Consider the following 43,695-nt stretch of genomic DNA (forward strand, 5'->3'; position numbering starts at 1 on the left):
TCAATGCCGATGGATCTGGGAACATTAATGTAACAGTTAATGAGATCCCACCGCTTGGCCCGGTGTCTGCAGGGCCGGAGAGCCAATTTGGTTTTCAAATTCCATGAAACGCAAAGACATGAGTGACAGTTGCAAGAAAGCATTTGCATCGTGGTTTATGGGCCATCAGATATTGGCCGTGGTTTTTGCTTGTGGCTTTTCGCTTGAAGCCTTCGCGGGCGAAACCTCGTCTCGATGCTATGGGGCGGTCAGCATGTTCATTCAGCGTGCAGACGAAAAGACTCTGGCCGAATTGAGGGCGGCTGATCCAAAGGAATGTTGGATCTATTTTGACCTGTGTGACGATAGGCGTGCGGCGTTGGAACAGCGAGTGGCGGAAGGGAAGCGCCCTGCGGCGACGTACCTCGCATCGAAGCTCAAGTTGCTCCACGGCGGGAATTGGGAGGATGCAATGATCGCCTTGGGGCAATTCTCGGAGAAAGACATGGGGAGCTTTCTTGCCTTTGCGCGAGACCATGTACTTTCGCCCCAAACGATCGCGGATGCGGTTGTCATGCTTCCCTTGGAGACAGTGGATGAGCCAGCGTTGCAACTTGGCGAAGTTGTGAAGCGCCGTAATGCAGCAGCAAAGGTCTCCGATGAATCATTGCAGGAGTATCGAGCAAGCGTCTTGGCCGCACTCGATGCGGCTGCGCTCCGGATCAAGAAGAATTACGGTGAATGACGCAATCGACGGAAGGGCGCAGTGGAAGGGGCGGGCGGGCAGCTCACGAGCCGCATGGGCGCGGACGGCACCGATGAGCCGCCGAGCCGTTCTGGCCATGATGAAGTGAGAAAGCAAGTTTCGGATGGTGCTTTTGGTCGTCAGCGCCGGTTTGAGTCCGGTCACGCTTTGTTGATTGATGTGCGTTGTTTCTACTGGACTCGCTATGGCGCGCTGTTCAACAGCGGCGGAATCCTGGCCGAGCGGTTCCGGTTCCATGATGAGTATTTCACGATTGGAAATACCATCGAGATCGAATACCGAGAGATCGAGCGCGTTTCGGTGAAATCGTTCTGCGTTTGCGGGATCGTCATCATGCGGCTGGCTTGCGGATCCACGTTCTACATTGTGTCAAAGCGAGCCAAGGAGATCGTGAACCTGCTTGAGCGGGCAGTGGAATGAGCGGACGGCACAGGCCTGGAATTTGAACTGCGTTGCTGCTCCTTGGTGGACCATGGCGACGCAGGTGCGAGATACCGATGGCCGCGGTGGCATGGATGCTGGGCACACCGGGTGATCGGGTGGGCCGTGTGCTCGACTTCCACGTCAACACGGCCCGCGATCGTGTCCTGGTGTTCCGGACGCTCCGTTATTGCGGCAAGGCGAGATCGTCGAGCAGGGCCTTGAGGAAGCGCGCGGCCTCGCCGCCGGTGCAGGCGCGGTGGTCGAAGGTGAGGCTGATGGGCAGGCGCCGGTGGACTTCGATGCCGCCCATCACCGCGACGACGTCGTGGCTGAGCTTGCCGGCGCCGATGATCGCCACGCAGGGCGGCACCACGACGACCGTGCCGTAACGGCCAGCGAACACGCCGAAGTTGGACAGGCTGATGGTGTAGCCGGACAGTTCCGAAGCGGGGATCGAGCGATCCTCGACCTGCGTGCGCAAGCGGTTGATGCCTTCGCGCAGGCCACGGCCATCGAGCAGGTGCGCGTTGCGCAGTGCAGGTACGAACAGGCCATCGGGCGTGTCCACCGCGATGCCCAGGTCGACATGCGGGTGCCTGGTGAGCGTGAGATTGGCATCATCGAACCAGGCGTTGAGCGCGGGCTCGACGCGGCAGGCGGTGACGATCGCGCGGATCGTGCGCGCGGTGATGTCCTGCTTGCCCAGCCATGCGTGCAGATCGGCATCATCGACGATCGTGGTCTGCACCACGCGCGCGTGCGCATCGGCCATCACGCGCGCCATGTTGCGGCGCACGCCCTTGAGCTGTTCGGGCTGGCCAGTCGCGGCGACGGTCGGCGGTGCGGTACGCATCGGCTTGCCCGCTTGCGAGAGCGTGCTGCGTGCGGCGCTCGCGACTGCAGCAACAGGCGCAGCGACTGCTGCCGACGCTGCAATCGGGCCTGCGCCCAGCTTCGCGCTGCCATCGGCCGCGGCTTGTTTGACGTCTTGCAGCGTGACCACGCCACCGGCACCGCTCGCGCGCACGCGCGCGAGATCGACGCCGAGCTTCTTCGCGAGCGCGCGCACCGCGGGTACGGCCTTGACGCCGCCGACGCTGGCGATTTGTTCACTGCGCACTTCGTTGGAACTTTGTACCGCACCGACCACCGTGCCTTCGTCCTCGCGATCGGCCGTGGCGGCCTTGGCCGGTGTTGTCGGCGGCGGCGTCGGCGCGTGGCCATGGCCATGATGGGCAGCATTTTCCGCGCGCTGCTTGGCATTGGGATCGAGTTCGAACTCGGCCAGCGCTGCGCCCGTGATGATGACGTCACCTGCCTTGCCGTGGAACCGGGTGACCTTGCCCGAATACGGCGAGGGCACTTCGACCACGGCCTTGGCTGTTTCCATCGACACCAGCGGCGCGTCGAGCTTGATGCTGTCGCCTTCCTTGACCAGCCATTCGACGATGGTGGCGTCGGGCAGGCCTTCGCCGAGGTCGGGGAGATGGAATGTCTTTTCGTTGGCCATGATGATTTCCAGAGTCACGGAAGATGCAGGAGAACCAGCGCAAGGATCGCCGGCAGTGCCTGCACGAAGAAAATCTTGCGGCTGACCGTCGCGGCGCCGAACAGGCCGGCAACGCTCACGCAGGCGAGGAAAAATGTCTTGATGCGCAGATCGTCGATCGCAAGTCCCCAGACCAGGCCGGCGACCAGGAAGCCGTTGTACAGGCCCTGGTTCATCGCCAGGTACCGGGAGGCGGTGGCGAACTCCGGCGTGAGCCGGAACACCTTGCGCCCCATCGGCTTGTCCCACAGGAACATCTCGAGCGTGAGGAACCACGCGTGCAGCAGCGCGACGATGCCGATGAGGATGTTGGCGACCGGGTGCATGCGCGTGATCAGCTCGCCGCCAGCGTGCGCTTGGCTGCAGCGACGATCTGCGCAGTACTCGGCATCTGCTTCATTTCCAGTCGGTACAACGGTGTATGCACGTCGTAGGCGGTGACGCGTTCGACTGGCGCGAGCAGATCGTAGATGCATTCCTCGGCCAGGCGCGCGGCGATTTCGGCGCCGAAGCCCGCGGTTTTCGGTGCCTCGTGCACGATCACGCAACGGCCGGTCTTGTGCACCGATTCGGCAATCGTGTCGAAGTCGAGCGGAGTGAGCGTGGCGACGTCGATCACTTCGACGCTGACGCCTTCGGCCGCGAGCGCATCGGCAGCTTCAAGGCATTCCTTGACCTGCGCGCCCCAGGTGACCAGCGTGACATCGCTGCCATCGCGCAGCACGAAGCAGACATCCAGCGGCAGGGCTTCGCCGTCGTCGGGCACTTCTTCCTTGTACTGGCGATAGATGCGCTTGGGCTCGAAGAAGATCACCGGATCGGGATCGCGGATCGCCGCGAGCAGCAGGCCGTAGGCGCGCGCGGGCGAGGAGGGCAGCACCACGCGCAGGCCGGGCACGTTGGTGAACAGGTGTTCGTTGGCTTCGGAGTGGTGTTCGGGCGCATGGATGCCGCCACCCCAGGGCGCGCGCCACACCGCGGGACAGGTAATGCGCCCGCGCGTGCGGTTGCGCATGCGTGCGGCGTGGCAAACGATCTGCTCCATCATCGGATAGATGAAGCCTTCGAACTGCGCCTCGGCGACCGGCTTCATGCCCTGCGCGGCAAGACCGACGGTGACGCCGGCGATGCCCATTTCATCGAGCGGCGTGTCATACACACGCCATTCGCCGAACCTGGCCGACAGGCCCGCAGTGGCACGGAACACGCCGCCGTTGACGCCGACGTCTTCGCCCAGCACCACCACCGAGGGGTCGTGCGTCATCTCGTAGGCAAGCGCCTGGGTTACCGCTTCGATCAAGGTGATGGCGGCCATCAGTGCGCTCCCTTCTCAAGCGACAGCGCGAGTGCGCGCTGTTTTTGCAGATCGGCCGGCAGTTCGGCAAAGGTGTAGTCGAAAATTGCCTCGATCGGCTGCGCCTTGGTTTCGAGGTAGCTGTTGACCTCGTTGTCCATCCATTCGTCGCACTCGTGCTTCCAGGCTTCTTCCTTCTTTTCGTCCCAGGCTTTCTTGCTTTCCAGGTACGCGCGCAGGCGCTTGATCGGCTCGCGCGTCCAGGCGTCCTTGACCTCGTCGGCCTCGCGGTAGCGGCGCGCGTCGTCGGCGGTGGTGTGGTCGCCGAGGCGATAGGTCACCAGTTCGAGCACGCTGCCGCCCTTGCCGCTGCGCGCGCGCTCGAGCGCATCTTCCATCGCCTTGCGTACCGCAATGATGTCGTTGCCATCGACCTGGATGCAGAACAGGCCCGCGGCGATGCCCTTCTGCGCGAGGGTCTTGGCGCCGGACTGGATCCTGCGCGGAACCGAGATCGCCCACTGGTTGTTGACGATCACCGCGACCAGCGGCAGGTCGCGCGCGCCGGCGAAGTTGATCGCGCCATAGAAATCGGCCTTGGACGAACCGCCGTCGCCGATCATGCACACCGCGACGCGCTTCTCGCCGCGGATCTTGAACGCGAGCGCACTTCCGGCCGCATGCAGGCATTGGGTCGCGATCGGCACGCTCCACGCAAAGTCGTGGCGTGCCGGTTCCTTCTGGTAATCGTTGCCGCGCTCGTCGCCGCCCCAGTACATGTAGACATCGCGCGGCTGCACGCCGCGATAGAGCTGGGCGCCGTATTCGCGGTAGCTCGGCGCAAGCACGTCCTCGGGTTTCATCGAGCTGCCCACGCCCACGTGCGCGGCTTCGTGGCCCAGGCAGGAGGCGTAGGTGCCGAGCTTGCCGGTGCGCTGCAGCGCGATCGACTTGGTGTCGAACACGCGCGTGGACACCATGAGCTTGTACAGCTCGACCATGTGGTCGAGGTTCTTGGCGAACTCGGGCAGGTCCTTGCGCACGAGCTTGCCGTCGGCGTCGAGGTACTGCAGGTATTCGATCTCAAAACTGGCGGCGATGGACAAGCGGGCCTCCGGTGTGGTCAACCAAAGCGCGGCATCGCCGCGGCGGGATGTCCGGCGTTTCGCGCGGGGCGCGCGGCGCGGACGGGAAGGGCAACCTACGCAATGCCGCCGCAGGCCCGCAAGGCAGGGCGCAGCAGGCGGCAGTGCCGGGTAAACTGGCGAAGTTTACCACGGGGCCAAGTGATGACCGGAACCGACAATCTGCGTCCGCTCGAACAGGGCATCGAGCTTGACCTGCGCAACCGCACCACCTACGGCGGTTACCTGCAGCTGGAAACCCTGCTCGCGGCGCAGCAACCGTTGAGTGACCCGCCTTGTCACGACGAGATGCTGTTCATCGTCCAGCACCATGTCGCCGAGCTGTGGATGAAGCTCTTGATCCACGAACTGCGAGCGGCCATCGCCTGCCTGCGCGCCGACGACATCGATCCCACGCTCAAGATCCTTGCCCGCGTCAAACAGGTGCAGCAGCAGCTGTTTGCACAATGGGCGGTGCTGGAGACGCTCACGCCTTCGGAGTACCTCGCCTTCCGCGGCGTGCTCGGGCCCTCGTCCGGCTTCCAGTCGCAGCAATACCGCACCATCGAGTTCATGCTCGGCAACAAGAATGCAGCGATGCTCAGAGTGTTCGACCACGATCCGGCGGCACAGGCGCAGTTGCGCGCGACGCTGGAGGCGCCGAGCCTGTACGACGAAGTGCTGCGGTTGTTCTCGCGCATGGGCCATGCGATTCCGTCCGGCCTGCTCGCGCGCGACGTGACCCATCCGCATCAGCATGACGAGGGGCTGCTGCCGGTGTTCAAGCGCATCTACGAGAACGCGCATGAATTCTGGGCCGAGTACCACCTGTGCGAGCAACTGGTGGATGTCGAGGAGTTGTTCCAGCTCTGGCGCTTTCGTCACATGAAGACCGTCGAGCGCATCATCGGCCATCGCCGCGGCACCGGCGGGTCGTCGGGCGTGGCCTTCCTCAAGCGCGCGCTCGAGCTGACGTTTTTCCCCGAATTGATCGACGTGCGCACCCGGATCAGCGAGCCTTCCCCCGCGGCCGGTTGAGCCTCACGCTGCGCTGCGGTTTGACGCTGCGCGCGGCAACGGTTAAACGTCACCGACTTTGTCCCCACCGTCACGACCAGGCGAACCCATGGCCACGACCAGTTCCACACCTTCCGCACCCCCCGTTTTCACGCAGACGCTGGGACATCCGCGCCCGCTGTGGATGCTGTTCATGACCGAGTTCTGGGAGCGCTTCGCCTTCTACGGCATGCGCTGGGCACTTACGCTCTACATCGTGGCGCAATTCTTCGGCGGCGATTCCGCGGGCCAGGCCAGTGCCAGTCGCACCTACGGCGCCTTCCTCGCCCTGGTCTATGCCACCGCGATCTTCGGTGGCTTCATCGCCGACCGCGTGATCGGCTACCAGCGTTCGATCCTGGTCGGCGCGGTGGTGTCGGCACTTGGCTACTTCCTTGTGGCGGTGCCCGACCACACGGTGTTTCTGATCGGCCTGGCGACGATCATCGTCGGCAACGGATTGTTCAAGCCCAATATTTCCACCCAGGTCGGCCAGCTCTACGCGCAGGGTGACGAGCGCCGCGATTCGGGTTTCACCATCTTCTACATGGGTATCAACGCCGGTGCTTTCGTAGCGCCGATTCTCACCGGCATCCTCGCCGAGAGCGTGTTCGGCAGGGACGGCATGCCGGCCTACAAGGCGGTGTTCATCGCTGCCGGCATCGGCATGCTGATCTCCACCGTGTGGTTCTGGTTCGGCCGTGCCCAGCTCAAGGGCATCGGTGCGCCACCTGCGGGTGCAGAAGGCATGCAGCGCGTGGTCGCGGTGACGATTGGTGCCCTGATTGCAGTGCCGGCGGTGTATGCCCTGCTCGCGATCGACGCCGGCATCCTCGCATGGATCCTTGCCGCATTGTTCGTCGTGCTGTGCGTGATGGTGCTGGTCGAAGGCTCGCGCGAAGGCAGCGTGTTCCGTGATCGCGCGATCGCCATGCTGATCATCTTCGCCTTCAACGTGCTGTTCTGGTGTTTCTTCGAACAGGCCGGCAGCTCGTTCAACTTCCTCGCGCAGAACATCGTCAACCGCAATCTCGGCGGTTTCGAATTCCAGATCGGCTGGTTCCAGTCGATCAATCCGATCGCGATCCTTACCTTGGCGCCGCTGTTTGCATGGGCGTGGGTGCGCATGGGCAAGGCCAATCCCTCGATCCCGCGCAAGTTCGGCCTCGGCTTGATCTTCAACGGCCTGGCCTTCCTGCTGCTGATGTTCGCGCTGTCGAACCTGGTCGGTGCCGATGGCCGCATTCCGCTGTGGCCACTCGTTGCGGTGTACGTGATCCAGACCGCCGGCGAGCTGTGTCTCTCACCGATCGGCCTGTCGATGGTGACCAAGCTTGCGCCGGCCAAGGTGGTGGGTCTGGCGATGGGCGGCTGGTTCCTGTCGACCGCAATCGGCAACAGCCTGTCCGGCCTGTTCGCCAGCCATGTCAGCGGCGAGGGCGGCATGACGGTGGCATCCGCACAATCGGGTTACACCTTCGGCTTCTATGCCTTGGTCGGTGCGGGCGTGGTGTTGTTCCTGATCGCGCCGCTGATCAACAAGCTCATGCATGGCGTGAAGTGAAGGCGGGATGCCTTCATCCCGAGCAGGTCCGGGATGGCCGTTGATGCGGGGTGCAGGGTAAAAAGACGGGAACGGCGCCTGCGGGCGCCGTTCTTGTTTCAACCCGCATCCACCACGACCAACTCGATGCCCAGGCGTTGCAGACTTTCGCGCGTTTCGGCGGGAATGCCGCTGTCGGTGATGATCGCGTGGATCTGGTCCAGGCTTGCGATGCAATGCAGGCTGACCTTGCCGAACTTGCTTGAGTCGCTCAACACCACCACGCGGCGCGCGCGTTCCAGCATGCGCTGATTCAGCCGGGCTTCGGCCTCGTGATGGGTGGTCACGCCAAACTGCAGGTCGAGCCCGTCCACGCCCAGAAACAGGGTGTCGAAGCTGAAACTCTGCAAGCTCGCCTCGGCCTGGCTGCCGTGCAGCGACAACGAGGCTTGGTGCAGCAAGCCGCCGGTCAGGCGCAGGGTGATTCCGGCTGCCGTTGCCAGCTCCCAGGCAATGTTGAGACCGTTGGTCATCACCGTGATGTCGTGCCGCCCGAGCAAGTGCCGGGCCAGCATGCGCGTAGTGGAGCCCGAGTCGATGAGAATGTTCGCACCGGCATTCACCAGCTGCGCCGCGCGTGCGCCGATCGCGTCCTTGCGCGTCAGATGAATGGCGTCCTTCTCGTGCAGCGGATGTTCCGGCGGCGGGCTGCGCAGCAGGGTCGCGCCGCCGCGGGTACGCACCGCCAGCCCGCGGGCTTCCAGATGGTTGAGATCGGCGCGGATGGTGACCGCTGACACATGGTGCCGTTCGACCAGCTCGCCTACCAGCACGCTGCCCTGTTGCAGCAGCGTATCGATGATCTGCTGGCGACGCTGGCGTGTGTTGCGCTGGGTCGAAGCGGCGTTCGTGTTCACCGCAGTGGCGCCCGATTGCGGGCGCAGGCGCGCGCGTATTCGGCCAGACGCAGGCCGATCTTGTGACGCACCAGCGCCCAGGGTTCGGCACTCAGCTGCCCGGCATTCACCGCGGCAAATTGTTCGGGCAGATACTGGCTGAGCAGGCCGGCAGGCGGCGTGTGCCGGCGCAGATTGTCGATCAGGGTGTTCACCGCGGCGACGACTTGCGGATCGCCCCAGTAGTAGCGACAGCGATCACTGAGCGCGTAGGCGCGCAGCAGGCGCAGTTCCCGCTCATCGCCGCGGTAGTGACCTTGCCAGTATTTCGGATTGGCCTGCATGCGTCGATCGAGCACCTCGATCAGTTGCGATCGCTGTGCGGATTCCAGCAGCTCGTCTTCGATCCTTGCCAATGCGAACAGCGCCTCGCGGCAGGCGAAGGTCGCCGCGGGACCGACCTTGAGGATGGCGAAGTGGTCGCGCACGAGGGCGTGCAGCGAGGCTTCGCTCTGGTAGTCGGTGGAATGCGCTTCGAACACGATGCGCGGCTGTGCTTCGAGAAACTCCGACAGCGCGCGCGCAGCCTGTGGCTGGTAGTGCTGCACCTGGCCGTGGTCGAAATCCACGCCCGGTTGCACCACCATCGCAACCACACGTTGCCAGGCATCGCGAAGCTGCGGCACATCGAAGGCCAGGCGGTGGATCTCGAGCGTTCTTGCTGCGGCCTGCGGCGTGGTCACCTGCACGCCACTGCCGAGTGCGCTTTCACCGCCGGGAATGGGCACTTCGGTGCCGATCACGTAGACCGGTGGCGACAGGCCGGAGTCGCGCGCGGTGGCTTCGGAGATTGTCGCCAGCTCCGCCGAGCGCGCGGCCACGATTTCGTCGGGCAGCGGCGTCGGGTCATCCGCGCAGGACATGCTGCAATCGAGATGGATCTTGTGAAAGCCCGCGGCGACATACGTGCGGATCAGCTCGCGCGCATGCGCCATCGCGGTCGCAGCGGGCAGCTTCTGCCACGCGTTGGGCCCGAGATGGTCGCCGCCGAGGATCAGGCGCTCACGCGCAAAACCCTGATCGTCGGCGAGCGCTTCGACATGGGCGCGGTACTGCGCCGGCGTCATGCCGGTATAGCCGCCGAATTGATCGACCTGGTTCGAGGTGGCTTCAATCAGCAAGGGCGTGTCGAGGTCCTGCGCCACCCGCATTGCAGCTCGCAGGACCTGTTCGTGACTGCAGCACACGCTGTACAAGCCGCTGCGATCGCCGTTGCGGTGAGCCTGGAGAATGGATTGCACGATGGACATGAGACGCTCCGAGACTTCAGGGCTACGCTGAAAGATCCGCATTGCCGTGGATGTTTTCGCGTGCGAGCAGCGCGGCGCCACGCGCGCCACCGGCATCGCCAAAGCGAGGCGGCAGGATCGGCGGCACCTGCATGCCGGCAAACAGGTGGGTCCGCACGGCTGCGGGCAGGGCGGTGTAGAGCGGCGCGTGTTGCGACAGGCCGCCGCCGAGCACGATGACGTGCGGGTCCAGTGCCATGACCAGACTTGCAAATGCATGACCGAGCAGGTCGAGATGAATCGCAAGGGCATGTTGCGCGCTTGCCTCGCCGGCATCGGCGGCAGCGATGACCCGCGTGGCATCGGTGGATGTGCCCCCCAGATGTCGATGCAAGGCGGCAAGGCCGCTGCCGGAGACATAACGCTCCAGGCAGCCGCGCAGCCCGCATCCGCAGTCCAGCAAGGGCAGCTCGTGTCTGGCAAGCATATGCGCGGGAATGCTCCAGTGGCCCCATTCGCCGGCGATGCCGTTGTGGCCTGCGAGCAAATGGCCGCCGATGCAGAAGCCGCCACCCGCGCCGGTGCCGAGGATTGCGCCGATCATGCTGGGAAAGCCGTCGGCCGCGCCGCCGTTGGCTTCGGAGAGCGCGAAACACTGGAGGTCATTGCCCAGCCGCAAGGGACGCTGCAGGCGCGCCGCAAAATCCGCCGCCACGCGCTGGCCGCTCAGCGCCGGGATATTGGCGCTGAGCTGGCGACCGCTGGAGCGCTCGCGTACGCCCGGCAGGCCAATGCCGATGGCGCAACCGGCGCTGCCGAGTACCGCGTCGGCACCGGCGACCAGTTCGGAAAGCGCGTCGAGGAAATCGACGTAGCTATCACGCGGGGTATCGACGCGCTGTCGATGCAGTTCCCGCAATTCGGCATCAAAGCTCACCAACTCGATCTTGCTGCCGCCGACGTCGATGCCGTGGCAGGCGCGGGTTTGTGCGGGCGCGGGTGCCATCGAAATTCAGGCCGTCCTGTGAATGTTCACGCCCTGCACGACCCGATTCACCGAGCCATCGGGAAACGGGTTGTCGGGCGTGAGTCCGAGCGCGGCCGAGCGATGCAGCGCATGACGTTGCGCGAAGCTCAACCAGACCGGCGCGAGCCAGGCATCGGGCAGATCGGGCACGGCGAGTGCCAGATCATCGGTTTCACCCTCGACGGCCGGCCCGATCGACAGCAGCTTGCCGGCGATGCCATCGCGGCGCAGTTCATCGAGCAGGTCGCGCTCGTAGCGGCGCGACAAGGTCTGCACGCTGCGGACCATCACCACGAGGGTGTCGCGATCGAGCAGGGACTTCGGCCCATGCCGGAACCCCAGCGGCGTGTGTGCAAAGGCTGCCACGCGTCCGGCGGTGAGTTCGAGCAGTTTGAGCGAGGCCTCGCGCGACCAGGCTTCGAACGGGCCGCTGCCCAGATGGATCACGCGCGTGTGCCCGGTTGCGGCCAGCGCGGCAATCTCGGTGTTCCAGCGCGACAGGGCATCGCGGCCGAGTTCGGCGATGCAGTGCAGGCGCTGCAGGCGCTGCGGCCAGGGCGCGGCGTCGAAAGCGCACAGCGCAGCCAGCAGCATGCAGCTCAGGCTGCTGGTCATGGCGAAGCCGCGATCGCAACTGGCCGGTGGCATCAGCAGGGTGCAGGTGTCGATGCGATCCTGGCCGCGGCGCGCGAGTTCGCCTTCGGCATTGCAGGTGATGTCGAGGAAGCGCGTCTGCGCCACCCGCTCGCGCACCAGCTCTACCGCGGCCACGCTCTCCGGACTGGAGCCGCTGCGTGCGAACGACACCAGCAGGGTCGGGCGGTCGGGCTTGAGGTAGAGCTGCGGATGACTCAGCAGGCTGGTCGTGTGCACCGCGCGCAGGTCGGCCGGCCACTGCGCATCGAGATGGTCGGCCACCATTTCGGCAATGAAACCCGAGCTGCCGGCTCCGGTGAAGATCACGCGATTGCGCGGGTCCTGCAGCCAGTTGCCGAGAAAGGCATCGAGGCGCTTCCCCGCACTGGCGAGCTCATCAGCGAGCCTGCTCCACAGCGCCGGCTGTTGGGCGATTTCCGCGCTGGTGTGTTCGCCTCCGACGGGCGGCTGAAGTACAGGGCTCGGGTATTCGGTCGCGTGCATGGCGTGTCTGGGCTTTACCTTGCGACACGATGCTCCAAAAATTGCGAAAGTTCAATAACGAAAGTAAAACGAAAGAAGTGATTGGCCTTGCCCGTGGCGCGGGCAAGGCATCCAGCCGTGCCGGCTGCTGGTCGGAAAGCCGGATCGGGGAAGCGCCTTTGCAAGAATGACGGGCTCATCCGCGCGGAATGCGCGCTCCGGAATGCGCTGACACTTGATTGCGAATCGAAAGCCGCACTTCTCGATCGCCTTTCGCGCCGGCGCCAGCGTGGCGGCCTCGTGTTTCGGTTCCGCGTCGTCAGGCTTCGGGCAGCGCGATCGCAGGACGCAAGCGGTCGAGCAGGTGTGCCAGCCAGTGACGCTCCTCGGCGGTGAGGCGTTTGAGCAGGCGTCGTTCATGTTCCAGCGCCAGCGGCACGATCTGGTCGTGAATGGCGCGGCCGCTGCGGGTCAGGCGCAGATGGGCTTCGCGGCGATCGCGTTCGGAAATCGTGCGCGACAGCAGCTTGCGTTCCGCCAATCCAGCCACCGCCCGGCTCACTGCAACCTTGTCCATCGCCGTGCGCATGGCCACGTCGCGCGCGGTCAGGCCGGCATGGCGACCGAGAATTGCCATCACCCGCCACTGCGTCACGCTCAGGTTGAAGCGCTCTTCGTATTCGCTGGAGATGTCCTGACTCACGGTGTTGGCAAGCACCGACAGCCGATACGGCAGGAAAGCATCGAAATCCAGAGCCGGGGGCTTGGGCATGGCGCACCGCGCATTGCAAATGGTTACATATGAAACTATAAAGACAGGCTTGTGGCGAAGCAATCGCCATCCGCGCAACCGGAGATCCGCAATGAACGCCCATCCTTCTGCCGGCATGGCCACCAGCACCTTCGAAAATCCGATGGGCATCGACGGCTTCGAGTTCGTCGAATTCGCCTCGCCTGAACCGGAAAAGCTGCACGAGTACTTCCGCATGCTCGGCTTCACGCCGGTGGCGCGCCATCGCACGCGCAAGATCACCAACTACCGCCAGGGCGACTGCACCTTCCTCATCAACGAGGATCCCGATTCCTTCGCGGCGCGCTTTGCCGCCGCGCACGGCCCCAGTGCCTGCGGGTTCGCGATCCGCGTCAACAAGCTGGCCGAATGGGCGCGCGTGCAGGCGCTCAAGAACGGCGCCGAGTCCTTCGATGCAGCCGACGAACTGACCAAGGCCGTCGCCGCGCCGGTGATCAAGGGCATCGGTGGTTGCATGCTCTACATCGTCGATCGCTATGACGACCAGGGCACGATCTGGGATCCGGATTGGGTGTGGTTGCCGGGTGTGGACAAGCAGCCCAAGGGTCTTGGCCTGACCTTCATCGATCACCTCACCCACAATCTCTACAAGGGCAACATGGAGAAGTGGGCGAACTATTACGAACGCCTGTTCAACTTCCGCGAGATCCGCTATTTCGACATCAAGGGCGCCAAGACCGGCCTGTTGTCCAAGGCGATGACCGCACCCGACGGCATGGTGCGCATTCCGCTCAACGAATCCTCCGATCCCAAGTCGCAGATCAACGAATACCTCGACGAGTACAAGGGCGAGGGCATCCAGCACATCGCCTTGTTCACCGACAACATTTACGAGACGGTCGAGGCCATGCACGCGCAGGGCATCGCCTTTCTTGACACCCCGGACACCTATTTCGAAGTGGTCGACGTGCGCGTACCCAACCACGGCGAGGACCTCGCGCGTCTGCGCAAGAACAAAATCCTGATCGATGCCGATCAGGAGACCAAGCAGCGCAAGCTGCTGCAGATCTTCACCCAGAACGCGATCGGGCCGATCTTCTTCGAAATCATCCAGCGCAAGGGCAACGAAGGTTTTGGTGAAGGCAACTTCCAGGCCTTGTTCGAATCGATCGAGCGCGACCAGATGCGTCGCGGCGTGCTGTAAGGGAAACCTCGGGCCATGTCGATCAACAGCACCGGTTACCAAACCGGATTCGGCAACGAGTTCGCCAGCGAAGCGCTCGCCGGAACCTTGCCAGCAGGGCGCAACTCGCCGCAGCGTGTTGCGCACGGTCTGTATGCCGAGCAGCTCACCGGAACCGCGTTCACGGCGCCGCGCCACGCCAATCGGCGCAACTGGCTGTACCGCATCCGGCCTGCGGCCGTGCATGGCGCCTTCGCGCCGTTCGTGCAGCCGCGATTCCACAATGATTTCGGCAGCGGCCCGGTCACGCCCGAGCAATTGCGCTGGGATCCGCTGCCGCTGGCGGAGGCGTCGACGGACTTCATCGAGGGTCTGTACACGATGGCCGGCAATGGCTCGCCGGCCGCGCAGGCGGGCCTGGGTATCCACCTGTATGCAGCCAACCGCGACATGCAGGGGCGTTGGTTCTATGACGCCGATGGTGAATTGCTGATCGTGCCGCAGCAGGGGCGCCTGCACATCGAGACCGAGCTGGGTGTGCTCGATGTCGAGCCGCAGGAAATTGCGCTGATCCCGCGCGGGATCCGTTTCCGCGTCACGCTGCCCGATGGTGCTGCGCGTGGCTATGTCTGCGAAAACTTCGGCGCGATGTTCAAGCTGCCCGACCTGGGGCCCATCGGCAGCAATGGCCTGGCCAATCCGCGCGATTTCCTCATCCCCAATGCGGTCTACGAGGATATCGAAGGCGCGTTCGAATTGGTCGGCAAGTTCCAGGGGCACCTGTGGCGTGCCGACATCGGTCACAGCCCGCTCGATGTGGTGGGTTGGCACGGCAACTACGTGCCCTGCAAGTACGACCTGCGCCGCTTCAACACGATCGGATCGATCTCTTACGACCATCCCGATCCGTCGATCTTCCTGGTGCTGCATTCACCCAGTGACACGCCCGGCACCAGCAACATCGATTTCGCGATCTTCCCGCCGCGTTGGCTGGTTGCGCAGGACACGTTCCGGCCGCCGTGGTTCCACCGCAACATCGCGAGCGAGTTCATGGGTCTCGTACACGGGGTCTATGACGCCAAGGCCGATGGCTTTGTGCCGGGTGGCGCCTCGCTGCACAACTCGATGACCGGGCACGGGCCGGATGCGGCGACCTTCGAAAAGGCCAGCGCCGCCGACCTGTCCAAGCCCGATGTCATCGTCGACACGATGGCGATCATGTTCGAGACACGCGCAGTGATCCGGCCCACGCAGCAGGCGCTCGATGCCGCGCATCGCCAGCGCAACTACCAGGCCTGCTGGGCCGGGCTGCGCAAGCATTTTGCTGCGCCCGGCAATGGCCGCTGACGAACCGGCTCGCGCCGCCGGCGCGCCGGATGGCTATGCCGGCTATGCCCAGTGGAAAGGTTGGCAGGGCAGTTTCACCCCCAGTGCCCGCGAGGCACGCTATTTCGCCGCCGAGTTCGGCGGCCTCGACCTCGCCGGCATGCGCCTGCTCGAAATCGGCTTCGGCAACGGCAGTCTGTTGGCCTGGGCGCGTGGGCGGGGCGCGCAGGTACGTGGTCTGGAACTCGATGCGGGCCTGTGCGAAGCCGGTCAGCGCGCCGGATTCGATGTCGGCCAGCACTCGCTCGCTGATCTCCTCGCGCGCGGCGACCGCTATGACCTCATCGTCGCCTTCGACGTGCTCGAACATTGGGACCATGCCGAACTGGTGACGAATTTCGCCACGCTGCATGGCTTGCTGATCGAGGGCGGGCGCTTCATCGCCCGCTTTCCGAACGGGCAGAGTCCGTTCGGCCGTGTTTACCAGCATGGCGACTTCAGCCACCGCAGCACGCTGTCCACCTACAAGATCGAATACCTCGCGCGGCTGAGCGGATTTGAAGTCGAGCGCGTCGCCAATGCCTGCCGGGTATCGGCCAAAGCGGGCATACTCGCGGCGCTGCGGCAGCGTTTCCTGGCTCGGCAAAGGCGCCTGATCGAACGCCGGATCGCCCGCTTGTACGGCATCCGCCGCCTTCCGCTCGATCCGAATCTGGTCGCGGTGCTGCGTCGACCCGCTGGCAACACTCAACAGGAGCAGGCATGAAACTGGGTTCCCTCAAGGAAGGTGGCCGTGATGGCACCCTCATCGTCGTCAGCCGTGATCTCAGGCGTGCACTGCGCGCAAGCGCGATTGCGCAGACCCTGCAGGCTGCGCTCGACGATTGGTCCAATGCCGCGCCGCGTCTCAACGCCCTGTCCGAGTCGCTCAATGCGGGCAGTGCGCCGGGCGCCTTCGATCTCGACATGGACAAGCTCGCCGCGCCGCTGCCGCGTGCCTACGAATTCGTCGACGGCAGTGCCTACCTGCCGCATGTCGAGCGCGTGCGCCGCGCGCGGGGCGCCGAGGTTCCCGAAAGCTTCTATGTCGATCCGCTGATGTACCAGGCCACCAGTGCGGGCTTTTACGGCCCGCGCGATCCGGTGATCGTGCCCAGCGAGGACTATGGCATCGATCTGGAGGCCGAAGTCGTCGTCGTCACCGACGATGTGCCAATGGCGCTGACGCCGGCGGCGGCCGCCGGCCACATCCAGCTCGTCGGGCTGGTCAACGATGTGTCGCTGCGCGGCCTGATTCCGGCCGAGCTGGCCAAGGGCTTCGGCTTCCTGCAATCCAAGCCGCGCTCCGCGCTGTCGCCGGTGCTGGTCACGCCCGATGAACTGGGCGATGCCTGGCGCGGCGAAAAGCTGCACCTGCCAATGCGCACCTGGATCAACGGCAAGTGGTTCGGTCAGGCCGAATGCGGGGTCGACATGCAGTTCAGCTTCGCCCAGCTGATCGCCCATGCCGCCAAGACCCGGCCGCTGACCTCGGGCACGATCGTTGGCTCGGGCACGATCGCCAACCAGGACACCGCGCTGGGCGCGTCCTGTCTGGCCGAGCAGCGCACCGTGGAAACACTGCGTGATGGCAAGCCGTCGACGCCATTCCTCAAGTTCGGTGATACCGTACGCATCGAGATCACCGACGCCGGCGGCGCCAGCATCTTCGGCGCGATCGAACAGATCATGAGGCCAGCGTCGCCCGGTTGAAGGGGAACCAGGAGCGACCATGAACAGCACCGCCGAGCTTGTCCTGCATGACTACTGGCGCTCGAGCGCCTGTTACCGCGTCCGCATTGCCCTCAATCTGAAAGGTCTCGAGTACCAGATTCATTCGGTACACCTGATCAACGACGGCGGTCAGCAGCACAGCGCCGAACACCGCGCGCTCAATCCCCAGGAAAGCGTGCCCGTGCTCATGGTCGGCCGGCGCGCGGTGCGCCAATCGATGGCGATCATCGAGTATCTCGAAGAATCCCATCCGAAGCCGCCACTGTTGCCGCCGGGCCTGCGCGAGCGCGCGCATGTGCGTTCGCTCGCGCAATTGATCGCCTGCGATGTGCATCCACTCAACAACCTGCGCGTGATGCAGTATCTGGAAAGCGAGCTGGACGTGGACGCGCCCGCGCGCGAAGCCTGGATGCGCCACTGGATGGGTCTGGGTCTGCGTGCGTTCGAGGAAATTCTCGCCAGCGACGACGCTCGTGGCGCGTTCTGCCACGGCGATCTGCCGGGACTGGCCGATGCCTGCCTGATTCCGCAGGTCTACAACGCGCAGCGATTCAATCTCGACCTGACTCCATTCCCGAACATCCGCGCGGTCAACGAGCGCTGTCTGGCCTTGCCCGCGTTCGATGCGGCGCGGCCAGAGAAGCAGCCGAGCGCCAGCGTGAGTTGAATCGCGTCGCGCCCGGCCGTGGCGCTGGCATTGGTGCGTCACACGTACATGTTCTGCCGCCGCAGCGGTGGTCCTGGCGGGCCTGAATGACGCCGCGGGGTGAATGGTCAACCTGCGATATAGCGATGCAGCTGTTCGATCTGCTCGCCCTGCTCGCTGATCACCGCCTTGACCAGATCGCCGATCGAAACGACGCCGACCACCTTGCCGCCATCGACCACCGGCAGATGGCGCACGCGGCTGTCGGTGCACAGACGCATGCAGGTATCCACGCCATCGCCAGGCGCAACCGTGATCACGGCGGTGGACATCACATCGCGCACCGGCGTGTCGCTGGATGAACGATTGTTGAGAATGATCTTGCGTGCGTAGTCGCGTTCGGAAATCACGCCGACCAGGGTCTCGCCATCGAGCACAAGCAGCGCGCCGACGCCGCGTTCGGCCATCATCCGGATTGCCGCGAGGACGGGCTCGCCCGGGGCAATCGCGAAAACACTGCGTCCCTTTTCATCGAGCAGATGCTTGACCTGAAGCATGGCTACCTCCACGTCACATGCATTGGCTTGCGTGCGGGCAGTCTAGGACAAGGCTGACCCGCTTGCACAATCGGCGAACCTGGACAGGGATGACTTCGACCACTCCACGGGGCTTGCCGTCAGGACGCCTGCGCGCTGCGTCGCGGTGGCGTGTATTGGTCGACGAGGTAGAGCGGGCGTTGCTTGGCTTCGACGTAAAGGCGGCCCAGATATTCGCCGATCACGCCCAGCGCCATCAGCTGCATGCCTCCGAGAAACAGCATGACTACCATCAGCGACGGATAGCCGCGCACCGGGTCGCCCAGCAACAAGGCCTTGCCGAACACCCACAGCGCAGCGAGGAAGGCGCCCAGCGCGGTCAGCAGGCCGACGTAGGTGGCGAGCTTGAGCGGCACGCCCGAGAACGAGGTGATGCCGTCGATCGCGAAATTCCACAGTTTCCAGTAATTCCATTTGGTCTGCCCGGCATGGCGCGGATCGCGGTGGTAGACCACCGACAACTGGCGATAGCCGACCCAGGTGAACAAGCCTTTCATGAAGCGCTGGCGCTCGCGCACCTGCGCCAGGGCGTCGAGCGCACGACGCGACACCAGACGGAAATCGCCGGTATCGCGCGGAATCGGCGTCGTCGAAAGCCTTTCCATGACGCGGTAAAAACCCGAGGCGGTAAGCTTCTTGAATCCGGATTCCCCGGCGCGCGTCGCGCGCGTGCCGTAGACGACATCGTAACCATCGCGCCAATGCGCCACGAACTCCGGAATCAGTTCGGGTGGATCCTGCAGGTCGGCGTCGATCACCACCGCGGCACCTTCGATGACATGGTCGAGGCCGGCGGTCAACGCCAGCTCCTTGCCGAAATTGCGTGCGAGCCGGAGCGTGGCCACGCGCGGATCAGTTTCGCGCATGTCGCACATGATTGCCCAGGTATCGTCGCGGCTGCCGTCATCGACGTACAGCACGGCGCTTTCGATCCCGGCCATGCCATCGAGTACCTTGCCCAGACGCCGATGGAATTCGCGCAGGCCTTCGCTTTCGTTGTAGGCGGGGACGACGACGGTCAAGGCGGGCATGGTGCGGGACAGGCAAGCCGTAAAGCGCGCATGCTAGCAGGCTGATCCGGGCCGGCTGTGTGTGATCTGCTCGGCCAATGACCTCAGCGGGGCAAATAGCCGATGCCACCGAGCGCTTCGCACTGACGGCGGATCCAGGCCGCGCGGCGCAACACGTAGGCGCTGGGCTTGTCGACGCGCAAGCGCATGGGGTTGGGCAACACCGCTGCGAGCAAGGCGGCCTGCTGTGCATCCAATCTGGCCGGCGTGGTGTGGAAGTAGGTGGCGCCTGCTGCACCGACCCCATAGATGCCATCACCGAATTGGGCAATGTTGAGATAGACCTCGAGAATCCGCTGTTTGGGCCACAGCGTTTCGATGAGTACCGTGAACCAGGCTTCCAGGCCCTTGCGCACGAAGCTGCGTCCATTCCACAGGAACAGGTTCTTGGCGACCTGCTGGCTGATCGTGCTTGCGCCGCGCAGGCGTTCACCCTCGTCAGCCGCATCAAGCGCCTTCTGGATTTGCTCGAAATCAAAGCCGTGGTGCAGCGGAAAACGCTGGTCCTCGGCGGCCATCAGCGAAAGCGGCACGATGGGTGCGACCTGCTTCCAGTCAACCCAGCGGTAACGCAGCTTCCAATCCGAGTCGCCGTGCAAGCGTGCCGAAATCCACGCTTGCGCCATCACCGCGGAGATCGGAGGCGGCACAAAGCGCAACGCAAGGACAGTCACGATGCTGAGTACGACCCATGCCAGCATTGCGATCACTAGCCAGCGGCGGATGCGCCGCCACCGTGGTTTTCGAACTCCGCTGCCCAACAGCGCGACTCCCCGAAGCAGGGCCCGTCCGGCCCGGTTCCGGCTAGGCTACCGATTCGGCGCCGCGGCAGCACGCCACGGTCACGGACGTGGGTGCGATCGGGACTGCGCTGCCGCCGCTTGGCACGCTGCAAAGTCTGCTCCAGCGTGTTTCATTTCAATGACTTGCCGAAAAGTCTTCGAAAGCGACCTGACCGTGAGGCGCTGTTAGGTTTTCGTGAACTGCGCTACAATCGCCGGCGTCGAAAGCGTTTGATTCGGGAACTCCGCGACCGCCTGCCGCTCTCAGACATCGGTACGAAAGGTTGATTGCCCGCCGGACATGAAGTTTCGCCTCGCCACGCTCCTGCTTGCCCTGATGCCGCTCGCGGCAGTCGGACAGTCTTTGCCTGTGCAGCGCTCGGCGACGCCCTTGGTGGATCAGCTGTTGCGCACCGATGGTGTGGCTCCGGGCATGGCTTCGGGCCAGCCCGTGCTGCCCATCTGGTCGGGTACCAATGGTGAGCTGTTGGCGGTGGTGCCGCTGCCCGGAGGCTGGGTCGCGGCGCCAACGACGGCAACGCCCGCCTATGCAGGCCCTTCGACTTGGCGCCTGGCCGGACACTCGGTTTCCGCGAGCGGTTTGAGCCTTGATTTCGCCAATGGCTTGCGCCTGGATGCCCTGATCGGCCGGTACCTGCCGAATCTGCCTGCATGTGCGGTCGGTTCCTGCGCGTTCAATTCCCCGACCAGCCAAGGTGCGTCCAGCGCCGTGCTGGGCATGGGCTGGTCGTCGGCGGAAGGGGCGCTGGACCTCAGCTATGGCCTGTCGTGGCTGCGGACTTCGGGGCAGGCATCGGCCGCCGAGGCGCTGTTCAGCCCGCTGTCGGTGCATGAGAAGTTTGGTGATCCGCGCTGGCTTGGCCTTGCTTCCGAGGAATCCTCGCTGTTCGCGCGTGGGCGTTGGCGCTTCAGTCAGGCAACGGCGCTTGATCTGACTGCCAGCTACGGTCGCCTGCATGACTCGCGCATGGCCGGCGCAATGTTGCCGGCCCTGGATCTTGACCAATTGTCCCTTTCCCTCGGGCTTGATGTCGGCTCGCTGCGTGGCGCCATTGTCGGCCACGTGCTCAGCAGCGACGACCCGCTGCTGGCCGGCAAACGCTGGACTACGCTCGATCTGGGTATTTCCTGGCGTACGCCCTGGGCGGGTGAACTCAGCGTCGGCGCACAGAATATCCTGGCCACGCCGTCCGCTTCGCCTCGCGACGTCGACGGTCAGGCGCGCACGCCCTACATCCAGTACCGTCAGGACCTCTGAGCGTCTCGCGCTCGCCGCCCGAATCCCGCATCAGCGCATCGATCAGGTTTCGCGCCGGTTGCCGACGATGCCAAAACCCATCCCCCGACATGTTATGGCTTCCTGCGCAAGTGCCGGTGAGGTGTCTTTCGGCCTGTCGGCAACCGATGCAAGCCATTGAATATAAAGATATTTATTCGACGCGCCGAAGGCAAATCGGGGATTCCAAAAAAGTAAGAATCTTGTTAGTATCAGAATCTGCCGAGGATTTTGGTGGACCGTTTTGGTCGTTCCCAAGGAGCGGGAGAGCACATGTCCCGAGCTGTGACAACTCTGACGTTGGAGAGTGAAATGAATTTTATGAGCAACGAGCTTTTCAAAGCTGTTCGTTATGCTCTGTATGCGGGTGCTACCGCCGCGATTGGCCTTTCGGCCGCGCCGGCGTTCGCGCAGGATACAGGGGACCAGGACAGCCAGAGGCTTGAAACCATCACGGTCACCGGTTCGCGCATCCGCAAGGCGGACGTCGAAACCGCGCAACCGATCGTCGTTCTCGACCGCGTTGCGATCGAGAAGCAGGGTTTCAACTCTGTTGCCGACATCCTGCAGAACATGAGCGAAGTCGGCACGCCGCCGATCAGCCGCGCCAGCGTGCTGGCCTCGGGTGAGTCGGTCGGTGGCTACTACGTTGATCTGCGCAACCTCGGTGCGAACCGCACCCTGGTGCTGATGAACGGCAAGCGTCTCGGTACCACCAATGATGGCCTGCAGGATCTGTCACAGATCCCGATGGCCGCGATCGACCGCATCGAAGTCCTCAAGGACGGCGCCTCGGCGATCTACGGTTCGGACGCGATCGCGGGCGTCATCAACGTGATCACGCGCAAGAACTACGACGGCGCGGAAGCGTCGGGCTACGTCGGCCAGTACGACCAGGACGACGGCGTCAAGCAGAACTACAACATGACCATCGGCGCGCACAGCGACCGTGGTTCGTTGACCTTGAGCGCCGAATACACGAAGGAAGATCCGGTGTGGGCGAAGGACCGCTGGTACAGCGCGTTCCCGAACACCACCCGTCATCCGACCAGCGGCTGGACGATCGTTTCGCAGTACGGCAATTTCTTCATGCCCCCGGGCTATTGCTCGTCGGGCCTGTGCGCGCTCAATCCGGGTGGCAACCCCGCCAATCCGGGTGATTGGCACAACACCGGCGCGGGTGGCGGCACGAACGATCGTTCGAACTTTAACTACGAGATGATGCTCAACACTGGCATCGAGCGTCATTCGCTGTTCGCCAACGCGAACTACAACATCACCGACCACATCCGCTTCTCGAGCGACTTCCTCTACAACAAGCGCTCGACCCTGCAGCAGGTGGCCGGCTATCCGTTCCAGCCTGCGTTCACGATTCCGGGTGCCACTTCGGCCAATCCGTACATCGGTCTGTCGCAGGACAGCTACTTCAACCCGACCGGCGAGTACATCTATTTCTACCGCCGTGGCTGGGAAGTGCCGCGCACCACGCGCAGCGACCTGCAGACCTACCGTTTCTCCGGTACGTTCGAGGGTGATTTCGAAATCGGCGACCACACCTGGAACTGGGACGTCGGCGCGTTCGTGAACAACAACGATGCGCTCAAGGTTGGCCGCGGCGACTTCAGCTTGCTCGCCACGCGCAACGCCCTCGGCCCGTCGTTCTTCGACCCGGCCACGGGTCGCGTGACCTGCGGCACCCCGTCCAGCCCGATCCCGTACGGTACGGCTCCGGGTTCGTGCGTGCCGTGGAACCCGTTCATCCCCGCAGGTACCACGGGCGCGTACTCGCTGTCCGATCCGGCGGTGCAGACCTACCTGTTCCCGTATTCGCATGACACGGGCAACACGCGTACGGTCGATTACAGCGCCAACCTCACTGGCGCCATCTTCACGCTGCCGGCGGGTGACCTCAACATCGCTGCGGGTTACGAGCACCGCGATGAGTCGGGCAACTTCATTCCCGACGCGCTCAAGCAGTCGAACATGAGTACCGACCTTGCCAGCGGTCCGACCGGCGGCAAGTACAAGGTCGACGAGTTCTACCTCGAAGTCGACGTGCCGGTCCTCAAGGACATGTTCCTCGCGCGTGAACTCTCGTTCAACGTTGCCGGTCGTTACTCCAAGTACGACACCTTCGGCAACACCACCAACGGCAAGTTCAGCCTGACCTGGCGTCCGATCGACGACCTGCTCGTTCGTGCCAACTATGCGCAGGGCTTCCGTGCACCGACCATCGGCGACCTGTACGGCGGCATCAGCGGTACGTTCGACTACTACTCCGATCCGTGCGACGTGCTGTTCGGCGCCGCGGCAAGCAACGCTGCCGTCATGCAGCGCTGCCTCAGCGGTTTCGGTGGCCAGCCGGGCGTGGGCGCGAACTTCCGTCAGCTCGGTCAGGGTGGTTCGCCTTGCGCGGACATCTCCTGCCAGACCGGCGTGCAGTTCTTCGCCGGCGCCAACCCGAACCTGACGCCAGAGACCTCGACCAGCAAGACCGCTGGCTTGGTCTACAGCCCGCATTGGGTTGAAGGCCTCGACCTCAGCCTCGACTGGTTCCGCATCCGCATCAACAACACGATCGGCGGCGACTCGGTCGACGGCATGCTGAGCGACTGCTATATCCTCGGTGTCGCGTCGCGCTGCGCCTCGAACCTGTTCCAGCGCAACCCGGCCAATGGTGTGGTCACCTACGCGCTGCGCGGCGGTACCAATGCCGGTTGGACGGAATCGGAAGGTTGGGATCTGGGCGTCAGCTACCGTCTGCCCGAGTTCTCATTCGGCCGCTTCACGGTGCGTTGGAACACGACGTACATGTCGAACCAGCTGAACAAGGCTGACAACGCTCCGGGAACGCCGGTCACGAGCTACAACGCTCTGGGCGCCAACTTCCGTACGCGTTCGAACCTCGGCGTCGACTGGAGCCTGGGCGACTTCGCGGCGTCCTGGACCACGCGTTACTATTCGGCGATGAAGGAAACCTGCTCGTTCGACAACACGCCGGCGGGTGGCCCGGAGTGCAACATGCCGCAGCATTGGGTCAACGGAACGCTCTCGAACTGGCATCGTAACGGCGCCAACACCTTCCATGACCTCCAGGTCCGCTGGAATGCGCCGTGGAATGGCACGATCTCGGTCGGTGCGAACAACGTGTTCGATCACACCGGTCCGGTCATGTACTCCGATCCGAGCTCGCAGTACGACTACTACGGTGGCTTCGACATCGGCCGCTTCTACTACCTGCGTTACTCGCAGAAGTTCTAGTCGAAAGCGGTTTGGTTCTGCATTCAACGGCCCCGGAAACGGGGCCGTTTTTTTTGTGCCGCGCCGAATCTGCAAACGTTCCGGATCGCTGCACCGATTTCGACTTCACCGAGCGGGCTTGCCCCCAGGGTCGATGCGACAAGCACGGATGAAAGTCGCACGCGCAGGACCGCGGGCCTGTGAGTTCGTGCCTGTCTCGGCTCACACGCGGTTGCACCCAATGGCGCTGCGGAAACCAAATCCTGCAGGTCCCGGCGGGGCACCCTCACCTTGGTCCGCCCGCGCAAGTCGAGCAAAGTGACTGCGGGATTCAATTCACCTGGCGACCGCGCAGCAGGCGAGCGGGGAACAGGATGATGCTTCGCAGCAGTTCGAACACACCCTCCACGGCGATCCCGAGCAGTCGGAATGGCAGCAGGATCAGCCATACGAGGGGATAGAGCACCAGAGCCAGCAGGGCCACCGGCCAGCAGAACACGAGCAGCAGCAACCACAACAGGAACGAGAGCATGCACAGGTCTCCGGGCGGTCGGACGAAGGGGCCGCGGTGTCGAATATGGGGCTAGCTGTCCCGATCGAAAGAGTGTGGCCGCGCCCGGATTGTGCGCGGGGTCGTTCACGGCCGTGTTGTGGTTCGAAGGGGCAGCGCGTGGCGTCCGCGGGGCCATGTTTCGGGCTTCAGGCAACGCCCGCACGTTCCTCGCGGCGAGCTAACCTGCCTCAGCCGCGGGCTTTCCCTGCGCCGCGCCACCGCTTTCGTGCGCAATGTGGAGAGGCAGCCTGCGTGTCACCAGCCAAACGAGGCAGACGCCCAGTGCCAGCAAGGCTGATGCGAGCAGGAACGGGGCGCCGGGAAGCTTCCATTCCAAGTGTCCGGCGATCGCCGCGGCAAAGATCTGCGTGAACAGGGCTGGCCCGAAGATGCCCGCAAGGCTCGACAAACTGCTGATTGCCCCTTGCAGGCGCCCTTGCTCGCGCGGGTCGACACGATGCGTGATCAGGGCCTGCATCGATGGCCCCGCCAGCCCCCAAAGAGCCAGCAACGGAATGGCTGCGAGAAAAAACGGCCCGCTGCCCGCAAAGGCCATCAGCGCAAACCCGGCCGCACCAAAGCCGAGGCCGAGCCGAACCGTGCGGCGTTCACCCAGCACCGGCACCAGGCGCCGCACCAGCCAGGCCTGCACGAAGGCGTTGCAGGCGCCTGTCAGGGCCAGCGCGTAGCCGACCTTCTGCGCGCCCCAGCCATAACGATAATCGGCATAGAGCACGAACACGCTTTGCAGGACGTAATGGGCGAGATTGCTCATGAACACGACGGTCGCGAGCCCGAACACGGAGGGGTAGCGACGCAGCAGCATCACCGCGCCAAAAGGATTGGCATGCGACCAATCAAAGCGTCGGGCGCGCCGTTCGGGTGGCAATGATTCGGGCAGGATGAAAAAACCGTAGCAGAAATTCGTCAGTGCGAGCGCGGCCGCTGCGAAAAACGGCAGTCGCGTGTCGATGTGCCCGAGAAATCCACCCAGAGCCGGCCCGACGATGAAGCCGATACCGAAGGCCGAACCAAGCAATCCATAACTGGCGGCGCGCTTGTGCGGCGGCGTGATGTCGGCGATGTAGGCGTTCGCGGTGGTGAAGCTGGCGGCGAATGCACCGGAAAAGAAGCGACCGATCAGCAGCAACGGCACGGTGTTGACCAAGGCCATGAAGAGGAAATCAATGCCGATGCCAAGGTTGGAAAGCAGGATGACCGAGCGCCGACCGTATCGATCCGACAGCGTGCCAAGAATCGGTGAGCAGATGAACTGGATCGTTGCGAACACGCTGCCGAACAGGCCGACCCACATCGCGGCCTTGGCAATGCCGCCGCCGCCCAGCTGCTCGATCAGGTGCGGCAGCACCGGAATGATGATTCCGAACGACAGGATGTCGATCAGCACGGTCACGAACACGAACGCGACCGCAGCGCGGCGCGCGGGCAAACGCGTTGGGGTGCTCACGCGCAAGTTCCTTGGCAGACTTTCCGATCCGGGTCCAGGTACGTTCAGTGCGGCCTTGGCGACCTAGTGGTGGCTGTGCGAGTCGATGTCGATGAAGCGCAGGAATTCCGAACGTGTGCGTGCATCCTTGCGGAACGAGCCGAGCATCTGGCTGGTGATCATCGACACGCCGCGCTTGTGGACGCCGCGCGTGGTCATGCACTGATGGGTTGCGTCGATCACCACGCCGACACCACGCGGCTTGAGCACACTGTCGATGCAGTGCGCGATCTGTGCGGTGAGTTTTTCCTGCACCTGGAATCGTCGAGCAAAGGCGTCGACGACACGCGCGAGCTTGGAGATCCCGACGACCTTGTCCGTTGGCAGGTAGCCCACGTGCGCGCGACCGATGATCGGCGCCATGTGGTGCTCGCAATACGACTCGAAACGGATGTCACGCAGGACGATCAGCTCATCGTAACCGGCGACTTCCTCGAAGGTGCGCCCAAGATACTCGGCCGGATCGACCGCGTAGCCGGAAAACCAGTCGCGGTAGGCTTCGACCACGCGCTTGGGCGTGTCCAGCAGACCTTCGCGCGACGGGTCTTCGCCGGCCCAGCGCAACAGGGTGCGTACGGCCTCTTCGGCACCTTCCCTGGTGACCGCGACGGCATCCGCTTTTGCCTTTGCTCGGGGGGCAGACTTGCCTGACTTCGCCATGACCTCAACCTGCGGACAACATCCGCGCAGTGTAGCGCTGTTCACTTCCCCGGGCGCGGCATCGTTGCGCTTGCGCGAAATTCCAGGCGGACGGCGCGCGCGCCCCTGTCGGCGACGTGTGGATCCTTCGGGCCCCACAAGCCTGCGGGGCAAGGCGTCACCGGCCCAGAATCAGGGGCCCGCCTCGAAACCCGCGCTGAAGATGGGGTCGGTCACGACCCCGTTCACGTTCGCCCAGAGCAAGCGAATGTCCGCCTTGTCGAGGTCCTGGCTGTAAGTCAGGAAGAACGCGGCCACTCCGGTCTTGTTGTCAACCCAGGGAGAACTACCAAACGCACCGGTGCTCGACACCTGGATCGCAGTGCCTTGCGCATCGATCGAGTTGCGCCATTCGCCATAGCCATAGCCGAACGCGAATGGGTCGGGCGTAGACACCATCGGCACGCCATGCGTCTGGTCGAGCTGCATCCGGGCGATCCCGCTGGCAGACAGAAAGGTCGCTCCGTCCCATTGGCCTTGCTGCACCACCATCTGCACGACATGCGAATAGTCGGCCAGGGTCGAACTGACGCCGCCGGCAATCTGCGGGTTGGCGTTGCCGAAATTGAAACCGGTATCGGGCATGCCGAGGGGCGATGTCAGTTCGTCCGAAAAGATTTGTGCCCATGCCTTGCCGGTGGCGATCTCGGCCATGCGCCCGCCGACCTGCATGCCATTGCCGGTGTAGGCGAACGCTGTGCCCGGCGGGCTTTCCAGCGGGCTTGCCAGTATCTCGTCCGCACAGCTTGCCAGCGTGAAATGAAGGTGGTCGCCCAGGCAGGCATCAGCGACATGCGTCAAACCGGAGGTGTGGCTGAAGAGCTGGCCGAGCGTGATCGTCTGCTTGTCGGGCGGCGCGTCGGGCATGTACTGCCCGACTGTATCGGTCCAACTCATCTCACCCCGCTCGACGAGACGTTCGATCGTCAACGCCGACAGCCATTTGCTCGCGGAGGCGATCGGAACACGCGTCGTTGGCGTGAATGTCCCCAAATGGCTCTCGTAGAGAACCACTCCGCCGCGAATCACGATCAGCGATGCGCCATCCATGTCGGGCGTGGTTTGCAGCAAGGCAATCATCTGCTGCGTGACGGGGGTGAAGTCGTACACCACGGCCGCAGGCGTCGACGCAGCCGTGACCAGGCCCAGGAACAAACAAGCAGTGCGCATGGTGGATTCCGCGGGAGCAATTGCATCGCCAAAACGTGCGATCGCGCCAGCGGTTGACCGGGTCTACTCCACGCGGCAGAAGGCCGCCTTGAGATAGCGCGAATCGGGCACGTGGGCGAGCCAGGGAGGGTCAGCGCCAGGGAAATGCTCGAGCAGGATGCGCTTGATCAAGTCAGCTGGCGAAGCATTCCCGCCGAAAAGCACTCGATCACGAGGGGGTTGGCGAAGCGGTCGACGACCATGCCAGACAGACCATCGCCCCTGGAGTGGATCAGCCGGCAGGCGTCGGACAGCGCATCAAGCTTGAGCACCTCGCGGCACAAGGTGATCGCAGCGCCGATCTTGCACGCGAAGGAGGTCTCGTCGACGGCTTCATCGGGGTCGGCTGTGAATACTCAATGCAAACTGTGCGCCGCCGGCGGCGCGCCCCGACCTGCCTGCCGGCTGGCGCAGTGAGCGTCGCCGTGCTGCGCCGGCGCCACTGGAATGCCTTGATCGCTATCACGACCCGATCATTTGGACGATCGTGTCGACGAGCCAGCGCGTGGCTTGGTTCGCGCCTTGCTGGCGCGGCGGGGCGGCTTCACGTCGAGCGGGCCGAGTACCCACGCCAACGACATGCGTCTGCCGCCACGCTTTCCTTGCGAGTTGTGCAGCAGGCCCGTCAGGTGGGCGAGCAGGCGATTGATTTCTTCGAGCTCGGTTGTCGTCACCCATCCTGCAGCTCGACCCGCCCAAAGCTCCCGCCGCGGACCCTCGACCACCGTGTGTGGGTTGGCCAGGGCGCGCTTGAAGTCGCGCTCGCCCACGCGCAGGAGGCTGCCCACTGCACGCGCAACCGCGGCCGCGTTGGCTGTCTTGCCGGGTGAGTAACGCATACGCAGGGCTCGCCCTGCGCGCGCGGGGGTCCGATAGCGCAGCATTGACCCGCTGCCTTCCTCCACCACCAGGCCTGCTGCGACCAGCACCCGCAGGTGGTAGTACAAGCCGTCGGCGGCACGACCCAATTGCGCGCCCAGCTCAGCCACGCTGATCGGCGCCGTGCAGGCTTCCAGGGCGTCGTATATCTCGATGCGAACCGGCGAGTTGAACAGCTTGATCTGCGCCGGCCTGTGGATCTGGTTGTCGTCGGTGTGTGCCATTGGTTGGCTTGTCATGTTTGAAATACATGAATATTCTTCAATCTACATGATGCATGTGCAAGTGCGCCAGCTGCGGAGAACCTCATGTTCGGACATTCCATTGCCGTCTTCCTGACTTGTCTTGGCCTGCTTGCCGGCAACGCAAGGGCTGATGATGCGTCTGCGCTGTTCGCACGTGACAAGCTTGCTGCGGGTGGCGTGCGCTGGGATGCGGTGTTGAGTCTGGAAACGCGTGGGATGCTGCGCGCCGGTGGTCTGGAAGGCAGCTTTCGCAGCCTTCAGGACTTCAGGTACCTGCGGACGGTCAGCCATTACCGGCTCGGCCCGGTCGAAGGAGCCGACGGCTATGACGGGGAACACGGCTGGTCGCAAGATCCGGGTGGCGAAGTCGCGCTGCTCGATGCGCCCGCCGCGCGGCGGCGCCTGCGCAGCCAGGCGTGGCTGGATGCACACGGGTATTGGTATCCACAGCGTTTTCCGGCCCAATTCGGAGATCCAAGTGAGCGCGAGGTCGATGGCCGCCGCCTTGTCGTGGTCGAAGCCACCCCGCAGGGGGGCGATACGCTGACCCTGTGGTTCGATCCTGCCAGTCATCATCTGGTGCGCGTCACCCAGAAGCAGGATCAGGACACAGTCACGACGAGTCTCGACAATTGGCGCTCCGTCGATGGGCTGACGCTGCCCTTTCATGTGCGCACCGATCTGACCGATGCAGCCGGACGCACGGATCCGCGCAGGCGTACCGAAGTGCAGATCGAGGGCGTCAAGACCAACATTGCCGTAGCCGATGCGGACTTCGCCGCGCCTGCGATGCGCGACACTGCACGCATCAAGAGCGTCTCCGGAATCACGAGCTTGCCGTTCGACCTGGTGAACAACCACATCTATGTCGATGGCACAATCGATGGCAAACCTGCGCGCCTCCTCGTCGATACGGGGGGTGTGAACCTGCTTACTCCGGCGGCGGCAAGGAAATTCGGGCTTGTCGCGGAAGGCAAGCTTGCTGCGCGCGGAGTTGGCGAACATGAAGTGGACCTTGCTCTTGCGCACGCGGGCGAGGTACGTGTGGGCGATGCGATACTGACCAAGCCGGTGTTCTACGTCGTCGACTTGGGTGACCTGCCCGCAGTGGAAGGTGTGGTCGCCGACGGTCTGGTCGGCTATGAAATGTTCCGCCGTTTCGGCGTCACCATCGATTACGCAAAACGCGAACTAACTCTCGCCGAGCCGGCTCGGTTCGTGCCGCCCATGGGTGCTCATGCCGTTCCCTTTGAGCAGGCCGAGCGGATCCCGGTGATTTCGGCCACGCTCGATGGGCTACCGATCCGCGCCAGCATAGATACCGGCTCGCGCTCCTCCCTGACCCTGCACTCACCATTCGTGCACGAACACCACCTGATCGCACGTTACGGTGCTGCTGCCGAAAGCGTGGTCGGATGGGGCGTGGGTGGCCCGAATCGCGGGCGTCCCGCACGCTTCGGGCGCCTCGAGCTGGGTGACCTCGCGATCGATGCAATCGCCGGCGATCTGTATACCGGCGACAAGGGCTCGTTCGCGAGCCCCGACTTGGCCGCGAACATCGGGGGTGGCACCCTCAAGCGCTTCACGGTGGCCTTCGACTATGGCCAAAAGCTCATGTATCTGGCGCCCAATCAGCCCAATCCCGCGCCCGACGCCTACGACCGCAGTGGTTTGTGGCTGCTTGCCGGAAATCATTCCCTGCAGGTCGCCGACGTCGCTGCCGGCAGCGCCGCTGCCAAGGCCGGATTCAAGCTGGGCGATGCGATCACCGCGATCGACGGTAAAGCGGTAGCCGTTCGCACGCTCGCCCAATGGCGCGAACGCTTGCGCGAGTTGCCTGCCGGTACGCGCCTCGCCTTCGATTTCCGGCGCGAGGGCAAGTCCGGCCGCGCCGAGCTGGTACTCGCTGACCGCATTCCGGCGCGAGTGCAATAGGCTGCTTCCGCAGGGGCGCGGATCGGGGCTGCGCTTGCGTGCCCGGAGCGGCTACTCCACGCGGCAGAAGGCCGCCTTGAGATAGCGCGATTCGGGCACGTGGGCGAGCCAGGGATGGTCGGCGCCGGCGCCGGTCACCTTGAGCACCTGCACGCTGCGGTTCGCGTAAAAGGCCGCGCGGCGGAGCATGTCGAGAAACTGCTCTTCGCTCACCAAGCCGGTGCACGAGCAAGTGAGGAAAATCCCGCCAGGCTTGACTGCGCCGAGCGCGAGTTTGTTCATGTCGAGATATTTCTTGAGTGCCGGAATCACCTGCTCGCGGTCGCGCGTCATCTTCGCCGGATCGAGGATCACCACATCGAATTTCTTGTCCGGATTGGCGGCGACATCGCGCAGCCACGCAAAGATGTCCGCCTGGATGAACTTGATCCTGACTTTGTTCAGCCGCGCATTGTGCTCGGCGATCTCGAGGATTTCCTCGTCGAGGTCGATCCCGGTCACCTCGCTGGCGCCGCCGATGGTCTTGGCATGGATGCCGAAACCACCGGAATTGCAGCACAGATCGAGCACGCTCTTGCCCTGGCACCACTGTGCCAGCAGCAGGCGGTTGTCGCGCTGATCGGCGAAGAAGCCGGTCTTGTGCTTGCTGCCCGGCGCGGCATGGAAGGCGACGCCATGCTCGTGGATCACCGTTGGCTTGGGGGTGGGCGGGTGGGACAGATCGAAGCTCTCCTGCTTCTGTACATGCTCCTCGGCGAAGGCGTAGGTGTCGGCGCCGGGGAAATGCTCGAGCAGGATGCGCTTGATCAAGTCGCGCTGGCGAAACATTCCCGCCGAAAAGAACTCGATCACGAGGGTGTTGGCGAAGCGGTCGACGACGAGGCCGGACAGGCCATCGCCCTCGGAATGGATCAGTCGGTAGGCGTCGGTCACCGCATCCAGCTTGAGTACCTCACGGCGCAAGGCGATCGCAGCGCCGATCTTGCGCGCGAAGAAGGCCTCGTCGACGGCTTCGTCGGGGTCGGCTGTGAGTACACGCAGGGCGATGCGCGAATGACCGTTGTAGAAGCCGCGCCCCGCGTACTGCCCTTCACGGTCGACGATGTCGACGATGCTCCCGGGTTTGGGCTTGTTGGCGGGCTTCTCGACCATCTTCTGGAAAATCCACGGATGGTTGGAGCGGCGTTCGGTCTTGAGCTGGATCAGTGGCAGGCTGCCGGGGGTGGGCGTATTCATGGGGCAATGATACCGTCCCTACCGGGCCGACCGGCTTGCGCGCATGCGCGCGAGGCGCTAACTTGCGCACCAGCAGAAGGGGAGTAGCTCTCCCGCCGCCACGATCGTCAGCACGGGTGGCCAGACCCCGGTCGGGTGGGCAGGGATCCACAAGGGATTCCTGCGAGCGAGACCTTCGCCGTCGACGGCGAAGGTGTGTCCGAAAAACGCGCATCCTGCCATCGACCCGTGAACTGACAGTCTTCGCGAGGTTCGAGCTTGAACTCCATCGGCACACCGGGTTTGTGGACCGCCTTCAGTGCGTTCGTCATCGTCGCCCTCGTGGTCGACTTCTACGTGCTCGGCCGGCATGGCGCGCATCGCGTGCGCCTGCGCGAGGCAATGTGGTGGAGCATCGCCTGGATCTCGCTGGCGCTGGTCTTCAACGCCGGCCTGTGGTGGTGGGAGCTGCAGCAGTCGGGATCGGCGGTCGCCAACGAAGTTGCGCTCGAGTTCCTGACCGGCTATTTGCTCGAAAAGGCGCTGTCGGTCGACAACATTTTCGTGTTCCTGCTGGTGTTCAATACCTTCGCCGTGCCGGTTGAGCTGCGTCAGCGCGCGCTCATGCTCGGCGTGCTCGGCGCGATCGCGCTGCGTGCGGTGATGATCTTCGTGGGCGCAGCGCTGGTGGCGCGCTTCCACTGGATTCTTTATCTGTTCGGTTTGTTCCTTCTCGTCACCGGTATCAAGATGCTGATTTCGGCCGGCGCCGAGCCGGATCTGGAGAGCAACCGCGTGCTGCGCTGGATCCGTGGCCACCTGCACATCACGCGGGGTTTTCATGGCGAGCAGCTGCGCGCGGTCGAAGACGGTCGCAAGGAGTTCACCCCGCTGTTCGTGGTGCTGGTGCTGCTGGCCGTTGTCGATGTGGTGTTCGCGGTTGATTCGATTCCGGCGATTTTTGCGGTGACCCTCGATCCCTTCATCGTGCTGACCTCGAACGTGTTCGCGGTGCTTGGTTTGCGTGCGCTGTTCTTCCTGCTGGCCGGCATGGCGGACCGCTTTCATCGGCTCGGACACGGGCTTGCCCTGGTGTTGCTGTTCATCGGCGTGAAGATGCTGATCGCCGATCTCTACAAGATTCCCGTCGGCATAGCCTTGGGTGTGATTGCCTTGCTCATCGGTTCGGCCATAGCGGCGAGCATGCTGTGGCCGGCGCAATCGGGCGATTCCGAGGCGCGCGACCCTTGAGCGTCGCCAGCGCGGCCCAATGTCCTGACGATGGAGATTGCGCCGCCAGTTCCCGATCCCACCGCACGCAGCGTCGCGCAGGATCGCGCCCGCATCCGCTACGCCATGCTTGGAGCGCTGGCGCTGACCGCAGGCTTGTGGCTGGCGTGGCTCGCCGCCTGGCTGCTCGGTTGGCGTCTGGATGACCTCGGCATCACGCCGCGTCAGCCCGCCGGCTTGATTGGCATCCTCACAGCGCCGCTGGCACATGCTTCGTTCGCGCATCTGGTGTCCAACACCCTGCCGATCGCACTGCTGACCACCTTGACGTTGTACAACTATCCACGCGGCGCGCGGCTCGCGCTGCCCCTGATCTGGTTGTTGTCGGGCCTGGGGGTATGGCTGTTTGCGCGAGACTCGGTTCATGTCGGTGCCAGCGGAGTCGCCAACGGCCTCATGCTGTTTCTGTTCATTGCCGGCTTGCTGCGTCGTGATCGCCTTGCGGTGGTGACTGCGCTGGTGGTGTTTTTCCTCTACGGCGGAATGCTGGCCTCGGTACTGCCGACAGAGCAACACATCAGTTTCGAATATCACCTCGCCGGTGCGATCGCGGGGGTGATCAGTGCGATCGCCTTCTTTCGCCGTGACCCGCTGCCGCCGCGCAAGCGCTACAGCTGGGAGGATGAACCGGAGGACGGTGGTGAGGGCGACGAACTGGAGCTGCCGCGCCCGCGCGAGGTGCCGGTGCTGTGGCAGCGCAGCGCGCCGCCGCAGGGCGCACAGATCATCGTGTTCCGTCAGCGCCAGATGCCGCCGCACGAGCACGACTGAGGCGACGGTTGATGCCTTTGCCCCGCCGCAGCGCTACAGTTGCGCATACATTCAACAGGGCTTGCGCCATGTCACCCCAAGCACGTCGCGTCGAAAGCCAGCACACCGACAAGGGCTACGTTCCGGTTTACACCACGGCCGTGGTCGAGCAACCGTATTCGGAGTACACCCCGACCGAGCACGACACCTGGGCGCAGCTGTTTCGCCGCCAGCGTGAGCTGCTCAAGGGGCGTTCGTTCCAGAGTTTCATCGACAATCAACAGCGCTTCGGCATGGCCGCCGACGCGATTCCGCGCTTCGACGACATCAACGCCATCCTCGCAGGCACGACCGGCTGGAAGATCGTCGCGGTCGAGGGCCTGTTGCCTGAGCTCACCTTCTTCGAGCATCTGGCCAATCGGCGTTTTCCGGTCACCTGGTGGATACGCAAGCCCGAGCAGATCGACTACATCGCCGAGCCCGATCTGTTCCATGACCTGTTCGGTCACGTGCCATTGCTGCTTGAGCCGGTGTTCGCCGACTACATGCAGGCTTACGGCGCCGGTGGCGTCAAGGCGCATGGCCTGGGCGCCGAGGCGCTGACGTATCTGACCCGGCTGTACTGGTACACGGTCGAGTTCGGCCTGATCCGCGAGGACGGCGGTCTGCGCATCTACGGCGCCGGGATACTGAGCTCCAAGGGCGAGTCCATTCATTGTCTGGAATCGGCAGCGCCCAATCGCATCGGCTTCGACCTCGCCCGCATCATGCGCACGCGTTATCGCATCGACAGCTATCAGAAAACCTATTTCGTGATCGACAGCTTCGAGGATCTGATCGAGGCAACGCGGCCGGATTTCACCGCGCTCTACCGTGATGTTGCTGCGCAGCCGGTGGTTGCCGCGGGAGATGTACTGGAAACGGATCGAGTGATTCAGCGTGGCAATGGCGAAGGTTGGGCAAGCGACGGCGACGTTTGACCCGTCAATGCGAACTTACGCGCCGATCGATGGTCGATGGTCGTCGCGGCGTTGAGCTGCGAGCAGTCACCACCGGCACCCGGATCGCGGAGGAACCAGAACATGCACAGGCGCGCTTGGGCCGTCCTGCTCGCCGCCGTTGCCGTCAGCGGCAGCGCGCAGGCAGAAATCCGCCAGGCTGCGGCCGATGGCTTCTTCCTTGCCTACAGCGCGCCGCTCGACGTTGATACCGGCAAGGCCTGGGCCGATCTCGTGCAGGTGCAGAAGTGGTGGAGCAACGAGCACACCTGGTCGGGCAAAGCGGCCAATCTCAGCCTCACGGCCGAAGCGGGCGGTTGTTTCTGCGAACGCTGGAGCGCTGGCAGCGCCGAGCATGGCCGCGTACTGATGGCGCTGCCGGGCAAACTGCTGCGCGTCGACGCGGCACTCGGACCGCTGCAGGAACACGCACTCAAGGGCGTGCTCAATTTCTGGCTGCGCGAGGATGACTACGGCAAGGCGCGCATCGATGTCGAATACCGCGTCAATGGCACGTCAATCAGCGGACTCGATGGACTCGCTCCGCAGGTCGATGAGGTGCTCGGCGCGCAAGTCTCGCGCCTCCTGCGCTTCATCAGCAGTGGTGATCCCGAAGAAAAGACCAAGGCGGCCACGGTTGCCGACGATACCGCGCGCGGCGTTGCAACGCGCGCGCAGATCCTTGAAGAGTGGAAGAAGCAGGCCGAACAGGAAGCCGCAGGCAGGGTCGCAACGCCGGCAGACAAAGGCAGGCCCAAGCCCGCCGGCAGCAAACCCTGATCTGACCCGTGCCGAACCTCGGCCGGGGATCAACTTTCGCCCTCACCCCCTGTCCCTCTCGCGCCGGGAAAGGGGGTTCAAACTGCGATCATGCGCCTGTCGGCGTCTTGCCGCTGGCCGGTGTCGCCTTGACCTTGGCGATCCATGCATCGACTTGCTGTTCGAGCACGGGCAATGGCACCGAACCCAATCCGAGGATGGTGTCGTGGAATGCGCGCAGATCGAACTTCGGGCCCAGTTCCTTTTCCGCGCGTGCGCGCAGTTCGACGATCTTGATCTCGCCGAGCTTGTAGCTCAGTGCCTGGCCCGGCCAGGATATGTAGCGATCGACTTCGGTCTCCACTTCGTGCTTCGACAGCGCTGCATGTGAAGCCAGAAAATCGATTGCCTGCGCACGCGTCCAGCCCTTGTGGTGGATGCCCGTGTCGATCACCAGCCGCGCGGCGCGCCACATCTCGTAGGTCTGGCGGCCGAATTCTTCGTAGGGCGTGTGGTAGATGCCCATTTCCTCGCCGAGCTTCTCGCAGTACAGCGCCCAGCCTTCGCCGTAGGCCGAGATGTAATTCTTGCTGCGGAAATCCGGGTAGCCGGTCTGCTCCTCGGCGAGTGCGCCCTGCAGTGCATGGCCGGGCGCGGCTTCATGCACGGTCAGCGCCGGCAGGTTGTAGAGCGGGCGCGAGGGCAGGTCGTAGGTGTTGACCCAGTAGGTGTGCGCGCCACCGCGACCGGCGGTCCAGAACGGCGCGATCGATGCCGGCACCGGCACGATCGTGAAACGGCCACGCGGAAGCAAGCCGAAAAAGCGGTCGAGCTTGCCGTCGACCTGCTTGGCGATCCACGCGGCGCGCATCAACAGTTCCTCGGGCGTCTTGGCATAGAACTGCGGATCGGTGCGCAGGAACTCGAGAAAGGCAGGGAAGTCGCCGGTAAAGCCGCTCTTCTTCATCGTCGCCTGCATCTGTGCGTCGATGCGCGCGACTTCCTTGAGCCCGATCTGGTGGATCGCTTCGGGGTCGAGATCCAGCGTCGTGTATTCCTTGATCTGCTGGCGATACCAGGCCTTGCCGTCGGGCATCGCCTCGGCCGCCAGCGTCTTGCGCGCATGTGGCATGTAGTCGTCGCGGAAGAACTTGAGCAGCTTGGCGTAGGCCGGAATCACCTTGCTGCTGATCGCCTGACGTGCATCGGCGCGCAGGCGAGCCTGCATGTCGGCGGGCATGCTGGCCGGCAGATCCTTGAGCGGGTTATAGAACTCGCTGTCCTCGGGCGACTTGACCTGCGCGTAGCTTGCAATCGAAACGTCGCGCCCGTCGAGCACCGCACGCGGCACCGAAAAGCCGCGCTTGAGCCCGGCGCGCATGTTGGCGGTCTGCTCGTCGAAGTAGCGTGGCACGTCGTTGAGTTTGGCGATGTAGGCGCGTGCCGAGCGTTCGTCGCGCAGTGGGCGCCGCGTCATGAAACCCAGATCGGCCCAGAACTGCGAGTCGCTGTTGAACGGCATTTCGTAATCGCGAAAGCGGATCGCGGCGACGAAATTCTCGATCTGCGGGCGGTACACCGCGTAATTGATCTGGTTGTCCGCGGACAGTTCCTTGACCGCAACGCCATCGAGCTGCTTGAGCACGCCGTCCCAGTGCGCCAGCCGCGCAGCCTGTGCCTTGGCGTTGACCTCGGGCAGATGCGCGGCGGCGGGGTTGGACTGGCTGTCTTCGTTGTCGTAGCCGCCAAACTGCTGCTGGCGCCAGTTCCATTCCTGCGTGTAAATCGCCTTGAAGCGGTCGTCGGCGCTGTCGGCGCGCGCAGTCGGGACCAGGGCGAGACTGGCGAGCAGGGTCGCGGCGAGCCAACGGGTCATGGGCAATTTCCTTTGAGGCAAATGCCGATGATCGCACCTGAGGCCATCCCGACCAGTGCCGAAGGATGGGCCGATCCATCGACGCGAGGACGCTTCGCTCGCGCCCGCCGACCACATGTCGCGGCAAACATCGGAATCGGACGGGTCGGGATGGACTTGTTCTGCCCCGGCCTTGGACAATGCCGGTACCCAGCACCCTGGATTGCCGCCGATGTCGACCCCGCCCCGGATTTCCCTCACGCGCTTCCTGATCGAGCAGCAGCGCGACCACAACCGCATCAATTCCGACCTGCGCCTGCTGATCGAAGTGGTGGCGCGGGCTTGCAAGCGCATCTCGATAGCGGTCGGCAAGGGCGCGCTCGGCGGCGTGCTCGGCAGCGCCGGCACCGAGAACGTGCAAGGTGAAACGCAGAAAAAGCTCGACGTGCTGTCCAACGAAATCCTGCTCGAAGCCAATGAGTGGGGTGGCCACCTTGCGGCACTGGCGTCGGAAGAAATGGATGATCCGCACTCGATCCCGCATCGCTATCCCAAGGGCGAATACCTGCTGGTGTTCGATCCCCTCGATGGCTCGTCCAACATCGACGTCAACATTTCGGTTGGCACGATTTTTTCGGTGCTGCGCTGTCCGGATGGCGTGCGCGATCCCGACGAGCGCGCATTCCTGCAGCCGGGATCGCGGCAGGTTGCGGCCGGTTATGCGGTCTACGGTTCGAGCACGGTGCTGGTACTCACGCTGGGTGATGGCGTGCACGTGTTCACGCTGGATCGTGAGCAGGGCAGTTTCATCCTCACCGCCTCGCACGTGAGGATTCCCGAAGACACCGGCGAGTTCGCGATCAACATGTCGAACCTGCGTCACTGGGAAGCGCCGATGCGCCGCTACATCGAGGAACTGCTGGCCGGCAAGACCGGGCCGCGCGGGCGCGATTTCAACATGCGCTGGGTCGCATCGATGGTGGCCGACGTGCACCGCATTCTCACCCGTGGCGGCATCTTCATCTATCCGCGCGATCTCAAGGACGCCTCCAAGCCGGGCAAGCTGCGTCTGATGTACGAGGCCAACCCGATGGCGATGATCGTCGAGCAGGCCGGCGGCGCGGCGACCACCGGGCGCAAGCGCATCCTCGACATCGAGCCGACCCAGTTGCACCAGCGCGTCCCGGTCTTCCTCGGCTCGAAGAACGAGGTCGAGCGAGTCACTGCCTATCACCGCGAGGCCGATGCATGAGCGGCAAAGCCAACCCGGACTTCATTGAAACTTACGCCGACGCAATGCCCGCGCAGGCATGTGCCGAAATCATTGCCGCCTATTCGGCCAGCGACAAGATCGTGCGGGGTGCCACCGGCGGCGGCGTCAACACCACGCTGAAGGACAGTTGGGACATCACGATTTCGCGTCATCCCGAGTGGAAGAATGTGGAAAACGCGCTCAACACCGCGGTGATGCACAACATGCTCGCCTACGTGCGCACGTATCCGTTCCTCGCGCTGGCGCCGCTGATGCTCTCCAAGGTCGACCCCAGAACCGGCGAACAGAGCATGATCGATGCCGAATACATTCGTGCGATGGACGATGCGCGCCTGCAGGCGCTGATCGCGCAGCTGTTCCGGCCCGGCGAAATCAACATCCAGCGCTATCTGGGCGATGTGGGCGGTTATCCGTACTGGCACAGCGAGACCTCGCCGCGCGCCGGCGACAACGATCGTCTGCATCGCGTGCTGCTGTGGACCCTGTATCTCAACGAAGGTTTCGACGAGGGTGAAACCGAGTTCTACTTCCAGGGCAAACTGGTCAAGCCGAAGACCGGCCTGATGGCGATCGCGCCGGCGGGATTCACCCACACCCATCGCGGCAACCGACCCAAGGGCGGCGACAAGTACATCGCGACTTCATGGATCCTGTTCCAGCCGGCCGAGAAGCTCTACGCCGCGCCGCCCAGGAAATCGTAGGAAGGTCGGCAGGCCCGACCAATCGGCATCGAACATTCGTGTGCTCTGGTAGGAGGGCCGGCAGGCCCGACCATTGCGCTGCAGGTTCGCAGGGCGCACGAGCGCATGTGGCGCTGGTCGCGGCTGCCGCCGCTCCTACACACCATCACGATGCGTGGCAGCGACACGATGGCGTGCGCAGGAGGGCCGGCAGGCCCGACCGATCGGCATCGAACATTCGTGTGCTTCTGTAGGAGGGCCGGCAGGCCCGACCATTGCGCTGCAGGTTCGCGGAGCGCGTGAGCGTGAGGGGCGTGTGGTTGCGTACGGCATGGGTTGCGAAGCCGTCGCTCCCACACCGCCGCCACGCCGCGCGTCGTCAGAAATTGTTCATGTCGAAGGTATCGGCCATCGGCGCCTCGCCGCCTTCAGCCAGGCGCACCTTGAGGGCAAGGCCATCGCGCGAGTCGGCGTGATTGAGCGCCTCTTCGAGCTCGATCTTGCCTTCCTTGTACAGCCCGTACAGCGACTGGTCGAAGGTCTGCATGCCCTCCTGCAGACTGCGATCCATCGCCTCCTTGACCTCGTGCACCTGACCGCGGCGCAACAGGTCGCGGATGTGCGGCGTGTTGATGAGCACCTCGACCGCGGGCAGGCGGTGGCCGTCCTTGCCCATCACCAGACGCTGGCTGATCACCGCGCGCAGATTGAGCGCGACGTTCATGAGGATGTTCTTGTGCGCCGACTCGGGGAAGAAGTTGAGGATGCGCTCGATCGTCTGGTCGGCATTGTTCGAGTGCAGCGTCGCCAGACACAGATGGCCGGTCTCGGAGAAGGTGATCGCGGCTTCCATCGTGGCCGCGTCGCGGATTTCGCCAATCAGGATCACGTCGGGCGCTTCGCGCATCGCATTCTTGAGTGCTTCGTGGAAGCTGTGCGTATCCAGACCCACTTCGCGCTGGTTGACGACCGATTTCTTGTGTCGATACAGGTATTCGATCGGGTCCTCGATGGTGAGGATGTGGCCCGAAGTGTTGGAATTGCGGTGATCGATCATCGAAGCCAGCGTGGTCGACTTGCCCGAGCCGGTGGCGCCGACCAGCAGCACGAGGCCGCGTGGCTCCATGATGATGTTCTTGAACAGTTGCGGCAGGCGCAGTTGCTCGATGCTCGGAATCTCGCTCTTGATCGCGCGGATCACCATGCCGACTTCGCCGCGCTGCTTGAACACGTTGACGCGGAAGCGGCCGGCGTCCTTCACCGCGATCGCCATGTTCAGTTCGAGATTCTTCTCGAAATGCGGGACCTGGCCTTCGTCCATCAGCGAATAGGCAATCTTCTTGACCATGCCATTGGGCAGGCCGGCATTGCCCAGCGGGTAGAGCTTGCCTTCGACCTTGATGTTGACCGGTGCGCCCGTGGTCAGGAACATGTCCGAAGCGCCTTTCTCGGACATCAATTTCAGGAAGTAGCCAATATCCATAGCGGTTCTCGCAGTGTTCGGGTCGGGGAGAATGGTTCGCGGGAACAGGGATGGCGTTGCCAAACTGCGGCAGGCCTTCCCACAATAGCCATTCGTGCAACGAGCGAGCGGTTGATGTTATGACACTACCTTGCGGAAAAATCCATGCGCCATTCGTCGTTCTGGCGCTTTTGGCACTCACCGCGTGCGGACCGACCAAGCCGCCGGTCGACAAGCTCGATGCCGCGGCCCGCGGACTGGAAACCGCCCGCTCGGTCGGCGCTGCCGAGTTCGCTGCCGCCGATCTGCGTGCCGCAGCCGACCATTACGCCGGCGCCCAGGCAGCCGAGGGGGATGGCGACTACGACATGGCCGCGCAATTGGCGCTGCAGTCGCAGGCTGACAGCGAACTGGCAGCTGTGCGCGCACGACGCGAGCAGGGCAGGGTTGCGGTCGATAAACTCACGAGGGCGAATGCTGCGCTGCAAGAAGATCTGTCGCGCAGCAAATCCGCGACCGGGGAGGAACAACCATGACTTCGACCCTCACCAAAGTCATCGTGCTCGGCCTTGCCCTGCTGGCTGCCGGAACAGCCGGCCTGGCGCAGGCACGCAACGACGATTACCAGCGTCTGCTCGACCGGTTCAATGCCTTGGCCACCGATCCGCAGCTGGCCAATCACGCACCGGTTGCGATGGATCGTGCGCGTCAGGCGCTGGCCGACCTCAAGGAAGCAAAGCGCAAGCAGCGCGACACCTGGATCTATGTCGTCGAGCGCCGCATCGATGCGGCCAAGGCGGCCGCCGAGGCCGAACTGCTCGAAGACCAGCGCAGTCAGTTGCAGCGCGAGAACGACCGCCTGCAGGTGGCGGTGGCGCGACGCGATGCAGAGCTTGCGCGTGCCGATCTCGAACGCGCACGCCTGCAGGCGCAGATTCGCGCCGAGGAAGCCGAAACCGCGCGGCGCGAAGCCGAGGCCGCGCGCGCCGAGGGCGAGCAGGCGCAGGAAGCGGCGAAGGCTGCGCAGGCCGAGGCAAGCCAGGCCAAGCGCATGGCTGCGGCGCAGGCCAAGGCTGCGGCGCTGGCGAAGAAGGAAGCCGAACTCGAGGCCGCGATCAGTGGCAAGCCTGCAGCGGCAACAGCGGCCAAGCCGGGCCATGCCAAACCCGCCGCCGCAGCGAAGGCTCGGGCCAAGCCGAAGAAGACCCCGGCCAGACCTTGAGCGCGCCCGGCGACGCAATCACCGTTTCAAATCGGCACGATGGGCTGCGCAGGAGGGCCGGTAGGCCCGACTGATCGGCACCGAACATTCGAGTGCTCCTGCAGGAGGGCCGGCAGGCCCGACCGATCGGCATCCAGAATTCGTGTGCTCTGGTAGGAGGGCCGGCAGGCCCGACCATTGCGCCGCGGGTTCGCAGGGCGCACGAGCGCGTGTGGCGCTGGTCGCGACTGCCGCCGTTCCTACATCATCACGATGCGCGGCATTGACACGATTGCGCATGTAGGAGGGCCGGTAGGCCCGACCGATCGGCATCGAGCATCCGTGTGCTTCTGTAGGAGGGCCGGCAGGCCCGACCGATTGGCATCCAGAATTCGTGTGCTCTGGTAGGAGGGCCGGCAGGCCCGACCATTGCGCTGCAGGTTCGCAGGGCGCACG

39 protein-coding genes and 2 pseudogenes are annotated in these 43,695 nt (G+C 64.1%); 20 read left to right on the top strand and 21 right to left on the bottom strand.

The genetic code is table 11. The features are described 5' to 3' along the window. Nucleotides 1-103: 103 nt before the first annotated feature. Nucleotides 104-724, top strand: coding sequence for a hypothetical protein (locus KF759_RS12175; RefSeq protein ID WP_291225892.1), 621 nt, complete (start codon nt 104-106; stop codon nt 722-724). A gap of 21 nt (nt 725-745) precedes the next feature. Then, nucleotides 746-1,165, top strand: a complete 420-nt coding sequence (locus KF759_RS12180) for a hypothetical protein (RefSeq protein WP_291225894.1) — start codon at nt 746-748, stop codon at nt 1,163-1,165. A gap of 187 nt (nt 1,166-1,352) precedes the next feature. Here the strand turns inward: KF759_RS12180 and KF759_RS12185 are convergent, their stop codons facing one another. Genes KF759_RS12185 through pdhA form a run of 4 tightly spaced genes read right to left on the bottom strand, consistent with a single transcriptional unit; the run spans nt 1,353 to nt 5,117 of the window. Then, nucleotides 1,353-2,678 (bottom strand): dihydrolipoamide acetyltransferase family protein, encoded by a 1,326-nt coding sequence (locus tag KF759_RS12185; protein WP_291225896.1) that lies wholly within the window; start codon nt 2,676-2,678, stop codon nt 1,353-1,355. A gap of 14 nt (nt 2,679-2,692) precedes the next feature. After that, on the bottom strand, nt 2,693-3,043 hold the full coding sequence (locus tag KF759_RS12190; RefSeq protein WP_291225897.1) for a DUF1304 domain-containing protein: 351 nt from the start codon (nt 3,041-3,043) through the stop codon (nt 2,693-2,695). 8 nt (nt 3,044-3,051) lie between these two features. Next, nucleotides 3,052-4,032, bottom strand: coding sequence for an alpha-ketoacid dehydrogenase subunit beta (locus KF759_RS12195; RefSeq protein WP_291225899.1), 981 nt, complete (start codon nt 4,030-4,032; stop codon nt 3,052-3,054). Further along, complete coding sequence (pdhA, locus tag KF759_RS12200) at nt 4,032-5,117, bottom strand: pyruvate dehydrogenase (acetyl-transferring) E1 component subunit alpha (protein WP_291225901.1); 1,086 nt, start codon at nt 5,115-5,117, stop codon at nt 4,032-4,034. Before pdhA ends, KF759_RS12195 begins: the two co-directional genes overlap by 1 nt. A gap of 183 nt (nt 5,118-5,300) precedes the next feature. On the opposite strand from pdhA, the gene KF759_RS12205 reads away from it, so the two are divergent. Further along, nucleotides 5,301-6,173 (top strand): tryptophan 2,3-dioxygenase family protein, encoded by an 873-nt coding sequence (locus KF759_RS12205; protein ID WP_291225903.1) that lies wholly within the window; start codon nt 5,301-5,303, stop codon nt 6,171-6,173. A 139-nt stretch (nt 6,174-6,312) separates the two neighbouring features. Beyond that, nucleotides 6,313-7,755, top strand: a pseudogene (locus KF759_RS12210) (oligopeptide:H+ symporter); the annotation flags it as partial. A 98-nt stretch (nt 7,756-7,853) separates the two neighbouring features. Here the strand turns inward: KF759_RS12210 and agaR are convergent. From agaR to KF759_RS12235, 5 genes are all read right to left on the bottom strand, one after another. Further along, nucleotides 7,854-8,651 carry a transcriptional repressor AgaR gene (gene agaR / locus KF759_RS12215; protein ID WP_291225907.1) on the bottom strand — a complete coding sequence of 266 codons (798 nt, stop codon included), beginning with the start codon at nt 8,649-8,651 and terminating at the stop codon, nt 7,854-7,856. Beyond that, complete coding sequence (locus KF759_RS12220; protein WP_291225909.1) at nt 8,648-9,940, bottom strand: D-tagatose-bisphosphate aldolase, class II, non-catalytic subunit; 1,293 nt, start codon at nt 9,938-9,940, stop codon at nt 8,648-8,650. Before KF759_RS12220 ends, agaR begins: the two co-directional genes overlap by 4 nt. 22 nt (nt 9,941-9,962) lie before the next feature. Further along, nucleotides 9,963-10,925 (bottom strand): ROK family protein, encoded by a 963-nt coding sequence (locus tag KF759_RS12225; RefSeq protein ID WP_291225911.1) that lies wholly within the window; start codon nt 10,923-10,925, stop codon nt 9,963-9,965. Nucleotides 10,926-10,931: 6 nt separating this feature from the next. After that, entirely contained in the window at nt 10,932-12,086 is a 1,155-nt protein-coding gene (locus KF759_RS12230) for an SIS domain-containing protein (protein WP_291225912.1), read from the bottom strand. Nucleotides 12,087-12,384: 298 nt separating this feature from the next. Beyond that, nucleotides 12,385-12,837, bottom strand: coding sequence for a MarR family transcriptional regulator (locus tag KF759_RS12235; RefSeq protein ID WP_291225914.1), 453 nt, complete (start codon nt 12,835-12,837; stop codon nt 12,385-12,387). Between the two features lie 91 nt (nt 12,838-12,928). Here KF759_RS12235 and hppD point away from each other — a divergent pair, with 91 nt between their 5' ends. The 5 genes from hppD to maiA are packed head-to-tail and all read left to right on the top strand — an operon-like array spanning nt 12,929 to nt 17,765. Beyond that, entirely contained in the window at nt 12,929-14,020 is a 1,092-nt protein-coding gene (gene hppD / locus KF759_RS12240; RefSeq protein WP_291225916.1) for a 4-hydroxyphenylpyruvate dioxygenase, read from the top strand. A 15-nt stretch (nt 14,021-14,035) separates the two neighbouring features. Next, nucleotides 14,036-15,346 (top strand): homogentisate 1,2-dioxygenase, encoded by a 1,311-nt coding sequence (hmgA, locus tag KF759_RS12245; RefSeq protein ID WP_291225918.1) that lies wholly within the window; start codon nt 14,036-14,038, stop codon nt 15,344-15,346. Further along, entirely contained in the window at nt 15,336-16,091 is a 756-nt protein-coding gene (locus tag KF759_RS12250; RefSeq protein WP_291225920.1) for a methyltransferase domain-containing protein, read from the top strand. The genes hmgA and KF759_RS12250 overlap by 11 nt, the downstream gene beginning before the upstream one ends. Beyond that, entirely contained in the window at nt 16,088-17,077 is a 990-nt protein-coding gene (locus tag KF759_RS12255) for a fumarylacetoacetate hydrolase family protein (protein ID WP_291225922.1), read from the top strand. The genes KF759_RS12250 and KF759_RS12255 overlap by 4 nt, the downstream gene beginning before the upstream one ends. Nucleotides 17,078-17,096: 19 nt before the next feature. Then, nucleotides 17,097-17,765 carry a maleylacetoacetate isomerase gene (gene maiA, locus KF759_RS12260; protein WP_291225924.1) on the top strand — a complete coding sequence of 223 codons (669 nt, stop codon included), beginning with the start codon at nt 17,097-17,099 and terminating at the stop codon, nt 17,763-17,765. Between the two features lie 107 nt (nt 17,766-17,872). Here maiA and KF759_RS12265 read toward each other — a convergent pair whose 3' ends face one another. The 3 genes from KF759_RS12265 to mtgA form a co-directional block, all read right to left on the bottom strand. Continuing rightward, the gene (locus KF759_RS12265) at nt 17,873-18,301 is read right to left on the bottom strand and encodes a CBS domain-containing protein (protein ID WP_291225926.1); all 429 of its coding nucleotides are present in this window, start codon (nt 18,299-18,301) and stop codon (nt 17,873-17,875) included. A gap of 119 nt (nt 18,302-18,420) precedes the next feature. Next, the gene (locus tag KF759_RS12270; RefSeq protein WP_291225928.1) at nt 18,421-19,371 is read right to left on the bottom strand and encodes a glycosyltransferase family 2 protein; all 951 of its coding nucleotides are present in this window, start codon (nt 19,369-19,371) and stop codon (nt 18,421-18,423) included. 83 nt (nt 19,372-19,454) lie between these two features. Beyond that, nucleotides 19,455-20,171 carry a monofunctional biosynthetic peptidoglycan transglycosylase gene (gene mtgA, locus KF759_RS12275; RefSeq protein ID WP_291225930.1) on the bottom strand — a complete coding sequence of 239 codons (717 nt, stop codon included), beginning with the start codon at nt 20,169-20,171 and terminating at the stop codon, nt 19,455-19,457. Between the two features lie 322 nt (nt 20,172-20,493). Between mtgA and KF759_RS12280 the strand changes: the two genes are divergently transcribed. Beyond that, nucleotides 20,494-21,471, top strand: coding sequence for a hypothetical protein (locus KF759_RS12280; protein ID WP_291225933.1), 978 nt, complete (start codon nt 20,494-20,496; stop codon nt 21,469-21,471). A 330-nt stretch (nt 21,472-21,801) separates the two neighbouring features. After that, entirely contained in the window at nt 21,802-24,750 is a 2,949-nt protein-coding gene (locus tag KF759_RS12285; protein WP_291225935.1) for a TonB-dependent receptor, read from the top strand. A 310-nt stretch (nt 24,751-25,060) separates the two neighbouring features. On the opposite strand, the gene KF759_RS12290 is transcribed toward KF759_RS12285, so the two are convergent. The 6 genes and pseudogenes from KF759_RS12290 to KF759_RS12315 all read right to left on the bottom strand — a co-directional run bounded on the left by KF759_RS12290 (nt 25,061) and on the right by KF759_RS12315 (nt 29,800). Then, entirely contained in the window at nt 25,061-25,261 is a 201-nt protein-coding gene (locus KF759_RS12290; RefSeq protein WP_291225936.1) for a hypothetical protein, read from the bottom strand. A gap of 199 nt (nt 25,262-25,460) precedes the next feature. Next, nucleotides 25,461-26,750 (bottom strand): TCR/Tet family MFS transporter, encoded by a 1,290-nt coding sequence (locus tag KF759_RS12295; protein WP_291225938.1) that lies wholly within the window; start codon nt 26,748-26,750, stop codon nt 25,461-25,463. A 63-nt stretch (nt 26,751-26,813) separates the two neighbouring features. Then, on the bottom strand, nt 26,814-27,449 hold the full coding sequence (folE, locus tag KF759_RS12300) for a GTP cyclohydrolase I FolE (protein ID WP_291225940.1): 636 nt from the start codon (nt 27,447-27,449) through the stop codon (nt 26,814-26,816). A 171-nt stretch (nt 27,450-27,620) separates the two neighbouring features. After that, nucleotides 27,621-28,658 (bottom strand): serine hydrolase domain-containing protein, encoded by a 1,038-nt coding sequence (locus KF759_RS12305; protein ID WP_291225942.1) that lies wholly within the window; start codon nt 28,656-28,658, stop codon nt 27,621-27,623. A gap of 179 nt (nt 28,659-28,837) precedes the next feature. Then, a pseudogene (locus KF759_RS12310) lies at nt 28,838-29,011 on the bottom strand (RlmI/RlmK family 23S rRNA methyltransferase); the annotation flags it as partial. 159 nt (nt 29,012-29,170) lie between these two features. Then, nucleotides 29,171-29,800: a winged helix-turn-helix domain-containing protein gene (locus tag KF759_RS12315; RefSeq protein WP_291225943.1), complete on the bottom strand. Its 630-nt coding sequence runs from the start codon at nt 29,798-29,800 to the stop codon at nt 29,171-29,173. 84 nt (nt 29,801-29,884) lie between these two features. Here KF759_RS12315 and KF759_RS12320 point away from each other — a divergent pair, with 84 nt between their 5' ends. Then, nucleotides 29,885-31,756, top strand: a complete 1,872-nt coding sequence (locus KF759_RS12320; RefSeq protein ID WP_291225945.1) for an aspartyl protease family protein — start codon at nt 29,885-29,887, stop codon at nt 31,754-31,756. Between the two features lie 51 nt (nt 31,757-31,807). Here the strand turns inward: KF759_RS12320 and KF759_RS12325 are convergent, their stop codons facing one another. Next, a complete protein-coding gene (locus KF759_RS12325) occupies nt 31,808-32,992 on the bottom strand; it encodes a class I SAM-dependent rRNA methyltransferase (protein WP_291225947.1) in 1,185 nt (394 codons plus the stop codon). Between the two features lie 258 nt (nt 32,993-33,250). On the opposite strand from KF759_RS12325, the gene KF759_RS12330 reads away from it, so the two are divergent. The 4 genes from KF759_RS12330 to KF759_RS12345 all read left to right on the top strand — a co-directional run bounded on the left by KF759_RS12330 (nt 33,251) and on the right by KF759_RS12345 (nt 36,789). Further along, complete coding sequence (locus KF759_RS12330) at nt 33,251-34,222, top strand: TerC/Alx family metal homeostasis membrane protein (RefSeq protein WP_291225949.1); 972 nt, start codon at nt 33,251-33,253, stop codon at nt 34,220-34,222. A gap of 30 nt (nt 34,223-34,252) precedes the next feature. After that, a complete protein-coding gene (locus KF759_RS12335) occupies nt 34,253-35,032 on the top strand; it encodes a rhomboid family intramembrane serine protease (protein WP_291225951.1) in 780 nt (259 codons plus the stop codon). 68 nt (nt 35,033-35,100) lie between these two features. After that, nucleotides 35,101-35,991, top strand: a complete 891-nt coding sequence (gene phhA, locus KF759_RS12340) for a phenylalanine 4-monooxygenase (protein ID WP_291225953.1) — start codon at nt 35,101-35,103, stop codon at nt 35,989-35,991. 102 nt (nt 35,992-36,093) lie between these two features. Then, nucleotides 36,094-36,789, top strand: a complete 696-nt coding sequence (locus KF759_RS12345) for a hypothetical protein (protein WP_291225955.1) — start codon at nt 36,094-36,096, stop codon at nt 36,787-36,789. A gap of 88 nt (nt 36,790-36,877) precedes the next feature. Here the strand turns inward: KF759_RS12345 and KF759_RS12350 are convergent, their stop codons facing one another. Beyond that, on the bottom strand, nt 36,878-38,644 hold the full coding sequence (locus tag KF759_RS12350) for a DUF885 family protein (protein ID WP_291225957.1): 1,767 nt from the start codon (nt 38,642-38,644) through the stop codon (nt 36,878-36,880). A 211-nt stretch (nt 38,645-38,855) separates the two neighbouring features. Between KF759_RS12350 and KF759_RS12355 the strand changes: the two genes are divergently transcribed. After that, the gene (locus tag KF759_RS12355; RefSeq protein WP_291225959.1) at nt 38,856-39,875 is read left to right on the top strand and encodes a class 1 fructose-bisphosphatase; all 1,020 of its coding nucleotides are present in this window, start codon (nt 38,856-38,858) and stop codon (nt 39,873-39,875) included. Then, the gene (locus KF759_RS12360) at nt 39,872-40,597 is read left to right on the top strand and encodes a 2OG-Fe(II) oxygenase (protein ID WP_291225962.1); all 726 of its coding nucleotides are present in this window, start codon (nt 39,872-39,874) and stop codon (nt 40,595-40,597) included. The genes KF759_RS12355 and KF759_RS12360 overlap by 4 nt, the downstream gene beginning before the upstream one ends. Before the next feature lie 358 nt (nt 40,598-40,955). Here the strand turns inward: KF759_RS12360 and KF759_RS12365 are convergent, their stop codons facing one another. Next, nucleotides 40,956-42,059, bottom strand: coding sequence for a PilT/PilU family type 4a pilus ATPase (locus KF759_RS12365; protein ID WP_291225963.1), 1,104 nt, complete (start codon nt 42,057-42,059; stop codon nt 40,956-40,958). Between the two features lie 50 nt (nt 42,060-42,109). Between KF759_RS12365 and KF759_RS12370 the strand changes: the two genes are divergently transcribed. Continuing rightward, nucleotides 42,110-42,574 carry a DUF4398 domain-containing protein gene (locus tag KF759_RS12370; protein ID WP_291225965.1) on the top strand — a complete coding sequence of 155 codons (465 nt, stop codon included), beginning with the start codon at nt 42,110-42,112 and terminating at the stop codon, nt 42,572-42,574. After that, nucleotides 42,571-43,260, top strand: a complete 690-nt coding sequence (locus KF759_RS12375; RefSeq protein ID WP_291225967.1) for a hypothetical protein — start codon at nt 42,571-42,573, stop codon at nt 43,258-43,260. The genes KF759_RS12370 and KF759_RS12375 overlap by 4 nt, the downstream gene beginning before the upstream one ends. The last annotated feature ends 435 nt before the right edge of the window (nt 43,261-43,695 follow it).

The sequence above is a fragment of the Dokdonella sp. genome (assembly GCF_019634815.1).
Taxonomy (GTDB): domain Bacteria; phylum Pseudomonadota; class Gammaproteobacteria; order Xanthomonadales; family Rhodanobacteraceae; genus Dokdonella_A.

Excerpts from the sequence above, each read along its gene's own strand:
- KF759_RS12175 (WP_291225892.1), top strand. The coding sequence starts at position 104 with ATGAAACGCAAAGACATGAGTGACAGTTGCAAGAAAGCATTTGCATCG.
- KF759_RS12185 (WP_291225896.1), bottom strand. The coding sequence starts at position 2,678 with ATGGCCAACGAAAAGACATTCCATCTCCCCGACCTCGGCGAAGGCCTG.
- KF759_RS12190 (WP_291225897.1), bottom strand. The coding sequence starts at position 3,043 with ATGCACCCGGTCGCCAACATCCTCATCGGCATCGTCGCGCTGCTGCAC.
- KF759_RS12195 (WP_291225899.1), bottom strand. The coding sequence starts at position 4,032 with ATGGCCGCCATCACCTTGATCGAAGCGGTAACCCAGGCGCTTGCCTAC.
- KF759_RS12205 (WP_291225903.1), top strand. The coding sequence starts at position 5,301 with ATGACCGGAACCGACAATCTGCGTCCGCTCGAACAGGGCATCGAGCTT.
- KF759_RS12220 (WP_291225909.1), bottom strand. The coding sequence starts at position 9,940 with ATGTCCATCGTGCAATCCATTCTCCAGGCTCACCGCAACGGCGATCGC.
- KF759_RS12225 (WP_291225911.1), bottom strand. The coding sequence starts at position 10,925 with ATGGCACCCGCGCCCGCACAAACCCGCGCCTGCCACGGCATCGACGTC.
- KF759_RS12230 (WP_291225912.1), bottom strand. The coding sequence starts at position 12,086 with ATGCACGCGACCGAATACCCGAGCCCTGTACTTCAGCCGCCCGTCGGA.
- KF759_RS12235 (WP_291225914.1), bottom strand. The coding sequence starts at position 12,837 with ATGCCCAAGCCCCCGGCTCTGGATTTCGATGCTTTCCTGCCGTATCGG.
- hppD (WP_291225916.1), top strand. The coding sequence starts at position 12,929 with ATGAACGCCCATCCTTCTGCCGGCATGGCCACCAGCACCTTCGAAAAT.
- hmgA (WP_291225918.1), top strand. The coding sequence starts at position 14,036 with ATGTCGATCAACAGCACCGGTTACCAAACCGGATTCGGCAACGAGTTC.
- KF759_RS12250 (WP_291225920.1), top strand. The coding sequence starts at position 15,336 with ATGGCCGCTGACGAACCGGCTCGCGCCGCCGGCGCGCCGGATGGCTAT.
- KF759_RS12255 (WP_291225922.1), top strand. The coding sequence starts at position 16,088 with ATGAAACTGGGTTCCCTCAAGGAAGGTGGCCGTGATGGCACCCTCATC.
- maiA (WP_291225924.1), top strand. The coding sequence starts at position 17,097 with ATGAACAGCACCGCCGAGCTTGTCCTGCATGACTACTGGCGCTCGAGC.
- KF759_RS12265 (WP_291225926.1), bottom strand. The coding sequence starts at position 18,301 with ATGCTTCAGGTCAAGCATCTGCTCGATGAAAAGGGACGCAGTGTTTTC.
- KF759_RS12270 (WP_291225928.1), bottom strand. The coding sequence starts at position 19,371 with ATGCCCGCCTTGACCGTCGTCGTCCCCGCCTACAACGAAAGCGAAGGC.
- KF759_RS12280 (WP_291225933.1), top strand. The coding sequence starts at position 20,494 with ATGAAGTTTCGCCTCGCCACGCTCCTGCTTGCCCTGATGCCGCTCGCG.
- KF759_RS12285 (WP_291225935.1), top strand. The coding sequence starts at position 21,802 with ATGAATTTTATGAGCAACGAGCTTTTCAAAGCTGTTCGTTATGCTCTG.
- KF759_RS12290 (WP_291225936.1), bottom strand. The coding sequence starts at position 25,261 with ATGCTCTCGTTCCTGTTGTGGTTGCTGCTGCTCGTGTTCTGCTGGCCG.
- folE (WP_291225940.1), bottom strand. The coding sequence starts at position 27,449 with ATGGCGAAGTCAGGCAAGTCTGCCCCCCGAGCAAAGGCAAAAGCGGAT.
- KF759_RS12305 (WP_291225942.1), bottom strand. The coding sequence starts at position 28,658 with ATGCGCACTGCTTGTTTGTTCCTGGGCCTGGTCACGGCTGCGTCGACG.
- KF759_RS12315 (WP_291225943.1), bottom strand. The coding sequence starts at position 29,800 with ATGGCACACACCGACGACAACCAGATCCACAGGCCGGCGCAGATCAAG.
- KF759_RS12320 (WP_291225945.1), top strand. The coding sequence starts at position 29,885 with ATGTTCGGACATTCCATTGCCGTCTTCCTGACTTGTCTTGGCCTGCTT.
- KF759_RS12325 (WP_291225947.1), bottom strand. The coding sequence starts at position 32,992 with ATGAATACGCCCACCCCCGGCAGCCTGCCACTGATCCAGCTCAAGACC.
- KF759_RS12335 (WP_291225951.1), top strand. The coding sequence starts at position 34,253 with ATGGAGATTGCGCCGCCAGTTCCCGATCCCACCGCACGCAGCGTCGCG.
- phhA (WP_291225953.1), top strand. The coding sequence starts at position 35,101 with ATGTCACCCCAAGCACGTCGCGTCGAAAGCCAGCACACCGACAAGGGC.
- KF759_RS12345 (WP_291225955.1), top strand. The coding sequence starts at position 36,094 with ATGCACAGGCGCGCTTGGGCCGTCCTGCTCGCCGCCGTTGCCGTCAGC.
- KF759_RS12350 (WP_291225957.1), bottom strand. The coding sequence starts at position 38,644 with ATGACCCGTTGGCTCGCCGCGACCCTGCTCGCCAGTCTCGCCCTGGTC.
- KF759_RS12355 (WP_291225959.1), top strand. The coding sequence starts at position 38,856 with ATGTCGACCCCGCCCCGGATTTCCCTCACGCGCTTCCTGATCGAGCAG.
- KF759_RS12360 (WP_291225962.1), top strand. The coding sequence starts at position 39,872 with ATGAGCGGCAAAGCCAACCCGGACTTCATTGAAACTTACGCCGACGCA.
- KF759_RS12365 (WP_291225963.1), bottom strand. The coding sequence starts at position 42,059 with ATGGATATTGGCTACTTCCTGAAATTGATGTCCGAGAAAGGCGCTTCG.
- KF759_RS12370 (WP_291225965.1), top strand. The coding sequence starts at position 42,110 with ATGGCGTTGCCAAACTGCGGCAGGCCTTCCCACAATAGCCATTCGTGC.
- KF759_RS12375 (WP_291225967.1), top strand. The coding sequence starts at position 42,571 with ATGACTTCGACCCTCACCAAAGTCATCGTGCTCGGCCTTGCCCTGCTG.